The organism is Pseudoalteromonas sp. MQS005, assembly GCF_001661605.1.
In the GTDB taxonomy this organism is placed as follows: Bacteria; Pseudomonadota; Gammaproteobacteria; order Enterobacterales; family Alteromonadaceae; genus Pseudoalteromonas; species Pseudoalteromonas tetraodonis.
Window position 1 is genome coordinate 57,672 of sequence record NZ_LYRQ01000003.1, and the last position, 57,671, is coordinate 115,342.

The 57,671-nt window shown below is 40.9% G+C and carries 63 protein-coding genes (2 of these 63 cut by a window edge); 14 read left to right on the forward strand and 49 right to left on the reverse strand.

Translation table 11 applies throughout. The features are described 5' to 3' along the window. The 3 genes from A9479_RS02315 to A9479_RS02325 form a co-directional block, all read left to right on the forward strand. Positions 1–52: the 3' portion of a methyl-accepting chemotaxis protein gene (locus A9479_RS02315; RefSeq protein ID WP_013465520.1), read on the forward strand. The gene continues 1,868 nt to the left of window position 1, outside the view; the window shows 52 of its 1,920 coding nt (coding positions 1,869–1,920); its start codon lies beyond the left edge, outside the window; the stop codon is at positions 50–52. A gap of 78 nt (positions 53–130) precedes the next feature. Continuing rightward, positions 131–1,321 (forward strand): tetratricopeptide repeat protein, encoded by a 1,191-nt coding sequence (locus tag A9479_RS02320; RefSeq protein WP_064662602.1) that lies wholly within the window; start codon positions 131–133, stop codon positions 1,319–1,321. Positions 1,322–1,571: 250 nt separating this feature from the next. Further along, positions 1,572–2,234 carry a M28 family peptidase gene (locus A9479_RS02325; protein ID WP_064662603.1) on the forward strand — a complete coding sequence of 221 codons (663 nt, stop codon included), beginning with the start codon at positions 1,572–1,574 and terminating at the stop codon, positions 2,232–2,234. Here A9479_RS02325 and A9479_RS02330 read toward each other — a convergent pair. Then, the gene (locus A9479_RS02330) at positions 2,180–2,521 is read right to left on the reverse strand and encodes a GIY-YIG nuclease family protein (RefSeq protein ID WP_016899245.1); all 342 of its coding nucleotides are present in this window, start codon (positions 2,519–2,521) and stop codon (positions 2,180–2,182) included. The two genes, A9479_RS02325 and A9479_RS02330, sit on opposite strands and share 55 nt — an antisense overlap. 106 nt (positions 2,522–2,627) lie before the next feature. Here A9479_RS02330 and A9479_RS02335 point away from each other — a divergent pair, with 106 nt between their 5' ends. Next, positions 2,628–2,987, forward strand: coding sequence for an outer membrane protein assembly factor BamE (locus tag A9479_RS02335; RefSeq protein ID WP_013465523.1), 360 nt, complete (start codon positions 2,628–2,630; stop codon positions 2,985–2,987). A gap of 50 nt (positions 2,988–3,037) precedes the next feature. Here A9479_RS02335 and A9479_RS02340 read toward each other — a convergent pair whose 3' ends face one another. Both A9479_RS02340 and A9479_RS02345 read right to left on the reverse strand, forming a co-directional pair. Beyond that, positions 3,038–3,361: an RnfH family protein gene (locus tag A9479_RS02340; protein ID WP_013465524.1), complete on the reverse strand. Its 324-nt coding sequence runs from the start codon at positions 3,359–3,361 to the stop codon at positions 3,038–3,040. Further along, entirely contained in the window at positions 3,358–3,798 is a 441-nt protein-coding gene (locus A9479_RS02345) for a type II toxin-antitoxin system RatA family toxin (RefSeq protein ID WP_013465525.1), read from the reverse strand. Before A9479_RS02345 ends, A9479_RS02340 begins: the two co-directional genes overlap by 4 nt. A gap of 148 nt (positions 3,799–3,946) precedes the next feature. Between A9479_RS02345 and smpB the strand changes: the two genes are divergently transcribed. Together smpB and A9479_RS02355 are read left to right on the forward strand one after the other, a co-directional pair. Continuing rightward, positions 3,947–4,426 carry an SsrA-binding protein SmpB gene (gene smpB, locus A9479_RS02350; RefSeq protein WP_013465526.1) on the forward strand — a complete coding sequence of 160 codons (480 nt, stop codon included), beginning with the start codon at positions 3,947–3,949 and terminating at the stop codon, positions 4,424–4,426. 289 nt (positions 4,427–4,715) lie between these two features. Next, entirely contained in the window at positions 4,716–7,310 is a 2,595-nt protein-coding gene (locus A9479_RS02355) for a TonB-dependent receptor (RefSeq protein WP_033104092.1), read from the forward strand. Between the two features lie 60 nt (positions 7,311–7,370). Here A9479_RS02355 and A9479_RS02360 read toward each other — a convergent pair whose 3' ends face one another. After that, the gene (locus tag A9479_RS02360) at positions 7,371–7,976 is read right to left on the reverse strand and encodes a peroxiredoxin (protein WP_064662604.1); all 606 of its coding nucleotides are present in this window, start codon (positions 7,974–7,976) and stop codon (positions 7,371–7,373) included. 236 nt (positions 7,977–8,212) lie between these two features. Then, entirely contained in the window at positions 8,213–8,926 is a 714-nt protein-coding gene (fadR, locus tag A9479_RS02365; protein ID WP_008109093.1) for a fatty acid metabolism transcriptional regulator FadR, read from the reverse strand. A gap of 301 nt (positions 8,927–9,227) precedes the next feature. On the opposite strand from fadR, the gene nhaB reads away from it, so the two are divergent. The 3 genes from nhaB (at position 9,228) to A9479_RS02380 (ending at position 11,739) form a co-directional block, all read left to right on the forward strand. After that, the gene (nhaB, locus tag A9479_RS02370) at positions 9,228–10,799 is read left to right on the forward strand and encodes a sodium/proton antiporter NhaB (RefSeq protein WP_013465528.1); all 1,572 of its coding nucleotides are present in this window, start codon (positions 9,228–9,230) and stop codon (positions 10,797–10,799) included. 117 nt (positions 10,800–10,916) lie between these two features. After that, positions 10,917–11,435 carry a disulfide bond formation protein DsbB gene (gene dsbB / locus A9479_RS02375; RefSeq protein WP_058155084.1) on the forward strand — a complete coding sequence of 173 codons (519 nt, stop codon included), beginning with the start codon at positions 10,917–10,919 and terminating at the stop codon, positions 11,433–11,435. Position 11,436: 1 nt separating this feature from the next. Next, positions 11,437–11,739, forward strand: a complete 303-nt coding sequence (locus A9479_RS02380) for a DUF6170 family protein (protein WP_024602042.1) — start codon at positions 11,437–11,439, stop codon at positions 11,737–11,739. A 12-nt stretch (positions 11,740–11,751) separates the two neighbouring features. Here A9479_RS02380 and A9479_RS02385 read toward each other — a convergent pair whose 3' ends face one another. After that, entirely contained in the window at positions 11,752–12,045 is a 294-nt protein-coding gene (locus A9479_RS02385) for a ComEA family DNA-binding protein (protein WP_024602041.1), read from the reverse strand. 297 nt (positions 12,046–12,342) lie between these two features. Here A9479_RS02385 and A9479_RS02390 point away from each other — a divergent pair, with 297 nt between their 5' ends. Continuing rightward, complete coding sequence (locus A9479_RS02390; RefSeq protein WP_064662605.1) at positions 12,343–12,642, forward strand: YebG family protein; 300 nt, start codon at positions 12,343–12,345, stop codon at positions 12,640–12,642. A gap of 235 nt (positions 12,643–12,877) precedes the next feature. Here the strand turns inward: A9479_RS02390 and putP are convergent, their stop codons facing one another. Continuing rightward, entirely contained in the window at positions 12,878–14,389 is a 1,512-nt protein-coding gene (gene putP / locus A9479_RS02395) for a sodium/proline symporter PutP (RefSeq protein ID WP_008113313.1), read from the reverse strand. 344 nt (positions 14,390–14,733) lie between these two features. Between putP and A9479_RS02400 the strand changes: the two genes are divergently transcribed. Then, positions 14,734–15,957, forward strand: coding sequence for an EAL and HDOD domain-containing protein (locus A9479_RS02400; RefSeq protein ID WP_013465534.1), 1,224 nt, complete (start codon positions 14,734–14,736; stop codon positions 15,955–15,957). A 64-nt stretch (positions 15,958–16,021) separates the two neighbouring features. Here A9479_RS02400 and A9479_RS02405 read toward each other — a convergent pair whose 3' ends face one another. The 10 genes from A9479_RS02405 to ccmA are packed head-to-tail and all read right to left on the reverse strand — an operon-like array spanning position 16,022 to position 23,758. Beyond that, positions 16,022–16,753 carry a VacJ family lipoprotein gene (locus A9479_RS02405; protein ID WP_028834001.1) on the reverse strand — a complete coding sequence of 244 codons (732 nt, stop codon included), beginning with the start codon at positions 16,751–16,753 and terminating at the stop codon, positions 16,022–16,024. Between the two features lie 9 nt (positions 16,754–16,762). Further along, the gene (gene ccmI, locus A9479_RS02410; RefSeq protein WP_033104089.1) at positions 16,763–18,019 is read right to left on the reverse strand and encodes a c-type cytochrome biogenesis protein CcmI; all 1,257 of its coding nucleotides are present in this window, start codon (positions 18,017–18,019) and stop codon (positions 16,763–16,765) included. Next, positions 18,020–18,481, reverse strand: a complete 462-nt coding sequence (locus tag A9479_RS02415; RefSeq protein ID WP_013465536.1) for a cytochrome c-type biogenesis protein — start codon at positions 18,479–18,481, stop codon at positions 18,020–18,022. Beyond that, positions 18,478–19,050 carry a DsbE family thiol:disulfide interchange protein gene (locus tag A9479_RS02420; RefSeq protein ID WP_013465537.1) on the reverse strand — a complete coding sequence of 191 codons (573 nt, stop codon included), beginning with the start codon at positions 19,048–19,050 and terminating at the stop codon, positions 18,478–18,480. The genes A9479_RS02415 and A9479_RS02420 overlap by 4 nt, the downstream gene beginning before the upstream one ends. Beyond that, positions 19,047–21,008, reverse strand: a complete 1,962-nt coding sequence (locus A9479_RS02425; RefSeq protein WP_036953653.1) for a heme lyase CcmF/NrfE family subunit — start codon at positions 21,006–21,008, stop codon at positions 19,047–19,049. The genes A9479_RS02420 and A9479_RS02425 overlap by 4 nt, the downstream gene beginning before the upstream one ends. A gap of 1 nt (position 21,009) precedes the next feature. Beyond that, positions 21,010–21,489 (reverse strand): cytochrome c maturation protein CcmE, encoded by a 480-nt coding sequence (ccmE, locus tag A9479_RS02430; RefSeq protein WP_008465420.1) that lies wholly within the window; start codon positions 21,487–21,489, stop codon positions 21,010–21,012. Next, positions 21,486–21,689, reverse strand: coding sequence for a heme exporter protein CcmD (gene ccmD, locus A9479_RS02435; protein WP_008112240.1), 204 nt, complete (start codon positions 21,687–21,689; stop codon positions 21,486–21,488). Before ccmD ends, ccmE begins: the two co-directional genes overlap by 4 nt. 2 nt (positions 21,690–21,691) lie before the next feature. Continuing rightward, complete coding sequence (locus A9479_RS02440; RefSeq protein WP_064662606.1) at positions 21,692–22,429, reverse strand: heme ABC transporter permease; 738 nt, start codon at positions 22,427–22,429, stop codon at positions 21,692–21,694. A 1-nt stretch (position 22,430) separates the two neighbouring features. Continuing rightward, positions 22,431–23,117 carry a heme exporter protein CcmB gene (gene ccmB, locus A9479_RS02445; protein ID WP_010387945.1) on the reverse strand — a complete coding sequence of 229 codons (687 nt, stop codon included), beginning with the start codon at positions 23,115–23,117 and terminating at the stop codon, positions 22,431–22,433. Next, positions 23,117–23,758 carry a cytochrome c biogenesis heme-transporting ATPase CcmA gene (gene ccmA / locus A9479_RS02450; protein ID WP_231893539.1) on the reverse strand — a complete coding sequence of 214 codons (642 nt, stop codon included), beginning with the start codon at positions 23,756–23,758 and terminating at the stop codon, positions 23,117–23,119. Before ccmA ends, ccmB begins: the two co-directional genes overlap by 1 nt. Positions 23,759–23,850: 92 nt before the next feature. Here ccmA and A9479_RS02455 point away from each other — a divergent pair, with 92 nt between their 5' ends. Both A9479_RS02455 and A9479_RS02460 read left to right on the forward strand, forming a co-directional pair. Further along, complete coding sequence (locus A9479_RS02455) at positions 23,851–26,016, forward strand: flagellar hook-length control protein FliK (protein WP_064662607.1); 2,166 nt, start codon at positions 23,851–23,853, stop codon at positions 26,014–26,016. Positions 26,017–26,018: 2 nt separating this feature from the next. After that, a complete protein-coding gene (locus A9479_RS02460; protein WP_010387940.1) occupies positions 26,019–26,327 on the forward strand; it encodes an EscU/YscU/HrcU family type III secretion system export apparatus switch protein in 309 nt (102 codons plus the stop codon). 27 nt (positions 26,328–26,354) lie between these two features. On the opposite strand, the gene A9479_RS02465 is transcribed toward A9479_RS02460, so the two are convergent. From A9479_RS02465 to A9479_RS02615, 31 genes are all read right to left on the reverse strand, one after another. Next, positions 26,355–26,756: a DUF2802 domain-containing protein gene (locus tag A9479_RS02465; RefSeq protein WP_008112228.1), complete on the reverse strand. Its 402-nt coding sequence runs from the start codon at positions 26,754–26,756 to the stop codon at positions 26,355–26,357. 18 nt (positions 26,757–26,774) lie between these two features. After that, positions 26,775–27,272, reverse strand: a complete 498-nt coding sequence (locus A9479_RS02470; RefSeq protein WP_008112225.1) for a chemotaxis protein CheW — start codon at positions 27,270–27,272, stop codon at positions 26,775–26,777. 21 nt (positions 27,273–27,293) lie between these two features. Next, the gene (locus tag A9479_RS02475) at positions 27,294–28,016 is read right to left on the reverse strand and encodes a chemotaxis protein CheW (RefSeq protein ID WP_064662608.1); all 723 of its coding nucleotides are present in this window, start codon (positions 28,014–28,016) and stop codon (positions 27,294–27,296) included. A gap of 3 nt (positions 28,017–28,019) precedes the next feature. After that, complete coding sequence (locus A9479_RS02480; RefSeq protein ID WP_008112222.1) at positions 28,020–28,790, reverse strand: ParA family protein; 771 nt, start codon at positions 28,788–28,790, stop codon at positions 28,020–28,022. Positions 28,791–28,802: 12 nt separating this feature from the next. Continuing rightward, the gene (locus A9479_RS02485; RefSeq protein WP_016899237.1) at positions 28,803–29,765 is read right to left on the reverse strand and encodes a flagellar motor protein MotB; all 963 of its coding nucleotides are present in this window, start codon (positions 29,763–29,765) and stop codon (positions 28,803–28,805) included. A gap of 5 nt (positions 29,766–29,770) precedes the next feature. Next, on the reverse strand, positions 29,771–30,535 hold the full coding sequence (locus A9479_RS02490) for a flagellar motor protein (RefSeq protein ID WP_028833993.1): 765 nt from the start codon (positions 30,533–30,535) through the stop codon (positions 29,771–29,773). Further along, on the reverse strand, positions 30,528–31,679 hold the full coding sequence (locus tag A9479_RS02495; RefSeq protein ID WP_016899235.1) for a chemotaxis response regulator protein-glutamate methylesterase: 1,152 nt from the start codon (positions 31,677–31,679) through the stop codon (positions 30,528–30,530). The genes A9479_RS02490 and A9479_RS02495 overlap by 8 nt, the downstream gene beginning before the upstream one ends. 53 nt (positions 31,680–31,732) lie before the next feature. Further along, positions 31,733–33,949: a chemotaxis protein CheA gene (locus A9479_RS02500; protein ID WP_064662609.1), complete on the reverse strand. Its 2,217-nt coding sequence runs from the start codon at positions 33,947–33,949 to the stop codon at positions 31,733–31,735. A gap of 14 nt (positions 33,950–33,963) precedes the next feature. Continuing rightward, positions 33,964–34,731 carry a protein phosphatase CheZ gene (locus A9479_RS02505; protein ID WP_010387932.1) on the reverse strand — a complete coding sequence of 256 codons (768 nt, stop codon included), beginning with the start codon at positions 34,729–34,731 and terminating at the stop codon, positions 33,964–33,966. Positions 34,732–34,747: 16 nt separating this feature from the next. Beyond that, positions 34,748–35,131, reverse strand: coding sequence for a chemotaxis response regulator CheY (gene cheY, locus A9479_RS02510; RefSeq protein WP_008112210.1), 384 nt, complete (start codon positions 35,129–35,131; stop codon positions 34,748–34,750). Positions 35,132–35,171: 40 nt separating this feature from the next. After that, entirely contained in the window at positions 35,172–35,882 is a 711-nt protein-coding gene (locus A9479_RS02515) for an RNA polymerase sigma factor FliA (protein ID WP_008112209.1), read from the reverse strand. Between the two features lie 26 nt (positions 35,883–35,908). Beyond that, positions 35,909–36,769, reverse strand: a complete 861-nt coding sequence (locus tag A9479_RS02520) for a MinD/ParA family protein (RefSeq protein ID WP_010387928.1) — start codon at positions 36,767–36,769, stop codon at positions 35,909–35,911. Further along, positions 36,762–38,252, reverse strand: coding sequence for a flagellar biosynthesis protein FlhF (flhF, locus tag A9479_RS02525; protein ID WP_064662610.1), 1,491 nt, complete (start codon positions 38,250–38,252; stop codon positions 36,762–36,764). Before flhF ends, A9479_RS02520 begins: the two co-directional genes overlap by 8 nt. 21 nt (positions 38,253–38,273) lie before the next feature. After that, positions 38,274–40,382 (reverse strand): flagellar biosynthesis protein FlhA, encoded by a 2,109-nt coding sequence (gene flhA / locus A9479_RS02530; RefSeq protein WP_008112204.1) that lies wholly within the window; start codon positions 40,380–40,382, stop codon positions 38,274–38,276. 71 nt (positions 40,383–40,453) lie between these two features. Beyond that, positions 40,454–41,584, reverse strand: coding sequence for a flagellar biosynthesis protein FlhB (gene flhB, locus A9479_RS02535; protein ID WP_013465550.1), 1,131 nt, complete (start codon positions 41,582–41,584; stop codon positions 40,454–40,456). Between the two features lie 9 nt (positions 41,585–41,593). Next, complete coding sequence (fliR, locus tag A9479_RS02540) at positions 41,594–42,373, reverse strand: flagellar biosynthetic protein FliR (protein ID WP_013465551.1); 780 nt, start codon at positions 42,371–42,373, stop codon at positions 41,594–41,596. Between the two features lie 2 nt (positions 42,374–42,375). Next, on the reverse strand, positions 42,376–42,645 hold the full coding sequence (locus A9479_RS02545; RefSeq protein WP_010387922.1) for a flagellar biosynthetic protein FliQ: 270 nt from the start codon (positions 42,643–42,645) through the stop codon (positions 42,376–42,378). 41 nt (positions 42,646–42,686) lie between these two features. Then, positions 42,687–43,427 (reverse strand): flagellar type III secretion system pore protein FliP, encoded by a 741-nt coding sequence (gene fliP / locus A9479_RS02550; RefSeq protein ID WP_064662611.1) that lies wholly within the window; start codon positions 43,425–43,427, stop codon positions 42,687–42,689. Between the two features lie 4 nt (positions 43,428–43,431). Then, the gene (gene fliO / locus A9479_RS02555; RefSeq protein WP_024602027.1) at positions 43,432–43,815 is read right to left on the reverse strand and encodes a flagellar biosynthetic protein FliO; all 384 of its coding nucleotides are present in this window, start codon (positions 43,813–43,815) and stop codon (positions 43,432–43,434) included. Further along, the gene (fliN, locus tag A9479_RS02560) at positions 43,812–44,210 is read right to left on the reverse strand and encodes a flagellar motor switch protein FliN (RefSeq protein WP_013465554.1); all 399 of its coding nucleotides are present in this window, start codon (positions 44,208–44,210) and stop codon (positions 43,812–43,814) included. The genes fliO and fliN overlap by 4 nt, the downstream gene beginning before the upstream one ends. A 20-nt stretch (positions 44,211–44,230) precedes the next feature. Then, the gene (gene fliM, locus A9479_RS02565) at positions 44,231–45,322 is read right to left on the reverse strand and encodes a flagellar motor switch protein FliM (RefSeq protein ID WP_010387912.1); all 1,092 of its coding nucleotides are present in this window, start codon (positions 45,320–45,322) and stop codon (positions 44,231–44,233) included. Between the two features lie 9 nt (positions 45,323–45,331). After that, positions 45,332–45,859 (reverse strand): flagellar basal body-associated protein FliL, encoded by a 528-nt coding sequence (gene fliL / locus A9479_RS02570; protein ID WP_013465555.1) that lies wholly within the window; start codon positions 45,857–45,859, stop codon positions 45,332–45,334. A gap of 57 nt (positions 45,860–45,916) precedes the next feature. Next, on the reverse strand, positions 45,917–47,881 hold the full coding sequence (locus A9479_RS20050) for a flagellar hook-length control protein FliK (RefSeq protein WP_231893540.1): 1,965 nt from the start codon (positions 47,879–47,881) through the stop codon (positions 45,917–45,919). An 87-nt stretch (positions 47,882–47,968) separates the two neighbouring features. Continuing rightward, the gene (gene fliJ / locus A9479_RS02580; protein WP_028833987.1) at positions 47,969–48,415 is read right to left on the reverse strand and encodes a flagellar export protein FliJ; all 447 of its coding nucleotides are present in this window, start codon (positions 48,413–48,415) and stop codon (positions 47,969–47,971) included. Then, entirely contained in the window at positions 48,415–49,749 is a 1,335-nt protein-coding gene (gene fliI, locus A9479_RS02585) for a flagellar protein export ATPase FliI (protein ID WP_008112184.1), read from the reverse strand. Before fliI ends, fliJ begins: the two co-directional genes overlap by 1 nt. Positions 49,750–49,767: 18 nt before the next feature. Then, the gene (gene fliH / locus A9479_RS02590; RefSeq protein WP_064662612.1) at positions 49,768–50,571 is read right to left on the reverse strand and encodes a flagellar assembly protein FliH; all 804 of its coding nucleotides are present in this window, start codon (positions 50,569–50,571) and stop codon (positions 49,768–49,770) included. A 3-nt stretch (positions 50,572–50,574) separates the two neighbouring features. Further along, complete coding sequence (fliG, locus tag A9479_RS02595) at positions 50,575–51,615, reverse strand: flagellar motor switch protein FliG (protein ID WP_013465559.1); 1,041 nt, start codon at positions 51,613–51,615, stop codon at positions 50,575–50,577. Then, complete coding sequence (fliF, locus tag A9479_RS02600) at positions 51,608–53,323, reverse strand: flagellar basal-body MS-ring/collar protein FliF (RefSeq protein ID WP_008112179.1); 1,716 nt, start codon at positions 53,321–53,323, stop codon at positions 51,608–51,610. Before fliF ends, fliG begins: the two co-directional genes overlap by 8 nt. 20 nt (positions 53,324–53,343) lie before the next feature. Beyond that, a complete protein-coding gene (gene fliE / locus A9479_RS02605; RefSeq protein WP_016899229.1) occupies positions 53,344–53,676 on the reverse strand; it encodes a flagellar hook-basal body complex protein FliE in 333 nt (110 codons plus the stop codon). 157 nt (positions 53,677–53,833) lie between these two features. Next, positions 53,834–55,258 carry a sigma-54 dependent transcriptional regulator gene (locus A9479_RS02610; RefSeq protein ID WP_028833986.1) on the reverse strand — a complete coding sequence of 475 codons (1,425 nt, stop codon included), beginning with the start codon at positions 55,256–55,258 and terminating at the stop codon, positions 53,834–53,836. Then, the gene (locus A9479_RS02615; protein ID WP_064662613.1) at positions 55,255–56,367 is read right to left on the reverse strand and encodes a PAS domain-containing sensor histidine kinase; all 1,113 of its coding nucleotides are present in this window, start codon (positions 56,365–56,367) and stop codon (positions 55,255–55,257) included. Before A9479_RS02615 ends, A9479_RS02610 begins: the two co-directional genes overlap by 4 nt. Before the next feature lie 129 nt (positions 56,368–56,496). On the opposite strand from A9479_RS02615, the gene A9479_RS02620 reads away from it, so the two are divergent. Beyond that, positions 56,497–57,099: a DNA-3-methyladenine glycosylase I gene (locus A9479_RS02620; RefSeq protein ID WP_064662614.1), complete on the forward strand. Its 603-nt coding sequence runs from the start codon at positions 56,497–56,499 to the stop codon at positions 57,097–57,099. Positions 57,100–57,245: 146 nt separating this feature from the next. Here A9479_RS02620 and A9479_RS02625 read toward each other — a convergent pair whose 3' ends face one another. Then, positions 57,246–57,671 carry the 3' portion of an AAC(3) family N-acetyltransferase gene (locus A9479_RS02625; protein ID WP_064662615.1) on the reverse strand. 351 nt of this gene lie beyond the right edge of the window, so only the last 426 of its 777 coding nucleotides appear in the window; its start codon lies off the right edge, out of view — the gene reads right to left on this strand; it ends in the stop codon at positions 57,246–57,248.

The window sequence follows — 57,671 nt, forward strand, 5'->3', positions numbered from 1 at the left end:
CAGCGCACAAACACTTGATGCACTCGTTGCTACGTTTAATCAGCAACGTTAAATAGAGTGGTACATTAAAAAATAACCTCTGTACAAAATAACCACTATACTTAAGTGTGTTTTTTGTACAGAGGTGTGTATGAATGCTCTTCAAGGTAAACATTATTTACTGATTGTGTGCCTGCTGGCTCTGTGTGCTTGTAGCACCACAGATAACGCCAATATAAGCGTGTCAATCCCCACTATTACTCCTCCCATGCAATTACAACAGCAGCTGGTAGAGTCTGAGCAACAAATATTTCAACTCGACGACGGCCTCAAACAGCAATTAAATGCTTACGTGCAATCGAGTAAATCAGTTGATGAAATAGCGTATAGCCTACTTAGTTTTTTACTCACAAATGGCGATAGCGCTTTATCTTATCAATCCACCACGACACAAACCGCATCTCAGAGCTATCAAAACTTAAACGCCAATTGCTTGTCACTATCAATTTTAGCATATAGTTTAGCTGAGCATTTAGGGCTTAAAGCTCGCTTTCAAAAAGTACACATTCCGGAGTATTGGTCACTAAATCAGGGATTTAATTTACTCACGGGGCACATCAACCTTGCCATAGACAATAAAACGAAACTCAAAGACAGCTCACTTGTTTATCAGCGTAATAAGCGTTTAATCATTGATTTTGATCCCAATAGCCGACAAGCCCGTTTTGCAACCTCATTGCTTTCAAAAAAAAGAGTGACCGCTATGTTTTATAATAATAAAGGGGGTGAGGCACTGGTAAATAAACACTATGATTTAGCGTTTAGCTATTTCAAAGCAGCAATCAATACGGACGCTTCATTTAGTGCTAGCTGGGGCAATTTAGGGGTACTCTTTAAACAATTAGATGATTTAAAGCAAGCGGAGCAAATGTATCGCTATGCTATTGCCTTAAATACTGATAATAATACTGCACAAGGTAACTTAGCATTATTATACACACTCACAGATAGAGTGGCCGAAGGCGAAAAGCTATTGGCTGAGCTTGACAAAAAACGCCAAGAAAATCCTTACTATCATATCTCGCTTGGTAACAGTGAGTATGTAAATGGTAATTTTAAAGGCGCAATTAGCCACTATAAAAAAGCGAACGCTATGTCACCAACCTTACATGAAAGCCACTTTGGACTGGCGCGAAGTTACTTTGAGTTAAATAATATAGCTAGGGCGGAATTTCATTTGCGTAAAGCCAGAAAAAAAGCAGACTTTACACATGACAAACAACGCTATGATAATAAACTCATCGCATTAAAATCACTTATCGTTAAGGCGAATCATTATTAAATTATTTAGTTTAACCTGCATTGTATTTTTTATAAGTTGGAGTGGACTCTCAAAGCCGATTGAGCCGCAGTTATTCACTGATTTAACAACGCTAACCAGCTCTAAATTAGCAGGCAGAAAAACGAATAGTCACTCGGCTTTACTCACCAGAGAATATTTAAAAGCACGCTTTAAAGAGCATCAACTGACGGTTATTGAACAACCTTTTACTTATCCATCAGGGCTGTTTTCTAAGGCGCAAGGCGTAAATATTGTTGCGACCAAAACAGCAAAAAATTTACCTGTTATTGTTATTACAGCGCATTACGACCATTTAGGCCTAAAAGCCGGAAAATTACATCCTGGTGCTAACGATAATGCCTCGGGTGTTGCCGCATTACTATACTTATCGAACGCTTTACAGATGCAATCATCCTATGGTTTTATGTTTGTTGCAACAGACGCTGAAGAAAACGGTTTACACGGCAGTGAGCACTTTGCCAAAACAATGCGCCAGTCTCCTATTGCTTTAAATATTAACTTAGATATGTTGGCAATTAAAAAATCGCATAAGCGGTTATACGCGCTAACAAGTCGTTCGTTAAAAGGTCAACTCACTCCACTATTTAGCCAAATAAAAAATACGAGTGTCGAATTAAAGCCCGTTTATTCATCACGAAAAATGAGCAGATTAACCAACACGAAACAAATAGACTGGCACAGAGCCAGCGACCATTATTCATTCGCTAAACAGAAAATTCCGTATGTGTACTTTTCGATGGGCGCCGATAACTATCATCACACAGCAAAAGATACGCTCAAAAATATTAATACTGCTCTTTATCAAGAAGCAGTATTGCTAATTGAGGCATTTATTAATCAGCTTTTGACAAACCCTGAGGTATTCAGTCCCCCCTTAAAAGCAGCAACGTAAGCCTCTTTTTTTGCCCGTGGAAGTTTTTTAATCGCATATTCTAATTTACTTGCGTCGCTTTTAGTCCCAACTTGTTGCTGATGAATGAGCACCAGCGGTCCTTTCCCTTTGAGGTTTTTTGCCCCTTTACCCGCTTGGTGCGTTGCTAAACGACGCGCTACATCAACTGTAATGCCGGTATACCAATGACCAAACCGTGTTTGCACAATATACAGTGACCAAACAGCCGGTTTAATTTTACTATTGCACAACTCATCGTTTAAACTTTTTTGATTATTAATGGTCAAAACCTCGCCTTAACGCGCTAAACAAAAACAATTACTCAAAAGGGTTTTACCTTGAGTGACTAATCGGTATCATGCAGACTATAAAAAATAAGGATCACAACTAACAATGCAGTCGTTAAAAACTTTTTCTCTTTGGCTTATCGTCGCTTTAACGCTTAGTTCAGCCGCAGGTTGTTCTAGCTGGGTGTACAGAATCAACATCCCTCAAGGTAACTTTTTAGAACAATCAGACGTTGATAAGCTTCGCGTTAATATGACTCGCGAGCAAGTAATTTATGTACTAGGCAGACCGATTGCCGAAGACGCCTTCGATAAAAATACTTGGCGTTACGTTTATAGCTTTAATAAAGGGCGCGCTAATGAACAATATAAATCATTAGTATTAAACTTTGAAAATGAAAAGTTGGTAACGGTCTCTGGTGACTATGAGCAACCAGAAAACTTTACAACCCCTTTAGAGCAATAAGCCATTTGGGTTTAATTTAAAAAGGTGAGCATGGCTCACCTTTTTTGTATCTAGCGATCTAACGGTCGGCCACCGGTTACTTTATTTGCGCGGCCCTCTTCTTTGGCTTTTTCGGCGCGCTTTCTGCGGGCATCTTTAGGGTCGGCAATTAATGGGCGGTAAATTTCAACTCTATCGCCGTCTTTAAGCTCATGATTAAGCTTTACCGTTCTGTTCCATACACCTAAAGTTAAAGCGGTTGCATCAATTTCAGGGCACTTCTTAATAATACCTGATTGGATCACTGCTTGCTCTGCGGTGGTACCTTGGAATACCTCTATATTTAGCGTGGTTGCTTTCGTTGGTAACGCAAACACAATTTCAATATTGATCATGCTCGCTCTCCATATACCGCTTTTGCTCGTTGAGTAAAGGCACTCACCATATTTTTAGCCACATCATTAAAAATTTTACCAAACGCAAGTTCTATTAACTTACTAGAAAATTCAAAGTCTAGCTGTAAATGCACTTTGCACGCATGCGCATCTAATTGCTGAAAATGCCAGCGACCTTGTAAGGTTTTAAAAGGCCCATCGACCAAGCGAAGCATCACTGTTTGCTCATCAATTAGCGTATTTTCAGTGGTAAACCATTTTTTTATACCGGCTTTAGATATTTCTAAACTGGCGGTCATGTTATTATCATGCTGCTTAATAATTTTTGAGTCTGAACAATTAGGTAAAAACTGCGAATAAGCTTCTACATCATTGACTAGATCAAACATCTCTTTAGTGCTGTACATAACCAGCGCACTTTTCTCTATTTGTGGCATACTCACTCCCAACTGTGTGCAGGAATTTTAGCAAGCTTTGTGCGTTTCCCCAAACTTTCATCGCGCTTAAATGAATCCTTCGCTTTTGCATGTATAATTTAAAAAAATCGATGTAAAACATCTCGTATAACGTATATTATAGGGCACTATGGCTAAGAAAAATTCATCAAAATCGACAAGTAATACCATCGCGCTAAATAAAAAAGCGCGACACGAGTATTTTTTACACGACAAGTTTGAAGCAGGTATTGAACTCCAAGGCTGGGAAGTAAAAAGTATCCGAGCAGGTAAAGTAAATATCTCTGAAACTTATATTCATCTTAAAAACGGTGAAGCGTTTTTATTAGGCAGCACAATCCAGCCTTTAAATAGTGCATCAACCCATGTTATTTGCGACCCGCTGCGTTATCGTAAATTATTACTAAGCAGACGTGAACTTGACCGTTTGGTTGGTGCAACCGAGCGTGATGGTTATTCATTAATTGCCACAGCTATGTATTGGAAAAAATGCTGGGTAAAGCTTGAATTCCATTTAGCGAAAGGTAAGAAAATGCATGACAAACGTGAAGACGGTAAAAATAAAGATTGGTCCCGTGAAAAAGAACGCTTAATGAAACATAAAGTTTAAATAAAAACGCCTAACATCATGTTAGGCTTTTTTTTTGCTAAATTTTTAGGAAAATACAAATTATTACAAATTAAAGTCGCTCGGCGTTTTGTTTATCAATAATAACTAAATCACGTTACAGCGCCAAATAGCGAGCATCCTATCGTTTACCTTTATTGAGAAAATCAGTACATATTAGTGCAGATAACAAAATCATCTTTGTGGCCAATTGATAACAGTTAAGTTACATGGTATTAATAATTCGACTTGTAAAACAAGTAAATTATAACATATCAACAAGGACTTAAGGATGAAGCAATCAATTGCATTTACACCGAGCTTAATCATCGGTGCTACTATCGCATTGTCAGCAGGTTTTAGTACAACGACTTATGCTGCACAGCAAACTGCAGAAAAAGTAGAACGTATTCAAGTAACAGGCTCTCGTATCAAACGTTCGGACATCGAAGGCCCGTCTCCAGTACAATCAATTAATAAAGAAGACATCGAAAACATGGGTTATGACAACCTACAACAGCTTCTTGAAAGAATGCCTGTTGCAGGTAATGGTACTTTTTCAACCCGTGGTAATAACCAAGACTCAACCGCAAATGGCTCAGCTGCCGTCAGCCTTCGTGGCTTAGGCGCCGATGCTACCTTGGTACTTATTAATGGTCGTCGTGTTGCAATCAGTGCATTTGCTGAAGGGATCACCAACTCATTCGTTGATATCAACAGTATTCCTGTTTCAGCAATCGAACGTATTGATATTTTAAAAGATGGCGCCTCAGCAATCTATGGCTCTGATGCTGTAGCGGGTGTTGTAAACGTTATCTTGAAAAAAGATATTGACGGTATTGAAGTAAACTTAGGTTACGGCGGCACAGATGGCCCTAACTATGAAGAAACTACAGCCAGTATTGTTTGGGGTACTACTAGTGCAAAAAGTAGCGCATCCGTTATTATTGATTACTTTAAAAACACCTCTTTATCATCAGATGAAATGGGGCGTTTAGGTACTGCTAATCAATCTCCATATGGCGGTGAAGATTTCCGTTCATCACGTGGCTTCCCTGGCTACTTCTATGTTGATGGCGTTAAAACAATTGACCCTGCGTGTCCTGCAGAAAATGCAACATCAAGTGGCAGTTGTTTATTTGACTATGGTCCATTTGGCTATATTGCACCGGCATCAGAACGTGTAGGTGCTATTTCACAATTTGAATACCGCTTTGATAATGGCATAACGGGCTTCTTAGAAATGGCCGTTCAGCATAACAGCTCAATTGCAGCAGGTGCCCCAACGCCACTTGATGAAGATGCGGGCTTAACAGTACCAGGTAGTCACCCTAATAACCCATTCGGCCAAGATATTGAAATAGGTCGTTACAGAACCGTAGATGCGGGTGCGCGCCAATGGGATATCGAATCAGACACATTACGTTTTGTTGCTGGTTTAAAAGGTGAAATAAACGATTGGAGCTGGGAAACAGCGGTACAAAAAGGACGTAGTAAGTCATTACAAACTGGGGATCGCTCACAAGGTTGGGTACGCACCGACTTCTTACAACAAGAAATTGATGCCGGTAACTACAACCCATTTGGCGGCACTTACAACGATCCGGCCGTAATTGATAGAATTACTACGAGCTTGGTTCGTCAAGGCGAGTCTCATATGACGTCGTTCGATGCTAACATTTCAGGTGAAGCATTTAGCTTTGGTGATGATGTTGTCATGATGGCGGCCGGTATTGAATACCGCGAAGAGGACGTAACGGATACGCCAGATGATCAATTCCAACGAGGATTAATCTTTGGTACCGAGTCTGTGTCAGCTGCCGCAGAGCGTGACCAATACGCTGCCTATGTAGAGTTTTCAATTCCACTTGCTGAGAACTTAGAGCTACAACTTGCTGGTCGTTACGATGATTACAGTGACTTTGGTACCACAACCAATCCTAAAGTCGCTTTACGCTGGGCACCTACTGATGAAATCACAGTGCGTGGTTCTTGGGCACAAGGCTTTAGAGCACCGTCACTTGCACAAGTAGGTTTAGGGCCATCTCAAGAGAGCCAGTTCTTTATCGATAATTACCGTTGTGACGCAACAGGTAAAGATTGTGATGCACTAGATTACAACATTGAATTTGCTGGTAATCCTGACTTAGAGGCTGAAGAGTCTGAATCTTGGAACGTCGGCTTTATTTGGGCACCTACAACTGACTTTGGTTTGAGTGTAGATGTATGGAGTATCACCCAAGACAATAAAATTGATGAGCAAGAGTTTGGTCCAATTTACAACTCAGAGTGTAATAACCAAAACAGTACCGTATGTGTTCGCTTACCTCCTTCAGGTACAGACAGTTTAGGGACTATTCAAAAGATTTTCAGTACTTTTGAAAACGTGTCATCACAAGAAGTTTCGGGCGTTGATATTTCAGCAAACTACAATCACTCACTGGATGATTTAGGCTTACTAAAATTCAATTTAGAATGGGCTTATCAAGATAAATTTGAAAAAGACGGCCGCGATTATACCGGCGAATATGGTTACCCAGAGCATCGCTGGATTTTCTCAACTAACTGGGAAATTGGTCAGTTCAACACAAACATGAACATTAGTTATGTAGGTGAGTTTGAAGATACGCCAGATATTGACTTCGATGGTAACTTAGACTTCGATAGTAATACATCACGTACTGTTGATTCACAAGTACTGGTAGATTTACAAACATCATACCGTATTACTGAGTCAGCAAAAGTATCACTAGGTGTGAACAACTTATTTGATGAAGAGCCACCGTTTGCAATTGGTGACGGTGATTCAGATCTGTATGGTTACGCATCGGGTGTACACAACCCTCGTGGTCGTTACATTTACACTAAAGTTAGCTTTTCGTTTTAATTTAAAATAATAAAAAAACCGCCATTTTGGCGGTTTTTTTTCTTAAACTAGAGGGCTAAATTATAGCTCGCCTTCGTTTTCAGATAAGAATTTAGCAACGCCTTCAGGGCTTGCGTCCATTCCTTTTTTACCTTCAGTCCAACCAGCAGGACATACTTCACCGTGCTCGCTGTGGAATGCTAGTGCATCAACCATACGGATCATTTCGTCGATGTTACGACCCAGTGGTAAATCGTTCACTACTTGGTGACGTACGTTACCTTCTTCATCGATTAGGAAAGAACCACGAAATGCAACGCCCGCTTCTGGGTGCTCAACGTCGTATGCTTTACAGATTTCGTGTTTAACGTCTGCAACTAGTGCGTATTGAACTTTACCAATACCGCCGTCTGCTACAGCCGTGTTACGCCATGCGTTGTGTGAGAATTGTGAATCGATAGAAACACCAATTACTTCTACGCCACGTTTTTGGAATTCTGCATAACGCTTATCAAAAGCAATAAGCTCAGAAGGACATACAAATGTGAAATCTAGTGGGTAGAAAAAGATTACTGCTTTTTTACCTTTGATTTTTTCGTGAAGGTTATAGCTATCTATAATCTCACCGTTACCTAGAACAGCTGCAGCGGTAAAGTCTGGTGCCTGACGGCCTACTAATACACCCATTTTATTCTCCAAATATTTTGAGTTTATTGTCAATTGCTTACGCAATACTGATTACTAATATGGGCACTAATTTTAAAATTACAATAGCAACCATATTTAATTAAACATTATTCTATGGCTATCAAAAATAAATTAACAATCGTATTTATAGATAGCACCGTTCTAAAATAGCGAACGCTTGATAAATGGACTGATTTTTAATCATAAAAAAACCTGCTTTAAGCAGGTTCTTTTTACTAATCCATAATATCGCTAGGCATATCACCGCGAATATGTTGCCATATTTCACCGGTTTGATGACCATATTTACGCATCATGAATATTGCACCATCGTGCTCTTTATTCTCAGCAAGCTTAGTTAAGTCTTTATAAAACTGGCGTGCAAGCTCGCGAGTGCGAGGATCTGAAAAGTAATGGCAGCCAATCTTAGAATAAAAACCTTTAAAGCCATTAAGGATGAGCACATAAATGCGATTATTACCGGCAACAGCTAATTCATGATGAACTTTATAATCATAATCTGCAAACGCTTGCGCGCTGTCTTCTAATTCATCGCTTTGTGATAAAATTTCGATAACACGCTCTGGTGCAAGTTTTATAGCTGCACGGGTATAAATTGCGCTGATATTAGTACGTGCTGAGAGTAACTGATCGGTTAGCTCTGGCATTTTATCTTCATCTAAACGTGCCAGTGTTTCAAGGATATTTAATCCTGAGGTTTCCCAAAAGTTATTAACGCGAGTAGGTTTACCATGTTGTATTGTTAACCAACCGTCTCTAGCTAATCGCTGTAATACTTCTCGTAATGTGGTTCTAGTAACACCAATTAACTCTGAGAGTTCACGCTCAGCAGGCAGAATTGAACCTGGAGGAAAATCACCATTCCAGATTGACTCTACTATGTATTCCTCAGCAAATCCTGCTGGGCTTTTCGCTTTAAAAATTCTCATTCAATTCCTACTCGAATTAATTCACATCACATCGCTACATACGATTAACTGACTGATTGTACCAGACAAGCCACAACTAACAAGTAAAGTAAGTTAAATTACCTAGGTATGTGATTAAAAAGGCAACTTTACTTGTATGATTCGCTAGTTTTACCGATAGGTTTTAAACACAATATGAATGCCAACCTATTATTCATACCAGACACTTTGACTATTATTATTTAGTTGTTTACACCCTCTATAAGCTGGACTAAGTTAATGACATTAACCAGACTATTAAACGCCTCCCTAGGGAAAAATCATGCAACAGAGTGTCCCATCTGCAATATTTATAAATTTTTTAGGTAAAGCACCTCAATGGTATAAATACACCATTATTGCATTTTTAATAATTAACCCGCTGCTGTTTCAATTAAACCCTTATTTGTCTGGCTGGGTACTGGTTATTGAGTTTATTTTTACACTGGCCATGGCGCTCAAGTGTTACCCACTGCAACCTGGTGGTCTACTTGCCATTGAGGCACTATTAATTGGTATGACATCAACCACGCAAGTTGAACATGAAATAGCACAAAACCTAGATGTGCTTTTATTACTTATTTTTATGGTTGCCGGTATTTATTTCATGAAAGATCTGCTGCTGTATATTTTTACCAAGTTAGTGGTTTCAGTAAGAAGTAAAACCGTTTTATCGCTTGCCTTTGCAATAGCTGCTGCGTTTTTATCAGCTTTTTTGGATGCCCTAACTGTAATGGCGGTTGTTATTGCGGTGGCAATGGGCTTTTATAGTATTTATCACAAGGTGGCCTCAGGAAAAGATTTTATTAGTGAGCACGATATTAACGATGATAACCAAGTAAAAGAGGTAAACCGTCAAGAGCTTGAAGAGTTTCGTGCTTTTTTACGTAATTTACTCATGCATGCCTCGATTGGGACCGCACTTGGCGGCGTGTGTACTATGGTTGGTGAACCACAAAATTTAATTATTGCAGAGCGAGCAAGTTGGCTATTTGGTGAGTTCTTTTTAAGAATGCTGCCCGTTTCTTTACCCGTGCTTTTTGCGGGCTTATTAACGACCTTTTTATTAGAAAAAACAAAAACCTTTGGCTATGGGGCAAAACTGCCAGAAACAATTCATGCTATTTTAAAAAACCATGCACAAACACTTGATAAAAAACGCACCAAACGCGATAGAGTTAATTTAACAATTCAAGCACTTATCGCTATCTGGTTAATTACTGGCTTAGCATTACACTTAGCAACCGTGGGCTTAATTGGCTTATCGGTGATTATTTTAGCCACGTCGTCTGCCGGTATAATAGAAGAGCACCAACTCGGTAAAGCCTTTGAAGAAGCCCTCCCCTTCACGGCACTACTTTGTGTATTTTTTAGTGTGGTTGCAGTAATCATCGATCAACAACTCTTTACCCCTGTGATTACTTGGGTACTAACATTTGAAGGGCACTTACAATTGGTGATGTTTTTTATCGCTAATGGATTGCTTTCAATGGTCAGTGATAATGTATTTGTCGGCACTGTATATATAAATGAAGTTGCTGCAGCTCTAAAAGCAGGTCAAATAACTCGAGACCAATTTGATTTACTTGCAGTGGCGATAAACACCGGCACAAACTTACCCAGCGTGGCCACCCCTAATGGTCAAGCTGCTTTCTTATTCTTACTGACATCAACACTAGCTCCCGTGTTACGCCTATCTTACGGTCGAATGGTGTATATGGCTTTACCTTACACTTTTGTGCTTACCTTTGTTGGGTTAAGCGCGACTTATTTTGGCTTGAGTGAAATAACCAGTTTGTTTTATGACTGGGGGATAATACAACACCACATCCCTGTAGCGAATTCTGGGCATTAAGTGCTTCCCCGACTTTGAGGAGCTAGGAAATTTCATAGCTTCTCACTTTTCCCTTTTACTTGCTCCGCTGTTTATCCTACGTCATAATCTAAGCCCTTATTTAAATACGGATTTGTTATGAACTGGCTTGCTAATTTAAGTACTCAACGTACACCTTGGTTATTATTCAGTGGGATTGTTTTTCTGCTTGAAGTCATCGCGCTCTTTTTTCAATACAACATGGGGTTAGCACCGTGCATTATGTGTATTTACCAACGCACCGCGGTATTAGGTTTACTTTTTGCAGGTATTATTGGCGCCAGTAAACCAAACAACCTCGTAGTCCGTATTGTCGCTTATACAGTGTGGGGGGTTTCAAGTGTATGGGGGTTACTAATAGCTCGTGAACACATTGAAATGCAAACAACCACTGACCCCTTTGCATTTAGCTGTGAGTTTGAGCCGAATTTTCCAGAGTTTATGCCATTACATCATTGGATACCGCAATTTTTTGAGGCAACCGGTGATTGCGGAAACATAGATTGGCAATTTGCAGGCTTAAGTATGCCAGCATGGATGGAAGTTATTTTTGTATTGTTTACCGCCACACTTTTTGCGTTAGTGGCCAGTCGATTAATCTCTAAAAAGTCACTTTAATATGTTTACTTTTTTTTCAAGCCACGTTGACGAACTTAAACACTTAAAAGTTCGTCAAAGACAAACCGTTATTGCGATCTCGTTAAGTATGCTCTCTCCTAGTGACAGAGTGTTAATGCGTATTGTAAAGCTTATGCTGCTAAGCCCATTTTTTTTAATATTTACCCTTTTTGAAGGATGGCTACTCGTGCCCTTTTTGATTGTGGCTGGTTTAAGCTACCCGCTATTAACTGCCCCCGTAGATGTTAATTTTGCTAAAAAGCACCTTGGTGCTGCCTTAAAACAGTTTGATCAGGGCGCATAGCGCCCTTTTAAGTTAAAACGCCACCTTTCCATCAAGTTTGGCTAGCATTTTTTTACCCACCCCTTTTACTTTAGCTAGATCTTCAAGTGATGCGAAATCACCATTAGTTTCTCTATAATCGATAATTGCCTGTGCTTTTTTCTTGCCGACACCTGGTAACTTAATTAACTGTTTTAAATCAGCAGTATTAATATTAACCACGGCTGATTGCATCTGCTCTGATAGCATATCGCTTTGCGCAAAGGTGGTACCCATAGGTAATAAACATAAAGCAGCGGCTAATGAGATGATTTTAATTAATTTCATACTATTTCCTTTTGTGTTCTTACATGAACATTCGTTGATTATTTACACCCAGCACTTTTACATAACGTTGTGGTTACTAAGTACTAACGGTAACAATCACTCCTTGCGACTCCTTTACTGCAACGCGTTATAAAGTGACTTAATAAATAAAGTAGAGTTACTCTTTATTGTCAACCAAGCTGCAGATAAAATAAGGCTAAAGCTTGCAAAAACGCGCGCAAGCTTGTACTGTATATAAAAACAGTAATCTAATGATTTAAATTAATCATATTGCCACGTAAGTAAGCAGGAGAAATCATGGCTGTTGTTGTTAAATATGTTGTAGAACGAAACGGAGTCGAGCGCATGACGTTTACTACTAAAAAAGAAGCTGATGCCTATGACAAAATGCTCGATATTGCCGAGTCACTAGAACTCATGCTTGAAAAAGTAGATGTACCACTAAGTGAACAACAGGTTGAGTCGCTCGCGCTGGAGATTGCAAAAAGTAAAGACGACTTTATGGCCGTACTTAAAGGTGGTAAAGAAGTACCCGCCAAGGCTAAAAAAACAAAGTCAGATAACGTTGCAGATATAAAAGAGAAAGCAGCGAGTTAGTACTTTTAAAAGCTCAATAGTAATTATTAAAAAAACTGAATTCGTTATTCGAATTCAGTTTTTTTTATGCCTTTAAATAATAATAGCTAAAGGCAAGTAATCGGTGATTAAGCGTCATAATCTCAGCTGTTTAAACGAGATAAATGGTCTCTGCTAAAGGTCAGCCAATAAAAAATGCCAACCAGTTAAACTGATTGGCATTTATAAAAACCAACACTTTACGTTAGCTAATCAGTTACAATGACGATTCAACTTCATCAAACAGATCAGTAATTTCTTTTTTCGGTTCAGCTGTCACAAGGCTTCCTACCACAATAGCAATACTCGCTAAAATGAAGCCTGGGACGATTTCATAAATTACACTGCTCAAGCTCTCACCATTAATGGTAATAGGCGCATAAATCCATACAAGCACTGTTAAAGCACCAACAACCATACCGCTAATAGCCCCTTTTAAGTTCATACGTTTCCAGTAAAGACTAAACAAGACAAGTGGACCAAATGCAGCACCAAAACCAGCCCATGCGTTGCTAACTAAATCAAGTATTGAACTATTACGGTCATACGCTAGGTAAATAGCAAATAACGCAACCAGTATTACGCTAATACGCCCTACTAACACCAGCTCAGTTTGCGAGGCATCGCGGTTTAAGTAAATCTTGTAGAAGTCTTCAGTAAGCGAGCTTGAACACACCAATAATTGCGATGAAATCGTACTCATAATCGCAGCTAAAATAGCAGCCAGTAGGAAACCAGCAATTAATGGGTGGAAAATAAGTTCAGCTAATACTAAGAAAATGGTCTCTTTATCGGCAATAGGCATTTGGTTTTCAATCATAAAGGCAGCACCAAATAAACCGGTAAATACCGCACCAATCGCAGATAGTGTCATCCAAGACATACCAATACGACGCATAGTTGGCATTTCTTTTACTGAGCGAATAGACATAAAGCGAACAATAATATGTGGCTGACCAAAGTAGCCTAAGCCCCAAGCCATCGCAGAAATAATAGCAATGGTAGAACCACCAGCAAACCAATCAAGCATATTCAATGAATGGATTTCACTGGCTTTTGGTGAACTTAACAACTGCTGGTAATTTGCATTTGCTAAAGTATCCATAAATGGCTGATCTAGCATCATATAAGTAGCGATAGGTACTGCAAGCAAGGAGATAAACATAATACAACCTTGCACGAAGTCTGTTAGGCTAACCGCTAAAAAGCCACCAAATAAGGTGTAAACAACAACCACACCCGTGGTGATGTATAAACCCATTTCGTAACTCATCTGAAATGAATTTTCAAATAACTTACCACCGGCGACTACGCCTGATGAAGTATACAAAGTAAAGAACACAATAATAACAATTGCAGAGATCACACGGAGGATATTCTTGTTATCATCAAAACGATTTGCAAAATAATCAGGGATGGTAATAGAGTCATTTGCTTTTTCAGTATAAACACGCAGTCTTGGGGCGACTAAGAAATAGTTTGCCCATGCGCCTAATACTAAGCCAATAGCAATCCAAACCTTGCTAAGCCCAAACAAGTACATTGCGCCAGGTAGGCCCATAAGTAACCAACCACTCATGTCTGATGCACCCGCTGATAAGGCAGCAACACTGGGGGCTAAATTACGACCACCTAGCATATACCCTGATATATCGCTGGTAGATTGCTTATATGCGTATAGTCCTATTCCCAGCATTACAATAAAATATAATGCCAGTGAAATAATCATTCCTGTTTCCAAATTTGCCTCCACTTAAATAAGTAATAACAGGCTTTTAATCCAAATAATGACTCTTGAAATCTTATAATTAAGACAGTATTGGAATAAAAGCTTTCTACTGAACTATAACACGGTAATTGCTAATAACTCCAACCCGCTCATTTAAGTAGATAAAAAACCATCGGTTAGCTCACTTTTGCAACAAATAAAATGAAAAACAATAAAATTAGATTAAGAAATATCAAACCAACCATAGTATTTTATTAATAATGTTCATTTTACCGATGCTATTTTGAATGTTTTCCAATATATTATTACAATGTTAATCAATTTCTACTCTTTCGGAATCCAATATGTATTTTTACGCTGCTCGGCAACCTATTTTAGATCGCAATAAGGAACTAATTGGCTATGAGCTTTTATTTCGTGATGGAGTTGATAACGTATTTCCAAATATTGACGGCGATGAAGCCACGTCTCGACTGATTGAAGGCAGTCAATTTAACTTTGGCTTAGAAGATTTAACTGATAATAAACCCGCTTATATTAACTTTACCTTAGACACCTTGTTAAAAGGCTACCCAACCCTTTTAAACAAAGATGGGGTGGTAATTGAAATACTCGAAACCGTCCAGCCAGGTAAACGCTTATTGGCAATTGTTAAAGACCTAAAAGAAAAAGGCTATACGCTAGCGCTAGATGACTATGCACATCAACCTGTATGGCGGCACTTTTATCCGTTTATCGATATTATTAAAGTCGACTTTTTAACTTGTGATATTGAAAACGTTAAAACGATCATAGAGGATTTAAAACCTTATCCACACATAAAATTACTTGCTGAAAAGGTTGAAACTTACGCGCTTTACAATCAAGCTTTTGAACTAGGTTTTGAATACTTTCAAGGCTTTTTCTTTTCAAAACCAGAAATGGTGCAAAGCAAGGCGTTACCGCCATCGGGCATGGCATTGGCTGAGCTACTCTATGAAACATCCAGCGTAGAAATGGATCTTAAAAAAATCACCGATGTATTTGAGCGTGATGTCAACTTATCGTATAAGCTGCTACGCTACTCAAATTCGGCAGCATTTGCTCGCCGCTCTGAAATAAACACAATAAAACAAGCGCTTATTGTATTGGGCGCGGCTGAAATAAAAAAACTACTCTCTTTATTATTTGCCGCACAAGTCTCTGCAGACAAACCTCTGGAGCTTATTAGGTTGTCGCTAACACGCGCGCGTTTTTGTGAGCTTTTAGCAATTTCACATGGCAAACTTAGAGATACAGGAATAGCATTTTTAACCGGCATGATGTCGCTTATGGATGCCATACTAGATGAAGAGATGGACAGTGTAATGCTTAAACTACCGCTTTCAAATGAGATAAAAGCGGCACTGTTAAACAATGAAGGGCTGCTTGCTGAGTATTTAAACTTAGTAACCCTCTATGAGCAGGGTAACTGGCACGCTGCTAACGATAAAGCCCAACAGCTTAACTTGGGTGATGATGTGCCTGATGCTTACCACGAAGCACTTAATTGGGTTAGTGAACAAATGCAGATAATGATTGATAATTAAAGCGCTCATTAGCAATTAATAACTAAAAATAAAACGCCAGCATTTGCTGGCGTTTTTATTTTTATTAAAGGCTTTCTAAGAAATCTTCGTCAAAATCTTCAGGCTCTTCTTTTATTGGCGGATTGCCATCGTAGAGTTCATATAACTGACGCTGAAAGTAAATGTCTTTAACAAACAGGTATGGGTCTAATGAATCATTTAATAAACCCTCTTGAGCCATTAAAGACGCCCTTGCCTCAACCGCCTTTAACGCAAACACTAAAATTGTTTGTGGTGTTGTCAGTGCAATTTCAGGTAAAACCACATTATCAACAACATCACCGGTTAAGTTACGTGCAGTTGATGGCCCCATTGCCGGGATCATTAAATAGGCACCATCGCCTACTCCCCACACACCTAAGGTTTGGCCAAAATCTTCATCAGTTACTTCAAGCCCTAACGAACTTGCAACGTCAAATAAGCCAAACACTCCCACCGTAGAATTCACTAAAAAGCGCGCAAAATTAATTCCGGCACTGCTTGGCTTTCCTTGCAGACCCGCATTAATAATATCAACCGGTGCGGTAATATTATCGGTGAAATGCACAATACTTCGACGCACAGGCTGTGGGGTTACTGTTATATAACCCACTGCCGCAGGCCTTAAAATATAAGCATCAAGTACGTCCATATTAAAGTCATAAATAGGTCTGTTTACACTTTGTATGGGATCGCGCTCATCATATTTACTCTCAGGCACTTGAGCACAACCCGATAACGTGAGTAAACATAATAAAAGTAAGCCTTGTTTTAACATCTCAAATCCTTAAGGTATTAATGTATCAATGTTCAGTTGCACTTGGCGCACCTCTTTAGAAGCAAGCACTTGAGAATGCCCTTCAAGCTCCCCAGTGCTTGGCATAACTGAATCATCATTAGAGATACGCGCAGAAATGATAATTTCACTCGCACTCGATAAGTTTAGCCCTGCCATCATGGCATTAGCATCGCTCAGCTCAACCGTAATTGGAAAGCTATAGTCTGTTAGTTTAACCACGGCTAAAGGCATCGGTGATCCCTTAGCCGCTTTAGCAAACACAAACAAAATACCGTTATTGGGCTGTTTGTCTGCAAGTTGGCTATCGATATCAACGGTAACTTGAATACTTTGAGCCGCTAACTGATCGCCACTGGTTGCCACGTTTTGCTGAGCAATTTGTAGATCGATTTCGCTAATACGTTGGTTGATCATAGCATAGCGCGTATCAGACTCATCCATACTTGCAAGTAGCACCTCAAACGCTGCCTTTGCCTGTAGCCAGTCTTTTCTCTCAAAGGCGATTAGTGCAAGTAACGAAATCGCATCAAGGTTATTTGGTTGAGCTTGCAGTACTTTAGAAAGCATACCCGCTGCACGAGTCATGTTTTCTTCACTGCCCTCAAGTAATAGCACCTGAGAGTAGCTAACAAGCGCTTGCATATTATCAGGGTTTATTTTTAATGTTTTATCAAATGACTGTTTCGCCATATCAAATTCATTTAGCATTAAAGCAACACGCCCTAACAACATCCAAGCCACTTCATCATCACCGCTTTGACTTAATTTAGTACGCAGTGCTAAGGCAAACGCTTGTAACTCATTTTTAGTTAACGGCTCGCCCTTTTGCATTACGGCGCGCTGACCATAATCGGCCAAGTTATCCATTGCATCATGCCAGGCTGCAATTTGTTGCTGGCTGCCTGTCATTGCATAGAAAATACCTGCTAATGCAATTAAAAACGCCGCGCCTGTTAAAGCAAATATACGATTGTCACCACGACTATTTAGTGACTTCTCTGGCGATAATTCATTAAGTAAGCGGCGTTTTAATTCAATAATAGCTTCGCTGTGATTTTGCGAGTCTATACGTTGATTATCTAAATCTGCCTGTAATTCAACTAAACGCTGTTCATAAATGCTGATAAGCTGTGCATTGGCGTTATGAGTGATGGTTACTACGCGCTCTTTTTTTAAAAAAGGCACAATAATAAACAGCAATGCAATGAGTGTGAGTAAAGCAAAAGACGCCCACATTAAAATCATTTAACTTTGCTCCTGATGTTTATTTTGTTTAATCAGCTTATTGAGCATCACTTCATCAGCGTCACTCCAGGTTTGTTTTACCGACGCTTTACGTTGGCGAATCACAATAAAGCCAAACCCAATTATTACGATGAGTACCGGAAGTACCCACAGTATTAACGTGGCAGGTGTTACCGGTGGATCGTAATGAACAAAGTAGCCATATCGATCAATCATGTAATCAATAACTTCATCTTTGGTTTTGCCATCTTTTACCAACGCCAGCACTCGCTCGCGCAAGTCTTTTGCGACAACGGCATCAGAGTCAGCAATATTCTGATTTTGACACTTCGGGCAACGTAATTCTTTTGTTAGCTCTTCAAAGCGAACAGCTTGCTCGTTGCTATCAAATTGATAACGGTCTTGCTGAGCAAACGCAGCTACACTAACAAACAAGCTAAGGGTTAATAAAAACAATCTCATGGCTGCAGCTCCTGCATAATAGGCGCAAACTTAGCACGCCAAACTCGAGGGTTTATATCACCAGTGTGATGTAACAAAATGGTGCCATTTTTATCTACTAAAAATGTCTCTGGTGCACCGGACACCCCTAAATCTAAAGACAATGAACGTTCTAAATCTAAAATATTAAATTGATAAGGGTCGCCCGCACGTGAAAGCATATTACTCACATCATCACGCAGCGCTTGCATATCAAATGGGCCATCAAAATCGGCGTCGTAACTTTGTACATAATACAAGCCGATAATTTTAACCCCTTGCTCGCGTAGCTTAGTTAAATAGCCAAGCTCAGCTAAACACGTCGGACACCATGTGCCCCAAACGTTTAGCAAATACACGTCACCCTTTAGCTGCTCATCAGTCCAACGTTTATCGTCTTGCATTAAATCAGGTAAATTAAACGCAGGCACCGTTTGACCAATTCGCCCTGTTTGTATTTCCCGCGGGTTGGCAAACAACCCTTGGTATAAAAACACACAAATAAAGATAAAAATTAATAAAGGGGCAATTGCGATAAGTTTACGGTTCATACTGCCCCCTCTATTTCATCTTTTCGCGGTGAGGCGCGATAGCGCTTATCGAATAAAATTACAAAACCAGCGAGTGAGATCAGAATACCGCCAATCCACATCCAACGTACAAACGGTTTATGGTAAATGCGTAATGACCATGCCCCTTCACTTAGTTGCTCACCAAGCGCAAGATATAAATCACGAGTGAATCCGGCATCAATAGCGGCTTCGGTCATAAATTGCATACCAATATCGTAACGACGCTTTTCTGCATATAAACGCGTTACAGTGTCATTCCCTTTTAATACCGTCACGACACCAGCATGACCACTGTAGTTTGCACCACGAATCGTCTTCACACCTTCAAAGCGGTATTGATACTGGTTAAGCTGCACGATATCGCCTTGCTTCATCGATACATCACGCTCAACTGAATACGCCGAGGTGAGTGTAATGCCCGCTATAACAAAGGCTAAACCAACATGCCCCAGCACCATTGCCCAATAGCTTAAACCTAAACGCTTTATACCGAGCTTAAGCGAGCCATGAACCGCTGCTTTGGTATATAAATCAATAAAAGTGGCAATAAATATCCATACACCTAGCGTGGTTGCTAAAAGTGTTAATGGAGTCACTACCTCATAGCTACTAAATAACCATGCGCAGGTAATGATAATACTGACTAATGCGCCTACAAATATTTTATTTTGTAAAAAGGCCCACTTATTTTGCTTCCAACGCAGGAAAGGTCCAATGCCCATTAAAATAGCAAATGGCACCAGTAAAATAGCAAACATTTTATTAAAGAAAGGTTCGCCAATTGAAATACTGCCTAGTCCCATTTCCTTGTGCACCATAGGTAATAATGTACCTAACAGTACAATTAACGTAGCAACCACTAAGAAAATATTGTTTAACCAAAGTGCCACTTCACGCGATACAAATTTATAACGCCCTTCACTTTTAACTTGTGAGACACGCAAGCCATATAACGCTAAACCGCCGCCAACAACTACGGCCAAAAAGCCAAGAATAAATAAGCCACGATCAGGGTCTGTTGCAAAGGCATGCACCGAAACAATAATTCCTGAGCGAACGATAAAGGTGCCTAGTAAACTTAATGAAAATGCCGCAATAGCCAGTAACACTGTCCATGATTTAAATACGCCACGTTTTTCAGTCACACTTAAAGAGTGCAGTAACGCGGTTGCGACTAACCATGGCATGAGTGATGCATTTTCAACAGGATCCCAGAACCACCAGCCGCCCCAGCCTAGCTCTGAATAGGCCCACCAACTACCTATGGTGATACCTAAGGTTAAAAAGCCCCATGCCGTCATTGTCCATGGGCGTGACCATTTTGCCCAGGTGTTATCAAGCTTGCCGGTTAACAACGCGGCAATAGCAAAGGCAAAAGCAACAGAAAGACCGACATACCCCATATAAAGTAATGGAGGGTGAATGATCATCCCCGGGTCTTGTAATAATGGATTTAAATCGCGTCCCTCAACAGGGAAATAGGGCAGTAAACGTTCAAACGGACTTGAAAGTAGCAAGGTGTACATCATAAATCCGACACCTAAAAAACCAAGCACACCTAATACGCGAGCACGAAGTACCCAAGGCAGTGACTTTGAACGCAAAGCAACAACGGCGGTCCAACCGGCCTGCATTAATAACCACAGTAAAATAGCGCCTTCATGGCCACCCCATGTTGAGGTTATTTTATAATACCAAGGCAAGGTGCTACTTGAGTGATACGCTACATAAGATACGGTAAAATCATCGGTTAAGCTGGCATAAATAAGCGCAGCAAAAGACAAAGCAACAAATGCAAACTGACCAATAGCAAGTGATGGCGCAGCGCGCATCAAACGAAGGTTTCCTGTGTGTGCACCCCAAAGTGGGAAAATACACAACAGAATACTCAGTACCATGGCCAATGTTAGGGAAAAATAACCAAGTTCTGGGATCATATTAGCTCCCACTATCTAAATTGTATTTTGGTTTCTCGTGCTTAATTCCTTTTACTGCCTCGGCAACCTCGGCTGGCATATATTCTTCATCATGTTTAGCCAGTACTTCAAACGCTTCAATGACGTTAGGTTCAACTAGCACACCTTGTGCAACAATTCCTTGCCCTTCACGAAATAGATCAGGCAAAATTCCTTGATAACGCACCGTGACCAATGGGCCAGTATCAATCAACTTAAAGCTTACCTGTAAGCTTTGCTCATTTCTTTGTACTGTACCAGGGACAACCATACCGCCAATGCGGAGCTTTTGTCCTATATGAGGCTTTTCTTTATTCGGGCCTTTACCATCAATTAATTCACTGGGGGTGTAAAACAAATTAATGTTTTCTTGTAAGGCGTACAACACTAAACCAATTGATCCACCAATACCAAAGAGTACGGCAATAATAACCAAAAGGCGTTTTTTACGTCTAGGGTTCACGAGGTTTGCTCCTGCTTAGAATTTTTAATTCGAGTTTCACGCGCAATTTGCTGCTCTACCGACGCTAAAATTTGTTTTTTGTCGCGTAACGAGCTAAATAAAATGCCTAATAAAATTAATGCGCATGTACCAAAAGAAAGCCATACATAAAAGCCATAGCCTCCCATTGCAATAAAATCTGAAAACGAGTCAAACTGCATAATTACCCCTTAGTTAACAACTGTCGCACCCATGGGCGGTGCTTTTCACGGTGTAAAATTTCATTTTTAAGACGAATTAAAGTCACAGTACCAACAAACGCGGCAAAGGCTAAAATATTAATCATTAACGGCCAAAACATACTTGGATCTACCGCGTCGCGGTTAAACTTAGTGATGCTTGCCCCTTGATGCAGGGTATTCCACCATTCCACCGAAAAGTGAATGATAGGCAAGTTAATAACCCCAACAATAGCTAAAATAGACGCGGCGCGACTGGCTGATTTTTTATCTTCAAAGGCATGGTACAAAGACAACACCCCTAGATATAAAAATAACAAAATAAGTTCAGAGGTCAGTCTTGCATCCCATACCCACCAAGCACCCCACATAGGTTTACCCCATGCAGCACCGGTGATTAAGGCTATTGCGGTCATGCAGGCACCTACGGGTGCTATTGCAATCACCGCAAGCTCTGCATTGCGTAATTGCCATACAAGCGCAACAATGGCAGCAATCGCCATTGATGAATAGGCGCCCATAGATAAAATAGCGGAGGGCACGTGAATAAAAATAATACGGTAACTGTCTTTTTGTTGGTAATCGGCAGGAGCAAAACCTAATCCCCATACCCAACCAACAACCATACTAATAACCGTTACTACTGCAAAATATGGCAGTAGAGTATTGCATAATTGATATGCTCGCTCTGCTTTCGCATACGGATGTAACCACTTCCACATATTAACTTACACTCACTTTTAATGCTGATGATATGGCAATTGGCGCACTGATAATCGCAACGACTAACATTGCACCTAGGATTGCAAGCTGACCACTGTAATCCAGCGACATAGTGCTGGTATCAATAGCGGAAGTTGCAAAAATTAAAACCGGAATATACAAAGGCAAAACGAGCAGACTCATTAAAATGCCGCCTTTTTGTAATCCCACAGTCAAGCCCGCCCCTATTGCGCCTATGAAGCTTAATAAAGGCGTACCCAATAATAACGTTAATAACGTAGCCATTAGGGCCGTCGTATCTAAATTTAGTAGTAAAGCAAATAAAGGGGTCATTAGCACTAACGGGAGGCCGGTGATCACCCAGTGTGCGGCTACTTTGCCCAGTACCGTTAATGATAATGGGTATGACGAAGCAATGAGCTGCTCCAAAGAGCCGTCGTGGTAATCATCTCTAAACAGTTTATCAAGGCCAAGCATGGTCGATAATAAAGCCGCAACCCAAATAATGCCCGGTGCCATCCTTGATAACAACCCTGGCTCAGGCCCTATGGCTAATGGAAACAGTGAGATAACAATTAAAAAAAACAAGATAGGATTAACTATTTCAGCGCGCTGACGAAAAGCGAGCTTAACGTCTTTGCTAAATACCGCGACAAATAACTGCCAATATGAATGCTGTCGTGTCATTAGTGGCGGTACTCCAAAGTCAACGTTTGTAAGTCACTAAAGTGGGTGGTTAAATCTTGGTGTGTTGTTAACAAAATAGCGCCCCCCTTTGATAAGTGCTCAGTAAAACGTTGCTGTAAAAAGGCAACCCCGCTTTTATCTAGCGCCGTGAAAGGTTCATCTAAAATCCATAACTTCGCTTCAGATAACCATAATCGAACGAGTGCCACCCGCCGCTGTTGACCCGCAGATAACATTCTTACAGGCACATCTTCCAGCCCCACTAAACCTAACTTACTTAATAAAGGGTATAAGTCAGGAGTATCAACATAACCATTAATAGCCAACCAATGTGCTACATTTTCAAGTGCACTAAGTTGTACGTTAACACCGGTTTTATGGCCTATAAATAATAAGTCTCTGGCATATTCGTCATAATATTTTTTGATAGATTGATTTAGGTATAAAATATCACCTTCATCCGGCAGCGAAAAACCAGCAATAATGCGCAATAATGATGTTTTACCAGCCCCATTAGGGCCGGCTAACTGCATGATTTGACCGCTTTTAAGGCTAAAATTAAGTTCATCAAACAAACAACGCTCTTGCTTGATACAAGTAACGGACTTAATGTGTAACAAGATGACGATTCTCTCTGCCAAAAATTAGCCGTAAGTCTACCATAATGATAGGGTAATACGAATATTGCTTTAGAATCGATTTACTTAAAATAAAGAAAACTTGATATAAAATAATGAATACACCAACGCACATCACATTGTCTAACCCACAGGTTAGTAATCAAACAACTGATTCAGGTAAGGCTGCGTTAGCAACACTGCCACCTGAAGTGCTGGCGGCAAAAAATATTCAGTTTTCTAAAGATTCAGTCACGCTTGATGTGTTTATGAATAAGCATTGGCAAACGATTCGCCTTGGGACAACTGAGACATTCACAAACGTTGAAAAAATAGCAAGCGCTAACATACAGTTAAGTGCAGATGGTAAAAGCTTAACCATCATCCCTAACAATACAACTTTAACAATTAAACAACCGGCTCAGTTGCAACGATTTTTAAATTTTATAAACACCCAAAGTGATATTCAAAACAGTCCACTATCACTTCAGGTGGTATTACAACCAACACCAAAGTTGGTCATTGAAAAATTTAATGCCAGTATTGCTATTAATAAACACGTTGCACAATTACTCGCAGATGAGCCTTTAATAAAGGGGATGATTGAAACGGATAGCAAAGGTACACGACTTAATATTATTAACCGTTTTGCTGATATAGTGCATTCACAGCCAATAAACCAAGCCAAACTAACACAGTTGCTTGCCAGTAATTTAACCCCTGCTCAGCTTCATGCTATGCCTAAGTTTGCGGTATTAAGCCCAAACTCTTTTAAAGACTCATTAACTATTAACCTAAGTCATCGACAATTAAGTGAACTACCTACCATCCCGACTAAGGTAAACATTACTCACCAAGCAGATAAATTACTGATCAAAACCGCTTATCATAATATGACTGTGAGCCTTAAAAACTCATTTAGTAAACCGTTTAATGAGATGCTCTCTTTGCAACAGTCGCAAGGCCTAATTGATCCCTCGCCAAGTAAACAGCATCCGCTCAGCACGATAAACAGTCCCATACAATCATGGTTAAAAAGCAGTTTTGCTGATTTTAAAACACGTATTTTAGATGCGGTAAAGTACTTTGAAAGCAAGCCATTTACGACTTCCTTAAGCTCATCTCAAAAACCAGAATTTACAGGCAATGCTCAGCAAAAATGGCTCACCCCAATGCAAAAAATTGACATGACACAATTAAAAAACGTGTCAAATTTAGCGCCGCCCCTAATGCAATTTACCCAGCAAATAAAATCAAGCGTTTCTATGTGGCAACAACAACCGTTAGCAGCACACGCTTTATCTCCTTTAGTGACTCCTTTTTCATCCTCACCAACTAACGCAGTTACATTTGGTCAGAGCTTACAGCCTTTAGAAAAACTCTTATTAGCAACGGTTTTAAAACACAGTCCAAACACCTCAATAGAACAAAAAGATGCGACCAACCAAATAGTAAGCAGCCAACTTAATACCATTACAAGCAAACTGACTGATCAAGGAACCGATTTAAACCGTTTAGTTAATCAGGCTTTTAATCGCATGTTGTCAGATACTAATTTACACCCAGCAACCATACAGCGCGAAATACTCAGCACCATAAAGCCCACACAACTTCAAAGCGACATTTTACAGAGCTCGTTTAATAGAGGTGTTGAACAGCTTTCATTAAGCATTTTAGCCGCGCCTATCATTAACCAAAATCCAAGTGCAGTGAGTATTAATAATCAAACGGGTTTAGAAGCTTTACTGCAGGTTTTATTACCGACGTTTAAAGTGGGTAATAGCGCCAATAAATTGTTGGAACAATTACAGCAACCACAAGTACAAGCATTAGCAGGTGAATTAACCCAAATTAAGAACACATTAAGCCAAGTACAAACGCCTGCTATTAGTCAACAACCTGACACAAACGCCTTGGTGCAATTTTTATTACCGATGAAGCTGCCTGCTGAAGCGGCGCAAACAGAAATAACTTTAGGGCAGTATAAAAAGCACAGTAGCGGTAAACTAGCGGATAAAAATGTCTGGTTTGTTAGGCTCAACTTTGATTATGCCGAACTGGGTAAGCTACAAATAATCGCAGAACTCATGGATAAAGCTTTAGATTGTCAGTTGTTAGCCTCAACCCAAGCGGTGAGCGCTTTAGCTCATCCACATCTTGATAATTTACGCTCAAAACTGGCAAAACAAGGCTTACAAGTGGGTGAGCTTAAACTAAAACGAGCGGATGATAACCATCAAGCATTTTACCAATCGCATGCCATTATTAATATTAAGGTTTAGTCATGACTGAGTCATCAAAAAGCAATTCAGCAATTGGACTACTCTACGAGGCGGGACATTCACCCATTGTAAGTGCTAAAGGGTTTGGTGAACTGGCGGATGAAATTATTGCCCTAGCCAAAGAAAAAGGAATTTTAATCCATCAAGATGAAGCACTTGCAAATACACTATCGAAACTAGACCTCGCAGAAGAGATCCCCAAAGAGTTGTACTTTGTTATTGCTGAGCTCATTGCGTTTTCATACGTGGTTAGAGGAAAGTTTCCGCCTGGTTGGCAAGACTTTCAGGGAAAGCTAAATATAAAAGCATAACGCAGTGTTATAAAAGCAAAAAAGGCGCTAAGCGCCTTTTTGTTTGTGTAATGAAAACAACAGTTCAGCCTCGGCGCGGGGTAATTCACATTCGCGAATAACCTCATCTAAATCAGCACCTAACTCAACCATTTTTACTGCACGAGAGTATATTTTAGCATCGGGGTCATCGTATTTTTGAGCTGCTTGTTGCTGTATCAGCTCTTGGTTTTGTTGTTCTACCTCAAGCACACGCTTACCAATACTCAGTAAACCGGTTCGCAACTCTGACACTTCGCTACGTAAAATATTAATCTGCTCTGATGAATCTTTAAACTGTTGTAATTGCGCGCCAAGCTCACTCGCATAGCGCTTTTTAAACATCACAATTAAAAGCAGCGAGAATAGTCCAAAAACTAAACCCGCAATAGCAATACCAAGTAATAACATAGTTTTATGTAGAGAAGCTTATATATCGCTTAACTCATCCCATTCGTCATCACTGAGTAGTTTATTTAAATCAACCAGAATAAGTAACTCATTGTCGCGGTTACATACACCTTGAATAAATTTAGCACTTTCCTCTGTACCTACATTTGGCGCACTGTCAATTTCAGAGCTACGTAGGTAAACAACCTCAGAAACGCTATCGGCTAGAATGCCAATCACTTGCTCTTCTGCTTCAATAATTAAAATACGTGAATTATCCGTCGCTTCAATATCAGGTAAACCAAAACGAGAGCGAGTATCAATAACGGTAACAACATTACCACGTAAGTTAATAATACCAATCACATACGAAGGTGCACCTGGTACAGGAGCAATCTCGGTGTAACGCAGTATTTCTTGCACTTGCATTACATTTACGCCATAAGTTTCATCTTCTAGCTTGAACGTAACCCACTGCAAAATCTCATCATTATTATCTGCATTTTTCTTAGCTGACAGTAATTTATCTTCACTCATGCTCTTACCTCGTAATGGTCATTACTTGTGACGGCTATCTAAGCCTTTCTCTAATAGTGCGTTTAAATTATTAACATCTATTAAAGCACACATTTTTTCTTTAATTACTCCAGCAAGCCATGGGCGCTTACTGTTATTTGTACGCCATTTTACATCTTCTTTACTCAATGTAATGTTATTTATTAGTATTTCTGCTAATAAACCCCATTGGCTATCACCTAAAGTGATGAGATATTGATAATTTAAAGATGCCTCTAACTGCTCATCGTACTTTTCAGGCATAACCCAGCGAGCGGTATCAACAACATTGAGTTTTTCTTCTCGGTTGATCATAACCCCTTTAAACCACTTAGGCTTGCCAAATAAATGATTTACTTCTCCAAGCTCATGAATGCCACCTAAGGCTTTTAGCGGAACCGCTAAAGTAAGCCCTGCCACTTCAAAAAACAGCGCTTGAAACTCACCATCAAAGTAGTCAGCTTCACCACCTACAACCACCTCTTGCTCAGGCACGACGTGTTGCTCTTGGTGGGTGTCAATTTCTACATTCGATACTTGCTTATTAAGCTTTTCAACTTCAACAACAGGCTCAACTATTACTGGTTGTTCTTTTTGCTCTTCATACGTTACCTGCTCAAGCAGTTTAGCAACAGGCTCAAGGTCTTTTGTTGGTTCGTCATCAGATAATAACGCCCCTAAGTACTGAGTGACTACTTTTTCATTAGCAAATAATTGCTTACTCATTTATTAACCTTGTTTTATTAAATATTTAAGTAATGCTTTATAAGCATAGACTCCACGCGCATTTGGGCAAAAATCTACCGGTACTTTTTGCGCTAAACTTGCATCTCTAAATTTAGTATCAACAGGAATAACGCCTGGCCATACTTTTTCTTTATACGTTTCTTGTAATGTTTTATAGGCCTCAAGCGATGCTTTGGTTCGTTTATCATACATAGTTGGAATTATAGTATATTCATAGCTTTTCGCTTGAGAGGTTTGCATTAACTCCATAGTACGCATCATTCTATCGAGCCCTTTAAGCGCCAAGAACTCAGTTTGCACCGGCACTAACACTCTTTCACAGGCGGCAAGCGCATTGACCATCAGCACACCTAAAACAGGTGGACAATCTAAAATTGCGTAATCGTAATACTCGCTAATTTTAGCCAGTGTTTTTTTTAAAATCAGGCCCATTCCCGTTTTATTACCCATGCTACGGTCAAGTGTCGCGATCGCCATAGTTGCGGGTAAAATATCAAGGTTTTCAATTGTTGAGGGGCATAATGCTTGCAATATTTCTTCGCTTTTCATACTCGAGCCGCGAGTAAAAATATCGTAAACACTGACCTCTAAATCTTCTGAATCAATACCAAAGTAATAGGTTAGTGAAGCATGAGGATCTGTATCAATCAATAACACGCGCTTGCCTTGAAGCGCAAGGATCCCTGCAAGGCTAACCGCTGTAGTGGTTTTGCCTACTCCCCCTTTTTGATTGGCTACTGTCCAAACTTTCACATTACATCCTAATTACTGTTCGTTGCGCGTTGTAACACGGATGCCACCATGCGGTAAACGGATTATTTTTATTGTATCGTCTTGGGCAGGTAGCTCAATTTCTGGCTGACTTTGCTCTGATACTGAAATTGATGATTTCGTTTGTTCATCAGAGGGCTCTGGTGCTAAACCATATTTAGAAAGTGCAATCACGACTTTACGGTTTTCAGCACGCCCAGCTTCGGTATCATTATCGGCAAAGGGCGAGTATTGACCATACCCCTCAATGGCCATGCGCGCGGATTCAATGCCCAAACGCTCTAGCTCAACTAATATTGAGGTTGCACGCGCCACTGATAACTCCCAATTAGAACGAAATATTTCATTTCGTATGGTTTCGTTATCTGTATACCCGCGTACTCTTATATAGTTATCGACTGATGCAATGATTGCTTCAATTTTTTTTACAATCTCTTTGGCCTTGTTATGTGCAACAGCACTACCACTGGCAAACAACAATCCGGAATTGAGCTCTATAACCAACCAGTCTTGGCTTAGTTCTAAGCTAGCCTCGCCACTGCGTATCTCATCAATTAGCGACGATTGTAATTTAGCCAATAAACTATCCAGCGGCTTACCTAAGTGGCGTTGACTAATATTGCTATTGTCACTTTGACCATCGAGTAACATTGGGCCTTGCTCTTGCTCTTGAATACTTTCGCCATAGAGTATTTCAGCCTCAGGGGTCACCCTTTCAAGCAATAAAGCATCACCATTTACCCCGTTACCCTGCTGAGAATATTGTTTTGCAGACTTATCAAAAACATGCTCAAGAGAATCAGATAAAACCTTGATGTTGTCTTCTTTGTTTATCGCAATTGCATACAATACAACAAAAAATGCAAACATTATGGTCATATAATCCGCATAAGAAACTAACCAACGCTCAGTATGTTGGCTCTTTAATTGGTGATGACGTAAGCGACGGCGTAACATAGGCGCTAATGGGCCTGTAAAATTGGACGTTCAACGCGGTAGGCTTCAAGCTTTAGTTCAATATTAATAGGGCTCTCACCTTGGCTAATAGCAATTACACCTTCCGCTAACATTTCGTGATAAAGCATCTTTTGTTCAACCCGTTGCTTTAGCTTATTGGCCATAGGTAAAAATAATAAATTAGCCAAACCAACACCATATATAGTTGCAATGAACGCGGTGGCAATACCCGTTCCTAACTGCTCAGGATCGTTAATAAATGACATGGCTTGAATAAGCCCAAGTACCGCACCTAAAATACCAATAGTTGGGCTATACCCACCCATTGCTTCATATACCCGGCTAGCCTCAAGTAATCGTTCTCGCTCAAGTAATAAGTCAATCTCGAGGGTATCGCGTAGTTTTTGCTCTGAACAGCCATCAACTAATAAACTCAGTCCTTTGGCGGCATAGGGATCTGAATGCGCAAGTGCTTCGTTTTCTAATGCTAAATACCCTTCTTGACGGGCTTTATGCGACCAGCGTTTTACTTGCTCAATAGCATCTTCAATATCATGGTCGTCGGTAACAAAAACCCAATGAGTAATACTAAGCATTTTTTTAAATGTATTGGCTGATGTTTGTAACATCACCGCACCTAATGTACCGCCTAATACAATAATTAGTGCAGGCCCATTAAACAGCGCAGATACCACACCTCCCTCTAAAGAATAACCGATTGCAATAGCACCTAATGCAACCAGTAATCCTAAAACAGAAAGCTTATCCACAGCCAACCTCTCTTTTTAAGCGTGCAGCCACATCATGAAGGCTAATGCTTTCGCTCGCTAAACCTGCACTGGCTATCGCCTGAGGCATACCATAGACAACACAGCTTTTTTCATCCTGAGCCCAAATTGTAGCGCCAGTTTGCTTAAGCATGCGAGCACCATCACGACCATCTGCACCCATGCCTGTCAAAATAATGGCAAGCACATCACCTTGATACGCTTTGGCCGCACTGGCAAAGGTAATATCAACACTTGGTTTATAGTTTACTCGTTCATTTTTATCTTCAAACACACGAAGGGTTCTATTAGAGCCACGTCCTTCTACCATCATTTGCTGGCCACCTGGCGCTAAATAAGCGCACCCAGGTTGTAATCTATCGCCTTGCTGCGCTTCTTTTACCTTAATCTTACACAAGCCATCTAAGCGAGTAGCAAAGGCCGGGGTAAATGCAGCAGGCATATGCTGTATGAGTAAAATAGGGTGTGGAAAATTAGCAGGTAATTGCGTCAAAATAGTTTGCAGTGCAACTGGCCCACCTGTGGATGTACCAATAGCAACTAACTGATACTGCTTACCACTGGCACGCGCTGAGGCACTGCTGTTATTAGGTGCAGGACTCGCATTATTAAAGCTACGATCAGGTTGAACTATCGGCTTTTTAGCAAGGTTAGAAAAGCGTTCAGAACTGTTTGACGCTGGTTTACTAATACTTGGAGATGGGGCCGTTCTCGTAATTCTTCCAATACGCTGGCGGCCTATTTCCTTAACCTTATTTTGCAATAACTTAATTGCATCATCGTTATTGCGAGCAATATCTTCAAACTTTTTAGGTAAAAAGTCCATCGCCCCAGCATCAAGCGCATCCAAAGTGGCAGATGCCCCTGCTCGTGTTAACGATGAAAACATTAAAATAGGTGTTGGATTACTCGCCATGATCTCTTTCACAGCACTAATACCATCCAGCACCGGCATTTCAACATCCATGGTGATAACATCAGGACGTAACTGAGCTGTTTTTTCGACGGCCTCTCGGCCATTTACAGCAAAGCCTATTACCTCAATGCCGCTGTCTTGTTCAAGAATTTCACTCACTCTGCGGCGAAAAAAGCTTGAATCATCAACTACTAAAACTTTAACAGCCATTTCGCTCTCTTATTCAATGAATGGGTAGGCATAAAGTTTATACCTACTTTTTATTATCCAGCGTAATGCTTTAGCATACTCGGTACATCTAATATCAGTGCAATTCCACCATCAGAGGTAATAGTCGCACCCGCCATACCCGGCGTACCTTGCAATAATGCATCTAGAGGCTTGATCACCACTTCTTCTTGACCTATTAGTGAATCAACAACGAACCCTACTTTTTGAGTCCCTATTTGCACAATAACGACATGCCCTTGTGCTTTTCGCTGACCTCTATCAGCGCCTTTTATAAGCCAATGTTCAAGGTAGAATAATGGAATCGACTTTTTACGAACAATAATCGTTAGCTGGCCATCAACCACATTAGTTTTTGTTAAATCTAAGTGGAATATTTCACTTACACCCGCTAGCGGCAAGGCAAAGGTTTGCTCTCCCACCACCACCATTAAGGTAGGCAATATCGCAAGTGTTAGTGGAACTTTGATTTCTAAAGTAGTCCCTACGCCCATTTCTGATTTTATGTTAACCGAGCCATTGAGCTGAGTGATTTTTGTTTTAACCACATCCATACCAACACCACGGCCAGAAATATCTGAGATTTCTTCTTTGGTTGAAAACCCAGGTGCAAAAATAAGGTTATAAGCTTCAGTATCAGAAAGACGACTCGCTTGGTCGTGATCAAGCACCCCTTTACTAATCGCAATCTTTTTAAGCTTTTCAGCATCCATACCGGCACCATCATCTTGGATGGTAAGTAGAATATGATCACCCTGTTGCGAAGCTGATAAAGTCACCGTACCTGTTCTAGGTTTACCCGATGCTTCACGAATATCGGGCATTTCAATACCATGGTCGACCGAGTTGCGAACCAAATGCACCAATGGATCGGCCAATGCTTCCACTAAATTTTTATCTAAATCGGTGTCTTCACCGACAAGTAATAAATTAATATCTTTTTTAAGTGTTCGTGCTAAGTCACGTACAACACGAGGAAAACGGCCAAATACTTTTTTAATCGGCTGCATTCGTGTTTGCATTACTGCACCTTGGATATCAGCAGTCACAACATCTAAGTTGGAAATAGCTTTACCCATAGCCTCGCTATCAGAGTTAGTCGCCAAACTCACTAAGCGATTTCGCACAAGTACTAACTCGCCCACCATGTTCATTATTTGGTCTAGGCGTTTGGTATCAACACGTACTGTTGTTTCTGCCGGTGGAGGCGCTGCTTTTTTAGGCGGCGCAGCTTTAGCTGCTTGTGCCGCAGGAGCCGGCTTAGCTGGCTCTGGTTTAGGCTGTGGCTTAGCTGCAGCAACTGGTTCTGGCTTTTTAGCTGCCACTGGTTCTGGTTTACTTACAGGAGCCGGTGTTTCTATCGACTTAGGTGCACCTTTACCATGAAGTTCATCAAGTAACGCTTCAAACTCGTCGTCACTTATTTCATCATCGCCCGAGCTTTGCTCGTTACTTGGTGGAGCCACAGGAGCTGATGGTGTTTGTTGTGGTGTACTTGCGGTTGCTTGGCTCACTTCGCCAAAGCTGCCTACACCATGAAGTTCATCCAATAAGCTGTCAAACTCATCGTCAGTTATATCACCACTGACATCATTGTCACTTGATGATGATTGTTTTTCTTGTGGGGCTTGCCCTTTTCCATGAAGTTCATCAAGTAGGCTTTCGAATTCGTCTTCGGTTATTTCATCAATCTGAGACTCAGTACTGCTGCTATCTGAGCCGCTAAATAATTCATCAAAAGCAAACGGGTCTTCTTCAGCATCGTTGCTCGGTTGCTCTGCAACTGGTTCGGGCTCTACCGATGGGGTTTCGACAGGAGCTATATCTTCAACCACAGAATCGCCGGCAAGCTCTTCTGCTGTCGGTGGCTGTCCAAGTTTGTGAAGTACTGCAAGTAATTCTGGATCAGCAGGCTCTGGCTGGTCACGATTTTTAATCGTGGCAAACATTTCATTAATGGTATCCAGTGCTTGTAAAATCACATCCATTAATTCAGAGTTAACTGTTCTTACACCTTGGCGCAGTAAATCAAACACATTTTCAGCACCATGACATGCATCAACAAGCTCTGTCATAGCCAAAAAGCCAGCGCCACCCTTTACAGTGTGGAAACCGCGAAATATTGCGTTTAGTAGCTCAGTATCATCTGGGTTGTTTTCCAGTTCTACTAACTGTTCAGATAAAAGCTCAAGGATTTCTCCGGCCTCTACTAAAAAGTCTTGTAAAATATCTTCATCGACTTCAAAGCTCATGCAGTACTCTCCTATTAGAAGCCCAAACTTGATAATAGATCATCAACTTCATCTTGATCAGATACAACATCATTACGCGTTTCTTTATCAATAATAGGCCCTTCGGGACCTGCTAGTGTTTGTGCAACAATGGGATCTTCTATTTTTTCTGGTTGTTCAGTTGGTTCAACCTCACCACCTTGCGCTGCAAATGCAGTTAACAGGTGAATTAAACTTTCTTCAACTTCACGGACAAGTTCAATAACACGGCGAATAACCTGACCGGTTAAATCTTGATAGTCTTGAGCCATCAGCACATTAGTCATCAGCATTTGTAACTCATCGGTTTTGTGATGAGAACTGCTCATAAACTTATCAATACTATGACAAAGTGATTTAAACTCACCAAGCTCTATTTCGCGGTTCATTAAACGATCCCACGTTGGCTTGATATCAGCTATTTCGTCAGCGATTTCTTGTGCTAATGGTAAGCTTGCTTCAACCGCATCCATTGTCTTATTGGCTGCGTTTTCTGTCATTTCCATGACATAGTTAAGGCGTTTTTTTGCGTCAGGGATGGCATCAGTGGTAATGTCTGTTAAACGCGTGTCTAACTCGAAACTTTTTAAAGCTTCGTGCAGTTGACGCGTCAACTTACCCACCTCAGCAAATAACTGTGATTGCTCTTGTGAAGCTGTTTCTAAAATTAACTGATTCGCTTTATCTTGCTCACCATTTTCTAAAAAAACAACTAACTGGCGAGCTTGTTCTAAAGTAATCTGAGGCGCAGCAGGTGCTGACATAAGCCTCTCCCTCTCATTAACCTAAGCGTTCGAACACTTTTTCTAATTTAGTTTTCAATGTACCTGCAGTAAATGGTTTAACAATATAACCATTAACACCTGCTTGGGCCGCAGCAATTATTTGTTCTTTTTTAGCTTCTGCTGTAACCATTAAAACAGGAATATGCTTTAATTTTTCATCAGCTCGAATTGCCCTTAAAAGATCAATACCTTGCATGCCTGGCATATTCCAATCTGTTACAACAAAATCAAACGCTTGATTTTGCAACATAGGCAAAGCAGTTGACCCGTCATCTGCTTCTTGAACATTGGTAAAACCTAAATCGCGCAACAGGTTTTTAATAATACGTCTCATTGTTGAGAAATCATCAACAACAAGAATTTTAATGTTTTTATCCAAAACATCCTCCAGTGAGGCCTGAACCTTTATTTACTTACTTCTAGTTTATCCAGTCATTGATTTTTGCTTTAAGCTTAATCATCGCCTGACCATGTATCTGACTTACACGCGATTCACTTACATCGAGTATATGCCCAATTTCTTTTAAATTCATCTCATCGTTATAGTACAAAGAAAGCACCATTGCATCTTTTTCCGGTAACGACTTTATTGCACTGAGTAAAGACTCATTAAACCGTTCATTTTTAACATTATTGAACGGTTTGTCTAGTGCTAAATCTTGGCCATGAGGTGTAATCACATCATCATCTATACCAAGGTCTTCAATACCTAACACTTTGCTTACATTTACATCGTTTAAAATATGATGGTACTCATTTAGCGAAATTTCAAGTTTTTCAGCAACTTCACTATCTTTAGGTTCACGGTTTAAACTGTTCTCAAGCGCAACAATAGTCTCTGCAACCAAACGGCTTTTTCTGTGAACTGAACGTGGAACCCAATCGCCTCGGCGCATTTCGTCTATCATCGCACCACGAATACGAATACCGGCAAAGGTTTCAAAGCTTGCGCCTTTGCTTGCATCAAAGTTTTTTGAAGCTTCAATTAAACCAATCATACCCGATTGAATTAAATCATCTAGCTGCACACTGGCCGGTAAACGAGCAATTAAATGGCACGCCACTTTTTTGACTAATGAGGCATGCTTTTCAACAATCATATTTAAATTCTGTGTTGACTGATATCCCATAGCTCTATTCACCGGTATTGTCATTGTTAGTTACTAACTAGTTTCTCAATGAAAAACTCTAAATGACCCGAGGCTTGACTAGGTGTTGGCCACTTAGCAATTTTTGTAGCCAGTGTTTTAAAAGCAATTGCAGCAGGCGACCCAGGAAAAACCTCAACAATTACTTTTTGGCGGCGCGTTGATTTGCGCATATTTTCATCATATGGAACCGTTGCAACCAACTCCATTGATATATCTAAAAATCGGTCGGTAACCTTTGAAAGTTTTGCAAACAATTCCTGCCCTTCGCGTAAACTACGCACCATATTGGCAACAATTTTAAATTTATAAACGCCGTGCTCACGGCTAAGTACTTTAATTAAAGCATAGGCATCGGTAATTGATGTAGGCTCATCACATACCACCACAACCACATCTTGCGCTGCGCGAGAAAAACTCAGCACCATATCGGAAATACCCGCAGCGGTATCAACAATTAAAATATCAAAGTCGGTGTTAAGTTCACTAAATGCACGAATAAGTCCAGCGTGCTCTGAGGGTGATAACTCAACCATACTTTGCGAACCCGATGTTGCAGGCACTATTTTTATGCCTGCGGGACCTTCGACTAAAATATCATCAAGTTCACATTCGCCCGATAAAACATGAGATAAATTACGCTCAACGCGCAGTCCAAGCATCACATCACAATTCGCTAATCCTAAATCAGCATCTAGTACAAGCACACGTTTGCCTTGTTGGCCTAACGCGATTGCCGTGTTAAGGGATACGTTCGTTTTACCCACTCCACCTTTGCCGCCGGTGACAGCGATAACTTTTACGCCGTTATTATTATTCTTGCTCATTTTGCGAAGGCCGCTTGCTTGATCTAAAACTGTGTTAATCATACATCTCTACTGTGCTCGACGCCACTGATTGGTGTCGTGATTGTTGTGCTTTTATTCTTTTTAAATACAATTGCTCAGCTTTTTTTACTAGTTTTTCGGCATTTGCCACTCTAATATCTTCTGGTACTCGCTGACCGTTAGTAAGATACCCTATTGGGAGACGATTTTGAATCGCAATACTAATAATCTCACCTAAACTCAATGACTCATCAAGTTTAGTAAAAATACATCCGCTTAGCTGTACTTTTTTAAAGTGCCTTACTGTTTCTTGTAATACATTAATTTGCGCCGTCGCACTTAATACTAAATAACTACGTATATCAACACGCTGATTACGCATCAAGGTGTTTAACTGCTCAGTTAAGCGTAAATCACGTTGACTCATTCCCGCTGTATCAATTAAGACTAGACGTTTATTTCGTAAATGGTATAAAACTTCTGCTAATTCATTTGCATCTTTAACTTGTTTAACGCCACAACCTATAATACGACCATACGTTGCTAGCTGCTCATAAGCACCAATACGGTAGGTATCGGTAGTAATAAGCGCTACTTTATCGGCACCGTATTTTTGTGCACCCAATGCTGCCAGTTTTGCAACTGTGGTGGTTTTACCCACGCCTGTAGGCCCGACTAACGCAAAAACACCGCCTTGGCGAAGTATTTCGTTGTTCGTGGTTTGCATTTGATCTTCAACCATGTTCAATAAAGCTTTCCAGCCTTGTTGGCGAGACACATCGTCTGGTACAAAACATGCCATTTGCTCAGCAACATTTTTTTCTATCCCCATACCGACTAAGCGGTCAATCATACATGCACGGGTCGGGTCGCGACGTGCCATATCTTGCTGCATTAAACCTGATACTTGGTGCTCTAATAGTTGACGAATTGCGTTCATTTCTTCACGCATTGTGCTGATGTCACTGGATTCTTTATGAATTGTTTGCTGACGCGGTGCGCTAGGTGAATCTAAATCGTCAAAGCCACTGTCTAAGTCGTCGAAACCTAAGCTATCGGCTTGGGTGCGAGGACGCACTGGCGCGCTTTGTTCACGTTCAAACATATTTTTAGGTCGTGATTGCACAGGCTCTTGTTCTTGATAGTGACCAGAAGTGTCAATGCCAGAGTGTGAAAACATTGAAGCAAGCTCTGCTGAACGAGGACGTGGAGACTGACGCTCTAGTAAAGCTTGTAAGCTATCTGCAACCTTTGCCTGTGGCTTAGGTTGAGCGCGTTGCGGTTCTGGTTTAACAAAATTATGTGAACTTTGCTCAGTATGTGCAAATGAAGCTCTTGCAGCAGGTTGGCTTTGAGGCTGCTCTGGCGGTTTTGTCGCTGCTTTGTCGTAATCAACTGCAGCAACAATTTCAACGCCATTAGCTAGTTTTTTATTTGACATAATAACCGCATCAACACCCAACTCTTCTTTTACTTCTTTTAGTGCAGTGCGCATGTCTTTAGCAAAAAAACGTTTAATTTTCATAATTCAAACCCCTTTAAAATCTTATTGTTGGCCTACAGAGCTGACAATCTTGATCTGTCTTTCATCTGGTATCTCTTGGTAAGACATCACTCGCAATCCTGGAATGGTGTATTTAACAAATCGAGATAACACAGTGCGTAACATTCCTGACGTTAGCAATATTGAAGGTTCACCGGCCATTTCTTGATTTTGATGCGCTTCATTCAATGATGTTTGAAGTCTATCAGCAAGCCCTGGTTCTATTCCGGCACCTTCATCACCTGCATTTTGAAGTGACTGATGCAACATCTGTTCCAACTCAGGCGCCAAGGTTATGACAGGGATTTCAGAAGACATACCAACGGCATCTTGGACGATTAATCTACGCAGTGATATTCGCACTGCAGCCGTTAATACATCTGGGTCTTGGCTGCGAGGTCCATACTCAACAAGGGTTTGAACAATTGAGCGCATATCTCGTATTGCTACCCCTTCATTTAATAAATTTTGTAGTACTTTAACGATGGTGGTCAGCGGTAATACCTCAGGTACAAGTCCTTCAACTAAGCGAGGGTGACTCTTACCTAACATATCTAATAAGTTTTGTACTTCTTCATGTCCGAGTAATAATGCGGCGCTATTGGTGAGTAACTGGCTAATATGGGTTGCCACCACGGTAGCCGAATCAACCACCGTGTAACCTAAAGACTGTGCTTCATCTTTTTGATCAGGTTTTATCCAAACTGCATCTAAACCAAACGCAGGATCTTTAGTTTCAATTCCTTTTAGCGGGCCAAATACTTGGCCTGGGTTAATCGCTAATTCATCACCATGTTTAAGCTCACCCTCACCACTTGATACACCCATCATGGTTATGCGGTATGCATTTGGGTCGAGTTCTAGATTATCGCGTATATGCACCGGCGGCACTAAAAAGCCCAGCTCTTGAGATAGTTTTTTACGCACTCCTTTAATACGGTTTAACAGCTCGCCACCTTGTGATTGGTCAACGAGAGGAATGAGTCGGTAACCGACTTCTAGACCAATAACATCAACTTGTTGAACATCATCCCAACCCAGTTCTTTTTGCTCTTGTTTAGCCGCAATTCCGGTACCTGAGGCGGCATTTTCGGCTTCTTCTGCTTCTGCAGCGGCTAATTTCAGTTTATTTTGCTGAGTATAGTATGCAAGGTAACCTAAAAGCGCCCCTAAGCTTAAAAATGCAAGGTGTGGCATACCTGGGACTAAGCCCATAGTAATAAGGATACCTGAGGCAATAAATAACGATTTTTCGTTACCTAATTGCTTCTTAAACTGATCGCCCATGTTGTGCGATTCATTTTGACGGGTTACAACAATTGCAGTACCAATTGAAAGTAGTAATGAAGGTAATTGCGCGACTAAGCCATCACCAATGGTCAATAGTGTGTACACTTCCATAGCGCGTGAAAAACTTAAATCATGTTGGATCATGCCAACAAATAAGCCACCCACAATATTGATCACTAAAATGACTATGCCAGCAATAGCATCGCCTTTTACAAATTTACTAGCACCATCCATAGAACCATAAAAGTCAGCTTCACGGGTTACTTCCTCACGACGTTCTCTGGCTTGCTCGGCACTGATAAAACCGGCATTCATATCTGCATCTATGGCCATTTGCTTACCTGGCATAGCATCTAGAGTAAAACGCGCTGATACTTCTGAAATACGACCAGCACCTTTGGTGATTACCACAAAGTTAATGATGATCAGAATTAAAAACACCACCAAGCCCACGGCGTAGTTACCACCGATTACCACTGAACCAAATGCTTCAATGACTTTACCAGCAGCATCCCCACCGTTATGACCCTCAAGCAATACCACCCGGGTACTGGCCACATTGAGTGCTAAGCGCATTATGGTTGCAATTAATAGCACCGCTGGGAACATACCAAACTCAAGCGGTTTCATGGTGTATACAGTGACCAGTAATACAACTAACGCAAGCGCGATATTAAACGAAAATAATATATCAAGCAGGAATGGAGGCAGTGGTAAAATAACCATGCCCAGCGCAGCCAACACCAAAAGCGGTGTACCAACGCCCTTCGCATATTCTTTTTTATCTTTATTAAGTTGTTGTAATACCGCTTTAAATTCCATAACTCTACAATTTCAAAAAATTGACACTACGCTGAAATTGCAATAACTATTCCAAGTTAGTTGGTTAGCAGTTAATACTTAAATTCATCGGGGATAGGCAGCTTTTTATTAAGGGCAACAGGGCGTTTTCCACGACCTTTTTTAAACCGTTTAAGCTGAAACACATAAGCAAGCACTTGAGCAACCGCAGTAAAGAGCTGATCGGGGATTTGCTCACCCACTTCTGCAGTATGATAAAGCGCTCGGGTTAAAGTTGGAGACTCAACAATAGGCACTTCATTACCCAATGCAATTTTACGAATTTGCATGGCGAGCTCATCCACACCTTTGGCTAATACAATAGGCGCGCCTGCTCGCTCTGTATCGTATTTTAAAGCTACGGAATAGTGAGTAGGGTTGGTAACAATAACATCGGCGTCTGGCACATCCTGCATCATTCTCTTTTGCGACATTTGACGTTGGGTTTGCCTTATGCGCGCTTTAATCTGCGGATCACCTTCTGAGTTTTTATATTCGTCTTTTACCTCTTGCATAGTCATTTTAAGCTGTTTGTTATGACTATAGCTTTGAAATGGGGCGTCAATAGCAGCAATAATAATTAAGGTGCAAGACATGCCTAAAAACATCCACGCTAAAATTTCCAAAGCATGAACAATATTGCCAGGCGCACTTTCTATACTTAAATGTAAGATTTCATCAAAAAACGTATTAATTAAAAAAATAGCAAATGCGGCCACCAAGCCAAACTTTAATAATGACTTAAGCAATTCTATAGCCGCTTGTGGACCAAACATGCGGGTAAAGCCTTTCATTGGCGACATTTTACTGGCTTTGGGCGCAGCTGCTTGCCAACTAAAATTAAAGCCGCCAAGCATGGTATTACCGATAAATGCAGCCAATACAATAATGAGTACAAACATCGACATAGGAAATAACAGTACGTCGGCCACCTCTCCCCATACGGCAAACATTTTGGTGGTGTCGTAGGTTTCATTGCGGTTAAGACTCAGCATTCTTCCCATAATGCGGTACAAGCCTTTGCCAATTTCAGGCCCATACATTAATAAGGAAATAGCAGAAAAAATAAGCACAAACATGGTACCTAACTCTTTAGAACGCGCTATTTGGCCTTTCTTTTTAGCATCATCAACTTTTTTTGGGGTGGGTTCTTCGGTTTTTTCTTGTCCGGAATCTTCAGCCATTACGCTCTCCTAAGGGGAACAACCAACTAGAGTACACATCAGCTCAACCATTTTTAGCCATTGGAACTCAAACTGAGTGACAAAGTTACCGAGCGTTGCCCAAATAATAACTAGCCCTGCCACTAAGGTAAACGGGAAGCCTATCGAGAAAATATTTAACTGCGGTGCAGCACGGGTCATAATACCAAATGCCATATTAATAACCAGCATGGCGGTTAATGGTGCTAATGACAGCACTAATGCAGTGGTAAACATCCAACCACCCCATGTCACTATGTCCCAGTAATGATCAACCGCCCACCAATTGCCATCAATCGGGAGTACTTCAAAACTGTGCACCACCATTTGAATCATCATTAAATGACCATTAAACACAAAAAATAATAAGGTAGCTAATATTAGATAAAATTGCCCCACTGCAGGCACACTCATCCCATTAGAGGGGTCAACAACAGATGCAAAACCTAAACCGGTTTGCATAGCAAGAATTTGACCGGCTAACACAAACGTATTTAGTAATAGTGTGGACGCAAAACCAATTGCGACACCAATCAACATTTGTTGGAGTACCACTAAAATCATTTCAAAAGAAAATAGATTAGTAAATGTAGCAGCAGGAAGAACAGGAACAACTAAGAAGGTGACCACAACAGCCAAGCCCATTTTTATTCGAGCAGGTACGTTTTTTGCTCCAATACCCGCCATGATCATGATCATTGAGCTGATGCGCACTAAGGGCAGTAAAAAATCACTTAACCATTGAATGACAACGGAAAATGGAAATTCCATTGTTAACCTGCAATTTCGGGGATAAGCAGCACTAAGCGATTAAAAAAGTCCATTAGCTCTTGAGTAAACCAATGTCCTCCCACAATCAGGGCACTGATGGTGATTAATAAACGCGGTAAAAAACTCAGTGTTTGTTCGTTAATTGAGGTTGCTGCCTGAAACACAGCCACAACCAACCCAATAATTAAGCCAGGTACCACAATGGCAGACACCAGCTTAATCACTAAAAATAGGGCTCCACTTAAAATATCAACAAATACTTCAGGTTCCATGGACGACTCCTAGTGTGGTTGGTTCAATGAAGAGTGCACAACTACGTGCCCAAGCCAAAGCTTTTAGCGAGTGTACCCATCACCAAGCTCCACCCATCAACCAATACAAACAACATAATTTTAAACGGTAGCGACACAATCATGGGCGATAACATCATCATACCCATGGCCATCAATACCGATGCAACCACCAAATCGACAATCAAAAAGGGAATAAAAAACATAAAACCAATAATAAAAGCGGTTTGTAACTCACTGGTCACAAACGCAGGAATAAGCACAACCATTGGCGTTGCTTCAGGCGAGTCAAGCTGATCGTAACCTGCTATTTTAGCAAAGGTTTCTAAATCTTTTATACGTACCTGTGAGAGCATAAACGCTTTCATTGGCTCTTTGGCTAAATCAAGTGCTTCAAGTGACGTTACTTGTTCACTTAAATACGGTTCGATAGCGCGCTCATTTATTTGCTCATAAATTGGCGCCATAATAAAAATACTTAAAAACAGCGACATACCTAGTAATACTTGGTTCGAAGGCGTTTGCTGCAAACCAATGGCTTGGCGCAAAATAGCTAAAACAACAATAATTCGAGTGAAAGAGGTCATCATGATAATGGCGGCTGGAATAAAGCTCATAGCCGTCATGATCGCCAACACTTGTAGCGTCACTGAGTAGTCTTGGGTGCCATCGGCATTAGTGGTGATCGTCAGCGCGTCAATCCCCTCGGCATTGACCCCTGGGGCGAACACCATGGCAAATAGGAAAAGCAGCCATTTAGTCATAATATTAGTTCTTTTTATTTTGATTAAGTTGCGGATTCAACATTTTGCCAAACCGCTTCGCTAATTCTGGTAACTCTTTTTCTGTTAGGGGGGTTTCTAACTTGTGTAGATAATTAATACTGTGTGGAGTAACCCCTAATAGGTGCTGTGCATTATCTATTTCAACCACCATTAAGCGCTCACGTGATCCCAACGGAAGACTGCGGATCACTTTAAACTCATCGTTATTGGTTAAATTTGGATTGAGCTTTTTTACAAAAAAAGCCAACACTAAAATTAACACCACAACCATACCCAAAGATAACACCATGGATACGATATCTGTGGTCGGTGTTGCAGCATCGGTTGCTGCAAACACCGAATTGCTTAAACTGGCTAGTGCTATCATCGTAACTTTTTGATCCGTTCAACCTGGCTAATTACATCCGTTAAACGAATACCGAACTTATCGTTCACCACAACCACTTCGCCATGCGCAATCAAAGTACCATTAACTAATACATCAAGCGGTTCGCCGGCAACCCTGTCAAGCTCTACGACCGAACCTTGGTTAAGTTGTAATAAATTACGAATATTAATTTTAGAACGCCCTACTTCCATAGAAATAGTAACGGGAATGTCTAAAATAGTATCGAGTTTACGTTTTTCTTCACCGCTGAGTTCATGCTTTGAATCATCAAGCTCATCAAGCTCGGTTACTTTGACCTCAGGACTATCGTCAGTGCCTTCAGCTTCAGCAAGTGCTGCTGCCCATTCGTCCATTGTATCTTGATCATCGCTCATACTTTTAACCTTTTAATCAATTACCAGTCTAAGTCTACACCGTTTGAAAGGTGTAAATCATCTTCTAGTTCTGCTAATTCTGCATCTGAATCAATTTTTTTGCCGCCTTTGGTAAAGACATGTAGCTCAGATTTAACTGAATCAGGGCGTTTAATTTTTTCACTAATTTGTAGCGCAACGTTATCGCGTGAACGACCCATTTTAGCTCTAAATGTAGGGAGTTCTTCCACAAATACGGTAATATGCTCAGGCATTTCAACTGGAATTATATCCCCCGCCTTGAGCTCCATTATTTGTTTTAAGCTTAAATCAACTTCAAGTAGCTGGGTCGATAAATCGACTTCTACGTCCATTATTTCGTCACGAAGCGCCTTACTCCAACGTAAATCGGTATCTTCAGTATCAGACTGAACACCCGCATCCAATAGCTCTCTGATAGGTTCGAGCATTGAATAAGGTAGCGCAATATGGAAGTCTCCCCCGCCACCATCCAGCTCAATATGAAAAGAGCTGATAACCACTACTTCGGTTGGGCTAACAATATTAGCCATCGCAGGGTTTACCTCAGAATCGAGGTACTCGAACGACACATCCATCACCGGTGCCCATGCTTCTTTGTAATCTTCAAAGATTATTTTCAGCAGCATTTGCACGATTCGGCGTTCTGTTGGGGTAAATTCACGTCCTTCAATTTTGGCATGATAACGGCCATCGCCACCAAAGAAGTTGTCTACCAGTATAAATACTAAGCGTGCTTCCATGGTAATAAGGCCGGTGCCTTTTAGTGGACGAAAACGCACCATATTCAAACTCGTTGGTACAAACAAGGTATGTATGTACTCACCGAACTTGATCATTTGCACGCCGTTAATTGACACCTCAGCGGTGCGGCGCATCATGTTAAATAAGCTAATTCGCATGTGACGGGCAAATCGCTCGTTAACAATTTCAAGTGTCGGCATGCGACCACGCACGATGCGATCTTGCGAAGAAAAGTCGTACTGTAGTGTACTTCCCTCACCATCTTCACCGTCGTGTATATCTTCCTCTTCGACTTCATCGACACCATGTAATAGTGCATCAATTTCGTCTTGGGATAATAAATCGCTCACACTGGCCCCTTATTGCATCACAAAGCCGGTAAATAGTACCCGCTCAATTACTTTATTCCCTTCAACATCCATCATAGCGGCCTGTACTTTATCAAGTGCAGTAAAACGCAGTGTTTCTTTGCCTACACTGGTGCTAAGTTCATCAGCCGTTGTCATGGAAAATACACTCAGGAGTGTGCCTTCAATCAGTGGAATGTGTTTTTTAGCCGTTTCTTCATTACCATCGCCGCGCACTAATAATTGCACTTTAATCTGTACAATTCTATCGCGACTAGCCCCTGGCACATTAAAAATAAACGGTCTAGGCATAGCAACATATAAAGCACTGCCAACCGTTGCCGAAGAACTTGTTGGCGCAGCAGCTACCTCACCATTGGCAGCATCATCTGCAAGGGTTTCTACTGGCTCATCACCACCTGATAATAAAAAGTACCCTGCCACAGCGCCAACAATAAGTAATACAGCGGCAATAATTATTATGAGTTTGCTTTTACTTTTACTTACTTCTTCTATTTCTAAATTAGTATCTTCAGCCATTGTATTTCCTTTATTTGCAAAGGTATTTGCTTGTTTTAACTATTATAATAGCAGGACTTAGGCATAGTAATCTATTGATGATGACGTTTGTTGTCCAGAACCCTGTATTTGCTTATCTGGTTGCTCACTATTTGTCTCATCTGTAGAGCGATTATTGGCCATTTGCCCTTGTGCATCACCTTCTTGTTGCTGTGCTTGCTCACCTGAGGAATCACCGTAAGAAATACTGCTTTCACCTAGTTCTAAACCTTGCTGCATCAGCATTTCTCTAAGCCTAGGTAACGACTGCTCCAGCGCTTCTTTGGCTTGCTGGTTTTGCACTACAAAGTTGATTTGTGCTTGCTCAGCATCACTTCTAATACGAATTTGCATGCTGCCCATTTCTGGCGGATCTAGGCGAATTTCAGCTTCTTTATTATTAATACTTAACATTGAGCTAACCCGCTCTTGTAGCATTTTTGCCGCATCACTTTTAATAATGTTTAAAGCCTGTAACGTGGCAGGATCAATGCTTACTTGTTTCGCTTGTGCTGTACTTTGTAACTGTCCTGCTTGCAAGCTTTGCGCTTCAATAATAGCTTGTTCGTACCCTAAAGTATCGTATTTAGCGAGACTACTAAGCGACTGTTTGTCAAATATATTAATGATCTGAGAGAAAATTTGTGCTGCACGCGGTGGCATTTGCTCAGCATTAGTGCCGCGCATGCTCTCTTTTTGTAATGCGTCTAACTGTTTGGCAAGCTCTTCAGGGTTATCAGCTACCGATTTTGAACTCTCTAATTTTAGCTCAGGTTTTACATTGGCTGATTCAGTACCAGCCTGTGCTTTTGGCGCTATTGCTCCCGCCAAAGCATTATTTGAAAATAGTGGCTTATCTTTGGCGCTAAACAAGCTGTCCGCGTTAATGGCTGTCTCTAAATCACTGATTACTCCTTTTAGCGAGGTAAGTTCTTTCGTTGATAAAGATTCATTTTTAACGTAACCCTGCAACTGATTGAGTAAGGCCTGTTTTTCTGGAGTAGTTAACGCGCTTATTTGCGTATTAATGGCCCGTTGAGGAGTTTGTGGTTTTTCGCTTTGAGTAACATAGTTACTTAGTAACTGCTTTAGATCAGCTAAATTATCTTTACTTATTGGTTTGCTCATCGCATCAATCTCAGTGGCTAATTCACCTTGCTGAGCAGGTGTTAAATTTGCCAGTAATTTATCTGCTTTTATCACATTATCATCTTTTGATAACAGCGCTAAAATTGATGAGTCTAATGATGATTTAATGCCCATATTATCTGCCGGTTCATCTGCTTTAATAGTATTATCATCTTTTGATAACATCGCCAAAATAGACGCATCTAACGGTGGTTTAGTGTCCGTAGTATCAGCCGGTATACCTGCTTTAATCGCATTATCATCTTTTGATAACAGCGCCAAAATAGACGCATCTAACGATGATTTAGTGTCCGTAGTATCAGTCGGTTTATCTAATGGTTTAGCTACCGCCAATCCATTTGTAAGAGTATCATATTGGCCAGCTGTAGCCATCGTTTTGGTGCCAAGCAGTGATGATTCAGCTTTAGTTTTCCCTGCTGATTTAGTAACTACATCATTTTGTGTTTGTAAAATGGTGTCACTAGGCACATTAATAATAATAGGTGCAAGCTTATCTTCAGGCTTGGCTTTTATTTTGACACCTTCTCTATCTATTAACTGTGCACCACCATGTGGGTTATTTTTTACTGAGGTATCGATTATCTGTGCTGCATTAATTTGCGCCAGCATATCTTCACCGCTCAAAGGCTGTTCTTCGCTGGTTTGCTCTTTTAGGTCGACTTGTTCATCTGATTGTTGTTTTTGTGGCACTTTGGCTTGCGCACTATGTGTTTCAGAGGCTTGGTTAGCAAGTGCTAATTGATCAAAAAAGCCCGCATCATTACTGCTGTCTAGCTTTGCTTTATCACTGTCTTTTTTAACTAAGTATGAGTCTTGCTCAGATACCACTAACATTGAAATATCATTCATCGCCATAAATCACCTAATAAAAGCGGCAACAGCCCACCGCACAATCCTAAAAATCATTGCTCTTGTAGAATCTAAGCAATTAGCATGCCTACCTTATAGTGCTTTATGCCTTTGATAAAACTGATTAGAGGAAAACTCGTCGAGCATTTTTTGCTCATTCTTAGCGACCAATATATCCGCTTTTATCTGTTGTTTTTCAATTAACTTAGCAACCGCTTTCGCTTTTACTTGTTGCTTTAACCACAAAGTTTTACGCTGGCTAACCACCTGCTTTGCGGTATTAACAGTGCTTGCTTGTTGACGGATCGCTTCTTCAATTTTAGCAATAAATGCATGATACTGACTAAATCCGGCACTTGATAAACCCGATTGCCCCTTAATATGAAGTTGCTGCGTGTATTCAAGTCGAAAGTCATTTAAGCCTTGCAGCTTTTGCTGATTTAATTGCAAATTTTGATTAGCTTGCAAGTAGCTCATGCGTAACGTTTCTTCTTTTTCGTTTTCGAGCCTGAGCAACAAATGCAGTTTATTTTTAGCCATTATGCTTGTCCTAATAATTGCGCTAGCCCTTGAAGGCCGTCATCATAACTAATCACATCACGCATCCCTTGTTGTAAAAATGCGTTCACTCTTGGCATCATGTTTATCGCCTGATCGAGCATTTGATCACTGCCTTTTTGATAAGCGCCCAAGGTGATCATGTCTTTGTTCTGTTGATACATTGAATACACTTGCTTAAGCACACGAGCTTGTTGCATGTGCGACTCAGACACCACTTGTGGCATAACCCGTGAAATCGATTTTTCTATGTCAATGGCAGGATAATGGCCGCTGTCGGCTAAATCACGTGATAAAACAATATGTCCGTCAAGTATGGCACGTGCAGCATCAGCAATCGGGTCTTGCATGTCATCGCCTTCACTCAGTACGGTAAAAAAGGCAGTAATAGAGCCTTGCCCTTCCCCGCCATTACCCGCTCTTTCCACCAGCGCAGGTAATTTAGCAAATACTGAAGGTGGGTAGCCTTTTGTTGCAGGGGGCTCACCTACAGCCAGCGCGATTTCACGCTGTGCCATAGCATAACGCGTCACCGAGTCGAGTAATAACAATACGTTTAAACCTTGATCTCGAAAATACTCTGCAATGGTTACCGCACTTTCGCAGCCTTTTAATCGCATTAATGGTGAGGCATCAGCGGGGGCTGCAACAACAACTGAACGTTTACGCCCTTCAACACCCAGTATTTCTTCAATAAATTCTTTTACTTCTCGACCACGCTCACCGACTAAACCCACTACAATCACATCGGCTTCACTGCCTCGGGTCATCATGCCTAATAATACTGATTTACCCACACCAGAGCCTGCAAATAAGCCCATGCGCTGGCCTTGGCCGACAGTAATCACCGAGTTAATAGCACGTACCCCCACATCCATAGGCTTACTAATGGGGCGTCTTGCAAGAGGGTTTATTGCATTTTGAGCAAATTTGAGTGTATGTTCTGCATTAATTTTACCTAAGCCATCTAAAGGTCTGCCTAAGCCGTCTACCACTCGACCAAGTAAGCTCATGCCAACAGGCAAACCTGTGTCATTAACTTGGGGGATAACTCGCGCACCAGGAAGTACGCCTGAAATGTGGTCGTTAGGCATTAAATACAAAGTTTGATCGTTAAATCCAACAATTTCAGCGTCAACAAAGCCGTTCATTGTTTCAATTTTACATTGGCTGCCTACCGGAGCGCGCAAACCTTTGGCTTCCAGTGTTAAACCAACCACACGCGTTAAAACTCCCGCGACTGCAGGCGCTGGAATTTTAATATGCCGTTGGTATTGAGATAAGCGTTCGCTTAATGAAGTATCGCTCACAGACATGACACGCCAATAAAAAAGTTAGATACCACTGTTATGCAAAAAGCTATCCAACGTTTCTTTGACACGGGTTTTCAAGGTCATATCTAAAGATGATAACGTTGTTTTAACTTCACAACCGCCCCGCTCTAGAGTGGGTTCTGCAATTAATTGCCAATGATTATCTTCAATAGCTTGTTCGCCATAACTGGTTTTTACCAGCGATAAGTCATCTGGATGAAGATGAATTCGAACTTTTTCTTGTTCTGCATTAAGTGCATCAATGCTTTTTTTCAAAGTATGTAAAATAATATCAGGTGATGTTTTTACTTCTTGATAAATAATCGCTTCACTGAGCATAGTGGCTAGCTGTACCAGCTGTTTTTCTGCTTGCTCGTCCACTTTTTTAAGCGGGTCGCTTAAACTATCTAGTAAACCACGCAGACTGGTCAACTGCTCATCAATTAAGGGTTTAACGTCTTCTTGGCCTTGTGTTTTACCCAGCTCTACACCTTCTTTGTAACCCGCCTCTTTACCCTCGGTTACGCCTTTGTCAAAGCCATCTATATAGCCTTGTTCGTGCCCTTGTTTAAGGCCTTCTTCGTAGGCATCTTGGCGAATACGCTCCAGCTCTACCATAGTTAATGAAGGCAGCTCTGGTTCTTCCGGTTCTTCTACTTGTTCTTTTGCTATTTCTTTACGGTATAGCTCGGCTAAGGGTGTGCCATAAGCCGTAGAGCGATTGCGAAAGCTTCGCTCATCAGGAGCAACATCAGGAATTGGCCAATTTTTTAATAACTCATCAGCTTCATCTGCATGTAATGGGCGACCTTTAGAGTAACTCATAGGTTATAAGAACTCCTCACCACCGCCACCACCAAGCATAATTTCACCTGAATCAGAAAGGCGACGTGCTGTTGATAAAATTTCTTTTTGCGCCGCTTCTACTTCACTAATGCGCACAGGAGCCATAGCTTCTAAATCATCAGCGAGCATTTCAGCGGCACGTTTTGACATGTTACCCAAAATTTTCTCTTTAAGGGCATCGTCGGTCCCTTTAATGGCTTTCATTAATACATCTTGCGGCACTTCACGCAGGATTGCTTGAATGCCTCTGTCGTCTACATCCATTAAGTTTTCGAAGACAAACATTAAGTCTTGAATTTGTTGCGACATTTCTTCGTCATGCTCACGGATTGAATCCATTAACTGCCCTTCAACATTTGTATCGAGGTAGTTCATGATATCTGCCGCAGCTTTTAAGCCACCCATTTTCGCAGCTTGTGCACCCGCTTGACCGGCAAATTGTTTTTCCATAATTTCATTCAATTCTTGCAATGCTGCCGGTTGTACTTCTTCTAAATTAGCAATACGCATGGTTAAATCGAGACGCACTTTTTCAGGAAATTGCGCTAAAATTTCAGCCGACTGTTCAGGCTCTAGGTAAGAGAGAACAATTGTTTGAATTTGTGGATGCTCATTACGAATAATGTTAGCCACCTGTTTAGAGTCCATCCATTTTAATGAATCAAGACCTTTAGCGCCTGAGCCCATCACTATTTGGTCTATCAAGCTGGCGGCTTTATCTTCACCTAATGCGGCTGTAAGTGCTTTTTTGATGAAGTCTTCAGACTGAAAACCAATCGTACTAAAACTTTGAATTTGTTCAATAAACAAATTATGAACCGCGCTAATTTTAGCTTGCGACAAATCATCGATTGCCGCCATGGCCATACCGACCTTTTGCACTTGTTTTGGCTCTAAGTGCTTGAGGATTTGCGCTGCATCTTCTTCAGTTAAGCTCAGCAATAATATTGCCGCTTTATCTACACCATCAAGTTTATCAACATCAAACGCTTGAGGTAGTTGTTTTTGTTCTTGATCAGTCATCTTCTGTTAACCACGCTTTCACTACTTGTGATGATAGTTCTGGTTCATTGGCTACAAGGGCACGAACCGCTTTGAGTAAGTCTTCGTCGCCGTGTAGGTCTGGTAAGCGTAGTGTACCATCGCTTGAGAAGCCAACAGAAGCAGAATCAAAGTCATTATTTAGCATATCTAATGTGCTGTCACCAAGATCAACACCTGAACTAAGAGAATCTTCATCGTATTCTTCAAGTGTATTATCTGGGTAGATTAAGCGTTTAAGCATAGGTTTAACGACAGCTAAAATCAGTACAATAATAACCAGTGCACCTAATACTAAGCGCATCATTTTCATAAACCAATCTTGTTCCCATAAAGGCAACTCAAAATCAAGCGCTGAGTCTTCACGAACAAATGGTACGGTCACTACTTCAAGTGCATCGCCACGTTGCATATCAAAGCCTACGCCACCTTGTAACAAGCGACGAATATTTGACAGGGCTTCAACCGAGCGTGGCGTCATAGTTGTTTCACCATTTTCACCCACCGTAGGCAGGTAATCAACCGCAACAGAGACGCTTATTCTGCGGATCACTCCAGTTTGCTGACGCTTATGTGAAATAGTGGTATCGAGTTCATAGTTACGAGTGGCTTCTTTGTGAGTTCTACTCGGTGAGGTTGCAGTGCCTGCACCGCCCGCCATCGCATCTTCAGGAATAGTTGAGTTAACTGGTGGCTGATTAGTAAGCGCGCCTGGAATACCAACCGCTAGGCCACCAATATTATTTTCTTCAAAGGTCGTTTCACTTCTTACCGCAGGTAAATCTGGGTTGTAACGTTTTTGTGTTTCTTCTACCGCACTAAAGTCCATACTTAAATCTACTTGTGCGGTGTAATTACCTAATCCAACCACGGGGATCAAAATACTGTCGATTTTTTCTAGGTATTCTTGCTCACGTTTACGTTCTATATCGTATTCTTTACGCGAGCGTGCAGCTAAAGAGGTTTGCGAGCCTGAATTTAATAAACGACCATTTTGATCGGTCACAGTAACGCGCGAAGGCTCAAGCCCTTGTACCGCTGAAGCTATCATATCAACAACCGAGTCAACTTCTTCGCCATCTAGAGAGCGACCGCGTTTAAGAGTAAGTACAACAGTCGCAGAGGGTTTTTTCTCTCTACGGGCAAATACATTTTCTTTGGGAATCGCTAACAATACTTTGGCGCGAGTAACATTATTTAGCTCTTCTATAGTACGGGCAAGTTGTTGCTCACGGCCATGTTTAAGGCGCTCACGTTCTAAACGTTGGCTTACCCCAAACCCCATGTCTTGCATAATAATGTCGCTACCTGAAGTAGGCCCTTGATCTAAACCTTCACGGGTCATCAATAACTTGATATTTTGATATTCAGTTTCATCCACCGAGACCACATTGCCATCAAGTTGGTAGTCAATTTTTTGTGCATCTAAAAAGTCGAGTGTTTCTATTAACTCTTCAGTTTGCATTTTACCTAAAGGGCGCATATCTGGCTGACGAGCCCAAATAATAACGAAAATAGCAATGGCTAAACAAATAGCTAATGCAACAATCAGGGTAATTTGACGTAAAACATCAACACCGCCAAGGGCACTGAAATAGCCTGATTTTTGCTCTTGTTGATCTTCGTTTTCACTTTGCTCCATCATGCCATCAGCAAGTGCCAGATCTGTAGATTGATTAGATTGCGCCACAATAATTCTCCACTACCTAGTTAAACAGGCATGTTCATAATTTCTTTATAAGACTCAACAAGCTTATTACGAACCTGTACCGTAGCTTCAAATGCCACAGAAGACTTTTGCGAAGCAATCATAGCCTCGGCAAGTGATACGCTTCTGTCGCCATTCTCTACCGCTTTTACTTTTTGTCCTGTGTCTTGCTGAAGTTCATGCACTGTATTAAGGGCATTACTCAACATGTCACCAAACTGTGCTGTAGAGGTTGATTGCACTTGCGTTGGCAAGTTATTAACTTGATTACTACGTGTGGCCTCTGCAGCCATTGATTGCATTTCTTGAAATAAAGCACTGTTTTGAATTTTCATAATTGTCTCTGATAATGCAGTAAACTCTTAAAGTGAATAAAGCACAAAACATGCCAAAAATTAAAACCAATTAAAACAATACCTTAAATGAAACAATTAAGCAGTCAGAGTTTTGACAGCCCTAAATTCAAGTGATTGAACTTAGGGCTTATGGGGGTTATGCTGGGAGGGAAATACCTAAATCACGCATTTGTGCTAATTTGTAGCGTAATGTACGCGGGCTAATACCTAAGGTTTCGGCGACCTCTTTGCGTTTTCCTTGGCAGCGTGCCAAGGTTTCTAAAATAATACGATGTTCTTTATCTTTAAGCTCATCTTTGTAACTACCAGTATCGACGGCTAACAAATCATTTTTTTGCTCATCTGCAGGCGCTGCTTTTTCATCATAATAAGCGTTACTGAGACTACTTTTTACAGGCTCAATGTCAGCTTTAGTTTCTGCCACAAAATGCGTTGGGGCTAGATTTTCGATAAAAATAGCATGCTCATCAATACTATTTCCACTACGTAAAATTAATGCTCGCTGGATAACGTTATCTAGTTCGCGTACGTTACCGGGCCAGCTATGGCTAAGCAGTTTTTGCTCTGCACTGCTATCTAAATACGCCATTGGCTCTTTGCTTTTACTTAAGTGACGTTCAATCAAATGTTTAGCCAACACAATAATGTCCCCTGGGCGCTCACACAGTGGTCGCCACAGCAGTGGGAAAACATTGAGTCGATAGTATAAATCTTCGCGGAACTGGTTTTCAGCAACCGCTTCTTTTAACTCTCGGTTACTTGTGGCAAGCACACGTACATCCAGTGCAATGGTTTTACGACCACCTAAACGCTCAACTTCACGCTCTTGTAGTACACGTAACAGCTTGGCTTGCAGGCCTAAATCCATTTCGGTGATTTCATCAAGTAAAATAGTACCGCCCTGTGCTTGTTCAAACTTACCAGGGCAAGCTTGAATAGCACCGGTAAACGCGCCTTTCTCATAACCAAATAAAGTGGCTTCGAGCATATTTTCAGGAATAGCAGCACAGTTAATCGCAACAAACGGTTCATTACAGCGTTTTGATTTGTCATGAATATAACGCGCCAGTACTTCTTTACCAGAGCCACTTGGCCCAAGCACCATCACACTGGCATCTGAACGAGCAACTTTATTAGCAAGTTCGAGTAATTGAATACTACTAGGGTCGGCGACAATGGGCCCGTCTGTTTCTTTTTCTTTTTCTGGTAAGTAACGACTCACCATATTCAATAGCACTTCTGGTGCAAATGGCTTAGCCATATAATCAATCGCGCCTAAACGCATAGCCTCTACAGCATCATCAATAGTGGCATAGGCCGTCATCATTAGTACGGGTAAATCAGGGTAATTTAATTTAATACTACGTAATAAATCCAAGCCGCTCATTGCGCCCATTTGTACATCACTGACCACCAATGAAAATACTTCTTTTTTTAGTAGCACCATGGCTTGCTCGGCACTATTGGCGGCCATACAGGCTATACCTGACATTTCAAGCGTATCAATTAATGCTTCACGAAGTCCGGCGTCATCTTCTACAACTAAAATAGTGTTACTCATTGTGACTCCCCTAATTTAGATGTGACACTAATAGGTAGCAACATACTAAAAATTGCTCCCCCTTGTGGGTTGTTGTCTGCTTCAACACGTCCCTGATGTGCACTGGCCACTGAACTTACAACGGCAAGTCCTAAACCAGTACCTTGGCTTTTAGTGGTATAAAAGGGTTCAAATATTTTCTCAGTTTGTGCTAAATCAAGCCCAGGGCCATTATCACTAACACTAATGCGGACATAATCAGGGTCTTGCATATCACGCAAAGCACTAAGATGTACTTGTGCGCCACTGCCAATGACTTGAATACTATTATGAATTAGGTTTTGAATTGCGCTTGCCAATGCTGTTTTGTTACCCATAATTTCAATATCGGGTTCAGGTAAGCTCACATTTAATTCGCTATCATTGAGCGCTACCATAGCATCGGCACCGGTTTTAACTTCACTTAGTAGCTGTTGCATCGACACTTGCTCAACAACTTGTTGATCACCACTTTTAGCAAATAACAGCATGTCGTTTACTTGGGTTTCTAAATCTTTTAAACGTGACATTAATTTAGTATGAAAACTGCCGCGAGACGCTTCGGGTAAGCGTTTTGAGCCTAAATTTGCGGCATACAACATAGCCGCTGATAACGGTGTGCGTACTTGATGAGCTAAAGACGCAACCATTTTACCTAAGGCACTTAAACGCTGCATATGCGCGACTCGCTTTTGTAAGCGTCGGGTTTCGGTTAAATCGGTCATTAGTATAAGTTGCCCAGGCTCAGGCGCGAGTGCAGTAATATCGAGCTTAATTAAGCGTCCATCTTTTAACGACACTTCATGACCATCATCTTGATGAGGACGAAATGAGCGCTGAATAACGCTAAACCACTTCTCTCCTTCTAATGGCTCGCCGAGCATATCGATAGCTATTTGGTTTGCCTTAGCGATCATTCCTTTACCATCGAGTACAATCACGCCCGCAGGCATGGTATCAACCAGATGAGAGAGCCAACTTGCTTGTTGACGCAAATCACTCAACTCACCAACATACTCCTCTTGCAGTAAACATGGGTTATACTGATTAGCAGAAATAAACTGGGGTTTTAGCACACTTGCAAGGGCCATAATCAACTCTCTAAAATAATGTAGATACTGTAGCTAATGCACAATATGTACCAAAATTATTTACTAGCAAATTCAATAAATTAAACCAACAAAACGCGTGTCGTAAAAATGACGCGCAAAGGAACATGCATGAATAAAGAGACTCAGTGCCGCTGCCCATGGTTAGATACCTCAAAACCAGACTACGTGGATTATCATGACCATGAATGGGGCGTACCTGTGTATGACGATCACCTACTTTTTGAGTTTTTAACGTTAGAATCGGCACAAGCAGGGTTAAGTTGGTACACCATATTAAAAAAGCGCGCTAATTATAAAAACGCCTTTGCAAACTTTGATGTAAATAAAGTAGCGGCCTTTACTGAGCAGGACCTAGAAACATTAATGCAAAATGAGGGAATTGTTCGCAACCGCTTAAAAATAGCCGCAACAATTAATAATGCAAAGTGCCTCATTGCTATTCAAAAAGAGTTTGGCAGCTTTAGTGATTACCAGTGGCGGTTTGTTGGCAATAAACCTCAGGTAAACGATTTAGAGACGCTTGCGGATTACCCTGCAGTTACTGAAGCATCAACGTTATTTGCAAAAGATTTAAAAAAGCGCGGTTTTAAGTTTTTAGGCCCAACCACAGTGTATGCCTACATGCAGGCCTGTGGAATGGTTAACGATCATAGTAATGATTGTTTTAGGAAGGAAGGAGTTATTGCGCAGTACTTACAGGTTAGTTATTGAAATTGATTAGCCTGAACGATACTAATTAAGTTTAGTTAAAAACGTTACGTTGTGCTGTTTTCATACTTTTTATTGATTCATTTCATAATTAATCCAACACTTATATTCTTAAATGTTCGAAAAAGTTTCCAATATTTTTAAAAAAATTAAATGTGTTTATCTGTTAAAAACCAAGGATCTTTCTCATATAATTCTGAGAATGCCTTGTTCATATCTTCAACAGAAATACAACCAATTCCACCTCGACCTACCTTAGCCCTTTTATACACACCTTTATCGCTGGCATAACAGTTAAAGCGCTCGAAACTCGCCTGAGACCCCTCTATGTTTAAATCACGAACCCATAAGGTTGATTTGCATGGAATATAGCTTTTGCCATCAAACTTTTTACCATAAAATGTTTTGTCAAACCTATAAGATACATTATGTACTCTTTCAAAAAAATGCAATAGCGTACTGCCTGCATCAAAGTTAATGTTAAGCACCTTAGCATTTAATTGAACGAGTCGTGAAAAAGCGCTTCCCTCACCATAGGCATTTTCAGATACTTTACTTGTTAAGAAACTAGCATG

Coding starts and splice junctions, on each gene's coding strand:
- A9479_RS02320 (WP_064662602.1), top strand. CDS start 131: ATGAATGCTCTTCAAGGTAAACATTATTTACTGATTGTGTGCCTGCTG.
- A9479_RS02335 (WP_013465523.1), top strand. CDS start 2,628: ATGCAGTCGTTAAAAACTTTTTCTCTTTGGCTTATCGTCGCTTTAACG.
- A9479_RS02340 (WP_013465524.1), bottom strand. CDS start 3,361: ATGATCAATATTGAAATTGTGTTTGCGTTACCAACGAAAGCAACCACG.
- A9479_RS02345 (WP_013465525.1), bottom strand. CDS start 3,798: ATGCCACAAATAGAGAAAAGTGCGCTGGTTATGTACAGCACTAAAGAG.
- smpB (WP_013465526.1), top strand. CDS start 3,947: ATGGCTAAGAAAAATTCATCAAAATCGACAAGTAATACCATCGCGCTA.
- A9479_RS02355 (WP_033104092.1), top strand. CDS start 4,716: ATGAAGCAATCAATTGCATTTACACCGAGCTTAATCATCGGTGCTACT.
- A9479_RS02360 (WP_064662604.1), bottom strand. CDS start 7,976: ATGGGTGTATTAGTAGGCCGTCAGGCACCAGACTTTACCGCTGCAGCT.
- fadR (WP_008109093.1), bottom strand. CDS start 8,926: ATGAGAATTTTTAAAGCGAAAAGCCCAGCAGGATTTGCTGAGGAATAC.
- nhaB (WP_013465528.1), top strand. CDS start 9,228: ATGCAACAGAGTGTCCCATCTGCAATATTTATAAATTTTTTAGGTAAA.
- dsbB (WP_058155084.1), top strand. CDS start 10,917: ATGAACTGGCTTGCTAATTTAAGTACTCAACGTACACCTTGGTTATTA.
- A9479_RS02380 (WP_024602042.1), top strand. CDS start 11,437: ATGTTTACTTTTTTTTCAAGCCACGTTGACGAACTTAAACACTTAAAA.
- A9479_RS02385 (WP_024602041.1), bottom strand. CDS start 12,045: ATGAAATTAATTAAAATCATCTCATTAGCCGCTGCTTTATGTTTATTA.
- A9479_RS02390 (WP_064662605.1), top strand. CDS start 12,343: ATGGCTGTTGTTGTTAAATATGTTGTAGAACGAAACGGAGTCGAGCGC.
- putP (WP_008113313.1), bottom strand. CDS start 14,389: ATGATTATTTCACTGGCATTATATTTTATTGTAATGCTGGGAATAGGA.
- A9479_RS02400 (WP_013465534.1), top strand. CDS start 14,734: ATGTATTTTTACGCTGCTCGGCAACCTATTTTAGATCGCAATAAGGAA.
- A9479_RS02405 (WP_028834001.1), bottom strand. CDS start 16,753: ATGTTAAAACAAGGCTTACTTTTATTATGTTTACTCACGTTATCGGGT.
- ccmI (WP_033104089.1), bottom strand. CDS start 18,019: ATGATTTTAATGTGGGCGTCTTTTGCTTTACTCACACTCATTGCATTG.
- A9479_RS02415 (WP_013465536.1), bottom strand. CDS start 18,481: ATGAGATTGTTTTTATTAACCCTTAGCTTGTTTGTTAGTGTAGCTGCG.
- A9479_RS02420 (WP_013465537.1), bottom strand. CDS start 19,050: ATGAACCGTAAACTTATCGCAATTGCCCCTTTATTAATTTTTATCTTT.
- A9479_RS02425 (WP_036953653.1), bottom strand. CDS start 21,008: ATGATCCCAGAACTTGGTTATTTTTCCCTAACATTGGCCATGGTACTG.
- ccmD (WP_008112240.1), bottom strand. CDS start 21,689: ATGCAGTTTGACTCGTTTTCAGATTTTATTGCAATGGGAGGCTATGGC.
- A9479_RS02440 (WP_064662606.1), bottom strand. CDS start 22,429: ATGTGGAAGTGGTTACATCCGTATGCGAAAGCAGAGCGAGCATATCAA.
- ccmB (WP_010387945.1), bottom strand. CDS start 23,117: ATGACACGACAGCATTCATATTGGCAGTTATTTGTCGCGGTATTTAGC.
- A9479_RS02455 (WP_064662607.1), top strand. CDS start 23,851: ATGAATACACCAACGCACATCACATTGTCTAACCCACAGGTTAGTAAT.
- A9479_RS02460 (WP_010387940.1), top strand. CDS start 26,019: ATGACTGAGTCATCAAAAAGCAATTCAGCAATTGGACTACTCTACGAG.
- A9479_RS02465 (WP_008112228.1), bottom strand. CDS start 26,756: ATGTTATTACTTGGTATTGCTATTGCGGGTTTAGTTTTTGGACTATTC.
- A9479_RS02470 (WP_008112225.1), bottom strand. CDS start 27,272: ATGAGTGAAGATAAATTACTGTCAGCTAAGAAAAATGCAGATAATAAT.
- A9479_RS02475 (WP_064662608.1), bottom strand. CDS start 28,016: ATGAGTAAGCAATTATTTGCTAATGAAAAAGTAGTCACTCAGTACTTA.
- A9479_RS02485 (WP_016899237.1), bottom strand. CDS start 29,765: ATGTTACGCCGTCGCTTACGTCATCACCAATTAAAGAGCCAACATACT.
- A9479_RS02495 (WP_016899235.1), bottom strand. CDS start 31,679: ATGGCTGTTAAAGTTTTAGTAGTTGATGATTCAAGCTTTTTTCGCCGC.
- A9479_RS02500 (WP_064662609.1), bottom strand. CDS start 33,949: ATGAGCTTTGAAGTCGATGAAGATATTTTACAAGACTTTTTAGTAGAG.
- A9479_RS02505 (WP_010387932.1), bottom strand. CDS start 34,731: ATGTCAGCACCTGCTGCGCCTCAGATTACTTTAGAACAAGCTCGCCAG.
- A9479_RS02515 (WP_008112209.1), bottom strand. CDS start 35,882: ATGGGATATCAGTCAACACAGAATTTAAATATGATTGTTGAAAAGCAT.
- A9479_RS02520 (WP_010387928.1), bottom strand. CDS start 36,769: ATGATTAACACAGTTTTAGATCAAGCAAGCGGCCTTCGCAAAATGAGC.
- flhF (WP_064662610.1), bottom strand. CDS start 38,252: ATGAAAATTAAACGTTTTTTTGCTAAAGACATGCGCACTGCACTAAAA.
- flhA (WP_008112204.1), bottom strand. CDS start 40,382: ATGGAATTTAAAGCGGTATTACAACAACTTAATAAAGATAAAAAAGAA.
- flhB (WP_013465550.1), bottom strand. CDS start 41,584: ATGGCTGAAGATTCCGGACAAGAAAAAACCGAAGAACCCACCCCAAAA.
- fliR (WP_013465551.1), bottom strand. CDS start 42,373: ATGGAATTTCCATTTTCCGTTGTCATTCAATGGTTAAGTGATTTTTTA.
- A9479_RS02545 (WP_010387922.1), bottom strand. CDS start 42,645: ATGGAACCTGAAGTATTTGTTGATATTTTAAGTGGAGCCCTATTTTTA.
- fliP (WP_064662611.1), bottom strand. CDS start 43,427: ATGACTAAATGGCTGCTTTTCCTATTTGCCATGGTGTTCGCCCCAGGG.
- fliO (WP_024602027.1), bottom strand. CDS start 43,815: ATGATAGCACTAGCCAGTTTAAGCAATTCGGTGTTTGCAGCAACCGAT.
- fliN (WP_013465554.1), bottom strand. CDS start 44,210: ATGAGCGATGATCAAGATACAATGGACGAATGGGCAGCAGCACTTGCT.
- fliL (WP_013465555.1), bottom strand. CDS start 45,859: ATGGCTGAAGATACTAATTTAGAAATAGAAGAAGTAAGTAAAAGTAAA.
- A9479_RS20050 (WP_231893540.1), bottom strand. CDS start 47,881: ATGGCGATGAATGATATTTCAATGTTAGTGGTATCTGAGCAAGACTCA.
- fliJ (WP_028833987.1), bottom strand. CDS start 48,415: ATGGCTAAAAATAAACTGCATTTGTTGCTCAGGCTCGAAAACGAAAAA.
- fliI (WP_008112184.1), bottom strand. CDS start 49,749: ATGTCTGTGAGCGATACTTCATTAAGCGAACGCTTATCTCAATACCAA.
- fliH (WP_064662612.1), bottom strand. CDS start 50,571: ATGAGTTACTCTAAAGGTCGCCCATTACATGCAGATGAAGCTGATGAG.
- fliG (WP_013465559.1), bottom strand. CDS start 51,615: ATGACTGATCAAGAACAAAAACAACTACCTCAAGCGTTTGATGTTGAT.
- fliE (WP_016899229.1), bottom strand. CDS start 53,676: ATGAAAATTCAAAACAGTGCTTTATTTCAAGAAATGCAATCAATGGCT.
- A9479_RS02610 (WP_028833986.1), bottom strand. CDS start 55,258: ATGAGTAACACTATTTTAGTTGTAGAAGATGACGCCGGACTTCGTGAA.
- A9479_RS02615 (WP_064662613.1), bottom strand. CDS start 56,367: ATGGCCCTTGCAAGTGTGCTAAAACCCCAGTTTATTTCTGCTAATCAG.
- A9479_RS02620 (WP_064662614.1), top strand. CDS start 56,497: ATGAATAAAGAGACTCAGTGCCGCTGCCCATGGTTAGATACCTCAAAA.